Source organism: Melioribacteraceae bacterium 4301-Me, assembly GCA_041538185.1.
GTDB lineage: Bacteria > Bacteroidota > Ignavibacteria > Ignavibacteriales > Melioribacteraceae > Pyranulibacter > Pyranulibacter aquaticus.
In genome coordinates this window covers 1-57,671 of sequence record JBGORM010000003.1, presented here as the reverse complement: position 1 = coordinate 57,671, position 57,671 = coordinate 1, and the positions used below count along the sequence as shown (strand labels likewise).

General features: G+C 31.4%; 57 protein-coding genes (1 of these 57 running past the window's edge). 11 read left to right on the top strand and 46 right to left on the bottom strand.

Annotated elements, in window-relative coordinates:
* Both nirD and ABRY23_06230 read right to left on the bottom strand, forming a co-directional pair.
* Nucleotides 1–48, bottom strand: partial view of a nitrite reductase small subunit NirD gene (gene nirD, locus ABRY23_06235; protein ID MFA3782650.1) — the 5' end (the start) only. Its footprint begins 291 nt before the window's first position; only the first 48 of its 339 coding nucleotides appear in the window; it begins with the start codon at nucleotides 46–48; the stop codon falls past the left edge of the window.
* Complete coding sequence (locus tag ABRY23_06230; GenBank protein ID MFA3782649.1) at nucleotides 45–893, bottom strand: MBL fold metallo-hydrolase; 849 nt, start codon at nucleotides 891–893, stop codon at nucleotides 45–47. The genes nirD and ABRY23_06230 overlap by 4 nt, the downstream gene beginning before the upstream one ends.
* 841 nt (nucleotides 894–1,734) lie before the next feature.
* On the opposite strand from ABRY23_06230, the gene ABRY23_06225 reads away from it, so the two are divergent.
* Entirely contained in the window at nucleotides 1,735–2,013 is a 279-nt protein-coding gene (locus ABRY23_06225; GenBank protein MFA3782648.1) for a hypothetical protein, read from the top strand.
* 108 nt (nucleotides 2,014–2,121) lie between these two features.
* On the opposite strand, the gene ABRY23_06220 is transcribed toward ABRY23_06225, so the two are convergent.
* The 9 genes from ABRY23_06220 to ABRY23_06180 form a co-directional block, all read right to left on the bottom strand.
* Nucleotides 2,122–2,454, bottom strand: a complete 333-nt coding sequence (locus tag ABRY23_06220; GenBank protein MFA3782647.1) for a 4Fe-4S dicluster domain-containing protein — start codon at nucleotides 2,452–2,454, stop codon at nucleotides 2,122–2,124.
* A 366-nt stretch (nucleotides 2,455–2,820) separates the two neighbouring features.
* Entirely contained in the window at nucleotides 2,821–3,534 is a 714-nt protein-coding gene (locus tag ABRY23_06215; GenBank protein ID MFA3782646.1) for a YgcG family protein, read from the bottom strand.
* A gap of 35 nt (nucleotides 3,535–3,569) precedes the next feature.
* Nucleotides 3,570–4,178, bottom strand: coding sequence for a LemA family protein (locus ABRY23_06210; GenBank protein ID MFA3782645.1), 609 nt, complete (start codon nucleotides 4,176–4,178; stop codon nucleotides 3,570–3,572).
* A 78-nt stretch (nucleotides 4,179–4,256) separates the two neighbouring features.
* A complete protein-coding gene (locus tag ABRY23_06205; protein ID MFA3782644.1) occupies nucleotides 4,257–5,618 on the bottom strand; it encodes a PFL family protein in 1,362 nt (453 codons plus the stop codon).
* A 66-nt stretch (nucleotides 5,619–5,684) separates the two neighbouring features.
* On the bottom strand, nucleotides 5,685–6,113 hold the full coding sequence (locus ABRY23_06200) for an ACT domain-containing protein (protein ID MFA3782643.1): 429 nt from the start codon (nucleotides 6,111–6,113) through the stop codon (nucleotides 5,685–5,687).
* A complete protein-coding gene (locus tag ABRY23_06195; GenBank protein MFA3782642.1) occupies nucleotides 6,110–6,952 on the bottom strand; it encodes a hypothetical protein in 843 nt (280 codons plus the stop codon). The genes ABRY23_06200 and ABRY23_06195 overlap by 4 nt, the downstream gene beginning before the upstream one ends.
* A gap of 12 nt (nucleotides 6,953–6,964) precedes the next feature.
* Nucleotides 6,965–7,741: a tetratricopeptide repeat protein gene (locus ABRY23_06190; protein ID MFA3782641.1), complete on the bottom strand. Its 777-nt coding sequence runs from the start codon at nucleotides 7,739–7,741 to the stop codon at nucleotides 6,965–6,967.
* 103 nt (nucleotides 7,742–7,844) lie between these two features.
* Nucleotides 7,845–8,303 (bottom strand): membrane protein insertion efficiency factor YidD, encoded by a 459-nt coding sequence (gene yidD / locus ABRY23_06185; protein MFA3782640.1) that lies wholly within the window; start codon nucleotides 8,301–8,303, stop codon nucleotides 7,845–7,847.
* 29 nt (nucleotides 8,304–8,332) lie between these two features.
* Nucleotides 8,333–9,475: an acyl-CoA dehydrogenase gene (locus ABRY23_06180; GenBank protein MFA3782639.1), complete on the bottom strand. Its 1,143-nt coding sequence runs from the start codon at nucleotides 9,473–9,475 to the stop codon at nucleotides 8,333–8,335.
* Between the two features lie 386 nt (nucleotides 9,476–9,861).
* Here ABRY23_06180 and greA point away from each other — a divergent pair, with 386 nt between their 5' ends.
* From greA to ABRY23_06150, 6 genes are read left to right on the top strand one after another with little or no spacing between them, the layout of a single operon-like run.
* Complete coding sequence (gene greA, locus ABRY23_06175; protein ID MFA3782638.1) at nucleotides 9,862–10,332, top strand: transcription elongation factor GreA; 471 nt, start codon at nucleotides 9,862–9,864, stop codon at nucleotides 10,330–10,332.
* 52 nt (nucleotides 10,333–10,384) lie between these two features.
* Nucleotides 10,385–11,746, top strand: a complete 1,362-nt coding sequence (gene tilS / locus ABRY23_06170) for a tRNA lysidine(34) synthetase TilS (protein ID MFA3782637.1) — start codon at nucleotides 10,385–10,387, stop codon at nucleotides 11,744–11,746.
* Entirely contained in the window at nucleotides 11,734–12,294 is a 561-nt protein-coding gene (gene hpt / locus ABRY23_06165; protein MFA3782636.1) for a hypoxanthine phosphoribosyltransferase, read from the top strand. Before tilS ends, hpt begins: the two co-directional genes overlap by 13 nt.
* 14 nt (nucleotides 12,295–12,308) lie before the next feature.
* Complete coding sequence (ftsH, locus tag ABRY23_06160) at nucleotides 12,309–14,405, top strand: ATP-dependent zinc metalloprotease FtsH (protein MFA3782635.1); 2,097 nt, start codon at nucleotides 12,309–12,311, stop codon at nucleotides 14,403–14,405.
* Nucleotides 14,383–15,060, top strand: a complete 678-nt coding sequence (locus ABRY23_06155) for a diacylglycerol/polyprenol kinase family protein (protein MFA3782634.1) — start codon at nucleotides 14,383–14,385, stop codon at nucleotides 15,058–15,060. Before ftsH ends, ABRY23_06155 begins: the two co-directional genes overlap by 23 nt.
* A gap of 55 nt (nucleotides 15,061–15,115) precedes the next feature.
* Complete coding sequence (locus ABRY23_06150; GenBank protein ID MFA3782633.1) at nucleotides 15,116–16,240, top strand: DUF4837 family protein; 1,125 nt, start codon at nucleotides 15,116–15,118, stop codon at nucleotides 16,238–16,240.
* Between the two features lie 76 nt (nucleotides 16,241–16,316).
* On the opposite strand, the gene ABRY23_06145 is transcribed toward ABRY23_06150, so the two are convergent.
* Nucleotides 16,317–19,151 carry a hypothetical protein gene (locus tag ABRY23_06145; protein ID MFA3782632.1) on the bottom strand — a complete coding sequence of 945 codons (2,835 nt, stop codon included), beginning with the start codon at nucleotides 19,149–19,151 and terminating at the stop codon, nucleotides 16,317–16,319.
* 431 nt (nucleotides 19,152–19,582) lie between these two features.
* On the opposite strand from ABRY23_06145, the gene secA reads away from it, so the two are divergent.
* The 4 genes from secA to ABRY23_06125 all read left to right on the top strand — a co-directional run bounded on the left by secA (nucleotide 19,583) and on the right by ABRY23_06125 (nucleotide 26,096).
* Nucleotides 19,583–22,645: a preprotein translocase subunit SecA gene (secA, locus tag ABRY23_06140; GenBank protein MFA3782631.1), complete on the top strand. Its 3,063-nt coding sequence runs from the start codon at nucleotides 19,583–19,585 to the stop codon at nucleotides 22,643–22,645.
* Nucleotides 22,646–22,653: 8 nt separating this feature from the next.
* Nucleotides 22,654–22,992 carry a P-II family nitrogen regulator gene (locus ABRY23_06135; GenBank protein MFA3782630.1) on the top strand — a complete coding sequence of 113 codons (339 nt, stop codon included), beginning with the start codon at nucleotides 22,654–22,656 and terminating at the stop codon, nucleotides 22,990–22,992.
* A 22-nt stretch (nucleotides 22,993–23,014) separates the two neighbouring features.
* Entirely contained in the window at nucleotides 23,015–25,375 is a 2,361-nt protein-coding gene (locus ABRY23_06130; GenBank protein MFA3782629.1) for a tetratricopeptide repeat protein, read from the top strand.
* Between the two features lie 64 nt (nucleotides 25,376–25,439).
* Nucleotides 25,440–26,096: a helix-turn-helix domain-containing protein gene (locus tag ABRY23_06125; GenBank protein MFA3782628.1), complete on the top strand. Its 657-nt coding sequence runs from the start codon at nucleotides 25,440–25,442 to the stop codon at nucleotides 26,094–26,096.
* On the opposite strand, the gene ABRY23_06120 is transcribed toward ABRY23_06125, so the two are convergent.
* The 34 genes from ABRY23_06120 to ABRY23_05955 all read right to left on the bottom strand — a co-directional run bounded on the left by ABRY23_06120 (nucleotide 26,085) and on the right by ABRY23_05955 (nucleotide 57,325).
* Complete coding sequence (locus tag ABRY23_06120) at nucleotides 26,085–26,636, bottom strand: RNA methyltransferase (protein ID MFA3782627.1); 552 nt, start codon at nucleotides 26,634–26,636, stop codon at nucleotides 26,085–26,087. The two genes, ABRY23_06125 and ABRY23_06120, sit on opposite strands and share 12 nt — an antisense overlap.
* 2 nt (nucleotides 26,637–26,638) lie before the next feature.
* The gene (locus ABRY23_06115; protein MFA3782626.1) at nucleotides 26,639–26,965 is read right to left on the bottom strand and encodes a multidrug efflux SMR transporter; all 327 of its coding nucleotides are present in this window, start codon (nucleotides 26,963–26,965) and stop codon (nucleotides 26,639–26,641) included.
* Nucleotides 26,966–27,275: 310 nt separating this feature from the next.
* A complete protein-coding gene (locus tag ABRY23_06110) occupies nucleotides 27,276–27,683 on the bottom strand; it encodes a hypothetical protein (GenBank protein ID MFA3782625.1) in 408 nt (135 codons plus the stop codon).
* Nucleotides 27,684–27,758: 75 nt separating this feature from the next.
* Entirely contained in the window at nucleotides 27,759–28,823 is a 1,065-nt protein-coding gene (gene rlmN, locus ABRY23_06105) for a 23S rRNA (adenine(2503)-C(2))-methyltransferase RlmN (protein MFA3782624.1), read from the bottom strand.
* Between the two features lie 213 nt (nucleotides 28,824–29,036).
* On the bottom strand, nucleotides 29,037–32,192 hold the full coding sequence (locus tag ABRY23_06100; GenBank protein ID MFA3782623.1) for an efflux RND transporter permease subunit: 3,156 nt from the start codon (nucleotides 32,190–32,192) through the stop codon (nucleotides 29,037–29,039).
* A 335-nt stretch (nucleotides 32,193–32,527) separates the two neighbouring features.
* Nucleotides 32,528–33,736, bottom strand: coding sequence for an efflux RND transporter periplasmic adaptor subunit (locus ABRY23_06095; protein MFA3782622.1), 1,209 nt, complete (start codon nucleotides 33,734–33,736; stop codon nucleotides 32,528–32,530).
* 21 nt (nucleotides 33,737–33,757) lie between these two features.
* Nucleotides 33,758–37,090: an efflux RND transporter permease subunit gene (locus ABRY23_06090; GenBank protein MFA3782621.1), complete on the bottom strand. Its 3,333-nt coding sequence runs from the start codon at nucleotides 37,088–37,090 to the stop codon at nucleotides 33,758–33,760.
* 278 nt (nucleotides 37,091–37,368) lie between these two features.
* Nucleotides 37,369–38,007 carry a DsbA family protein gene (locus ABRY23_06085; protein ID MFA3782620.1) on the bottom strand — a complete coding sequence of 213 codons (639 nt, stop codon included), beginning with the start codon at nucleotides 38,005–38,007 and terminating at the stop codon, nucleotides 37,369–37,371.
* A gap of 38 nt (nucleotides 38,008–38,045) precedes the next feature.
* Nucleotides 38,046–39,191, bottom strand: coding sequence for a 6-bladed beta-propeller (locus ABRY23_06080; GenBank protein MFA3782619.1), 1,146 nt, complete (start codon nucleotides 39,189–39,191; stop codon nucleotides 38,046–38,048).
* 338 nt (nucleotides 39,192–39,529) lie between these two features.
* Nucleotides 39,530–40,015, bottom strand: a complete 486-nt coding sequence (locus ABRY23_06075) for a MauE/DoxX family redox-associated membrane protein (protein MFA3782618.1) — start codon at nucleotides 40,013–40,015, stop codon at nucleotides 39,530–39,532.
* A gap of 291 nt (nucleotides 40,016–40,306) precedes the next feature.
* Nucleotides 40,307–40,882: an NlpC/P60 family protein gene (locus tag ABRY23_06070; GenBank protein MFA3782617.1), complete on the bottom strand. Its 576-nt coding sequence runs from the start codon at nucleotides 40,880–40,882 to the stop codon at nucleotides 40,307–40,309.
* 78 nt (nucleotides 40,883–40,960) lie between these two features.
* On the bottom strand, nucleotides 40,961–41,572 hold the full coding sequence (locus tag ABRY23_06065) for a hypothetical protein (GenBank protein ID MFA3782616.1): 612 nt from the start codon (nucleotides 41,570–41,572) through the stop codon (nucleotides 40,961–40,963).
* A gap of 3 nt (nucleotides 41,573–41,575) precedes the next feature.
* Nucleotides 41,576–42,133, bottom strand: coding sequence for a hypothetical protein (locus ABRY23_06060; protein ID MFA3782615.1), 558 nt, complete (start codon nucleotides 42,131–42,133; stop codon nucleotides 41,576–41,578).
* Nucleotides 42,130–42,714 (bottom strand): 6-bladed beta-propeller, encoded by a 585-nt coding sequence (locus ABRY23_06055; protein ID MFA3782614.1) that lies wholly within the window; start codon nucleotides 42,712–42,714, stop codon nucleotides 42,130–42,132. The genes ABRY23_06060 and ABRY23_06055 overlap by 4 nt, the downstream gene beginning before the upstream one ends.
* Before the next feature lie 20 nt (nucleotides 42,715–42,734).
* Nucleotides 42,735–43,820 carry a 6-bladed beta-propeller gene (locus ABRY23_06050; GenBank protein ID MFA3782613.1) on the bottom strand — a complete coding sequence of 362 codons (1,086 nt, stop codon included), beginning with the start codon at nucleotides 43,818–43,820 and terminating at the stop codon, nucleotides 42,735–42,737.
* 74 nt (nucleotides 43,821–43,894) lie between these two features.
* Nucleotides 43,895–44,128 (bottom strand): hypothetical protein, encoded by a 234-nt coding sequence (locus tag ABRY23_06045; protein MFA3782612.1) that lies wholly within the window; start codon nucleotides 44,126–44,128, stop codon nucleotides 43,895–43,897.
* 356 nt (nucleotides 44,129–44,484) lie between these two features.
* On the bottom strand, nucleotides 44,485–44,697 hold the full coding sequence (locus ABRY23_06040; protein ID MFA3782611.1) for a hypothetical protein: 213 nt from the start codon (nucleotides 44,695–44,697) through the stop codon (nucleotides 44,485–44,487).
* Nucleotides 44,684–45,700, bottom strand: coding sequence for a BF3164 family lipoprotein (locus ABRY23_06035; GenBank protein MFA3782610.1), 1,017 nt, complete (start codon nucleotides 45,698–45,700; stop codon nucleotides 44,684–44,686). Before ABRY23_06035 ends, ABRY23_06040 begins: the two co-directional genes overlap by 14 nt.
* Nucleotides 45,701–45,808: 108 nt before the next feature.
* The gene (locus ABRY23_06030; GenBank protein ID MFA3782609.1) at nucleotides 45,809–46,138 is read right to left on the bottom strand and encodes a hypothetical protein; all 330 of its coding nucleotides are present in this window, start codon (nucleotides 46,136–46,138) and stop codon (nucleotides 45,809–45,811) included.
* Nucleotides 46,139–46,833: 695 nt separating this feature from the next.
* Nucleotides 46,834–47,451, bottom strand: a complete 618-nt coding sequence (locus tag ABRY23_06025) for a hypothetical protein (GenBank protein MFA3782608.1) — start codon at nucleotides 47,449–47,451, stop codon at nucleotides 46,834–46,836.
* On the bottom strand, nucleotides 47,418–47,825 hold the full coding sequence (locus ABRY23_06020; GenBank protein ID MFA3782607.1) for a hypothetical protein: 408 nt from the start codon (nucleotides 47,823–47,825) through the stop codon (nucleotides 47,418–47,420). Before ABRY23_06020 ends, ABRY23_06025 begins: the two co-directional genes overlap by 34 nt.
* A 132-nt stretch (nucleotides 47,826–47,957) precedes the next feature.
* Nucleotides 47,958–48,266, bottom strand: a complete 309-nt coding sequence (locus tag ABRY23_06015; GenBank protein ID MFA3782606.1) for a hypothetical protein — start codon at nucleotides 48,264–48,266, stop codon at nucleotides 47,958–47,960.
* Nucleotides 48,267–48,400: 134 nt separating this feature from the next.
* The gene (locus ABRY23_06010) at nucleotides 48,401–49,480 is read right to left on the bottom strand and encodes a BF3164 family lipoprotein (GenBank protein MFA3782605.1); all 1,080 of its coding nucleotides are present in this window, start codon (nucleotides 49,478–49,480) and stop codon (nucleotides 48,401–48,403) included.
* A 135-nt stretch (nucleotides 49,481–49,615) separates the two neighbouring features.
* Nucleotides 49,616–49,873 (bottom strand): hypothetical protein, encoded by a 258-nt coding sequence (locus ABRY23_06005; GenBank protein ID MFA3782604.1) that lies wholly within the window; start codon nucleotides 49,871–49,873, stop codon nucleotides 49,616–49,618.
* Nucleotides 49,874–49,895: 22 nt separating this feature from the next.
* Entirely contained in the window at nucleotides 49,896–51,800 is a 1,905-nt protein-coding gene (locus tag ABRY23_06000) for an O-antigen ligase family protein (GenBank protein ID MFA3782603.1), read from the bottom strand.
* A gap of 49 nt (nucleotides 51,801–51,849) precedes the next feature.
* Nucleotides 51,850–52,014, bottom strand: a complete 165-nt coding sequence (locus tag ABRY23_05995) for a MauE/DoxX family redox-associated membrane protein (GenBank protein MFA3782602.1) — start codon at nucleotides 52,012–52,014, stop codon at nucleotides 51,850–51,852.
* Nucleotides 52,015–52,029: 15 nt separating this feature from the next.
* Nucleotides 52,030–53,133, bottom strand: coding sequence for a 6-bladed beta-propeller (locus tag ABRY23_05990; GenBank protein MFA3782601.1), 1,104 nt, complete (start codon nucleotides 53,131–53,133; stop codon nucleotides 52,030–52,032).
* Nucleotides 53,130–53,351: a hypothetical protein gene (locus tag ABRY23_05985; GenBank protein ID MFA3782600.1), complete on the bottom strand. Its 222-nt coding sequence runs from the start codon at nucleotides 53,349–53,351 to the stop codon at nucleotides 53,130–53,132. Before ABRY23_05985 ends, ABRY23_05990 begins: the two co-directional genes overlap by 4 nt.
* A gap of 73 nt (nucleotides 53,352–53,424) precedes the next feature.
* Nucleotides 53,425–53,910, bottom strand: a complete 486-nt coding sequence (locus tag ABRY23_05980; protein MFA3782599.1) for a MauE/DoxX family redox-associated membrane protein — start codon at nucleotides 53,908–53,910, stop codon at nucleotides 53,425–53,427.
* 257 nt (nucleotides 53,911–54,167) lie between these two features.
* Complete coding sequence (locus ABRY23_05975) at nucleotides 54,168–54,788, bottom strand: hypothetical protein (protein ID MFA3782598.1); 621 nt, start codon at nucleotides 54,786–54,788, stop codon at nucleotides 54,168–54,170.
* Nucleotides 54,789–54,807: 19 nt separating this feature from the next.
* A complete protein-coding gene (locus ABRY23_05970; GenBank protein ID MFA3782597.1) occupies nucleotides 54,808–55,419 on the bottom strand; it encodes a hypothetical protein in 612 nt (203 codons plus the stop codon).
* Nucleotides 55,412–55,972 (bottom strand): hypothetical protein, encoded by a 561-nt coding sequence (locus tag ABRY23_05965; GenBank protein MFA3782596.1) that lies wholly within the window; start codon nucleotides 55,970–55,972, stop codon nucleotides 55,412–55,414. Before ABRY23_05965 ends, ABRY23_05970 begins: the two co-directional genes overlap by 8 nt.
* Nucleotides 55,969–57,090, bottom strand: a complete 1,122-nt coding sequence (locus ABRY23_05960; GenBank protein MFA3782595.1) for a hypothetical protein — start codon at nucleotides 57,088–57,090, stop codon at nucleotides 55,969–55,971. Before ABRY23_05960 ends, ABRY23_05965 begins: the two co-directional genes overlap by 4 nt.
* Nucleotides 57,091–57,151: 61 nt before the next feature.
* Entirely contained in the window at nucleotides 57,152–57,325 is a 174-nt protein-coding gene (locus ABRY23_05955; GenBank protein MFA3782594.1) for a hypothetical protein, read from the bottom strand.
* Nucleotides 57,326–57,671 lie beyond the last annotated feature (346 nt).

Sequence of the window (57,671 nt, the reverse complement as noted above, 5' to 3'; positions counted from 1 at the left end):
TTCACTATAACTACATACCTTTTTAAATTCTGATAGTATATTATTCATACCAGTTGTTCAAATTTTTCTTTCACTGAGTATCCTTTGTCAGTTTGTGTAACAGTAGCTGCTGCTGAAAATGGGTCGTGTTCAAAAAATAAAATCCAATTTTCTTTTATAGCGCTCTTTAAAATATCTTTTTTTTCTTCTATAGTTATCAATGGTTGTAAGTCATACGCCATTACATAAGGAATTGGAATATGTGAACTTGTAGGAAATAAATCAGCACAATATAGTAGTGTGTTTGAAGAATCTGCAACTTTAACAAGTTGCTGCGAAAATGTATGTCCATTAACCACAATTAACTCTATTTCATCATCTAAATTATATTTTCCATTTAACAATTCTAACTGATTATGTTCATAAAGCGGAAGAAATCTTTCATTAAAGAAGCTTGCTCTATCGCGCTCGGAAGGGTTCCGAGCCCATTCAAACTGCTTTTCCTGAACATAATATTTGGCATTTGGAAAAGTAGGTAGCCATTTACCATCAACTAATTTTGTTGAACCACCCGTATGATCAAAATGAAGGTGGGTCAAAATTACATCTGTAATTTCTTCAGAGGTGATATTTTTTTTCGATAAAGAACTCAATAACGGTTCCTGCAGCTGATTAACACGATAAATCCTCCTAAATTTGTCGTTCCAATCACCCCCCAATCCAGTATCGACTAAAATTTTTCTATTAGCACTTTCAAGAAGTAATAATCTGGCACCGAGCGTTATACGGTTTATTTCGTCTGGTGGATTGGTTTTTTCCCACAATGGTCTAGGTACTACACCAAACATTGCACCACCATCAAGCGCAAAACTTCCGGTTTCAATATAACTTATTTTGTATTTGCCTACTTGCATATCAACACTTTTTTATTATTGACTATTTATTATTTTCAAAAAGTAATTAACTTTTCATTTAAATATAAAAATAATAGAAGTAGCGGGAAAAACAAGTTATAATTTTTATTCTTGCCAATACACTTTTATCAATGCTGTCCAAAATAATTTTGGAATCAAATCCCGAAGGGATGAATTGCCAAATAAATTTAGAAAACTTCAAGATTTTGGACTGCTCTACTTGTCTTGTAAATCAGTCCCTATCTCGTCCCTACGGGACTTTTAACTTAAGTTTGATATTTATTTATTCTATAACTATATAATCCCTAAAGGGATTAGATTGGTTTAAGGATAATCAAAGCTTTATTGTCCCCTCAGGACAAAATATTTATAGGATAAAGAACAGAGAAATAGATTAAGTCCATTTAGGGACGAAATAAAAAATATATTGGACAGATATTTTACATTGAAATGCTGTAAATCTGACAACAATTTTCTAAAACCAAAATAACTATGCAACAAAATAGCTGTTAAAAAGAGAATGTTTAATATCATTTATCCCAACCTAAGCATTAGAAAATTATATATTCACCTTTACTTGTCACTTTTCTACATACTATCTTTATTTATCTTTTTTATTTATAAATTCTTCTCTTTACTTTATTCTTACTTTTTCTGTTCTAATTGTCTTTAGTCGTTATTCTACAATAAAGTAATAAGGTTGAGCCACTCTGAATTTTATAAAAATGATTGGGCGAAGGGGCCTTGGCCTCACATCTGTTTTCATAAGTTGACAAAACTAAAAAGATACTGTCTTTGTGACTCCTGACTTTATCGGGGCGAAGTAATCACTAGCATTAAGATGGTCGGCACAATTTTGTGCTTGGTATTGCTTTATTCGCTTCGTTCGTTCGCAATGACTGCAAGGGGGTTATTTATTTTTAGCGGCGGTCACAAAAACACGGGAAGTAACAACATAAGAATTACTGTCGTTGCGAGGGAGCTCATTGCACTTTTCATTAAGGCAACCGAAGCAATCTCTAATGAAAGAAAAATGGTAGAACTTTTTTGTTGGAGATTGATACCCTACACTGCCAATAGGCAGATTTTCACAATGAATTCATTCCTAATAATTTTATAGATTTGGGTATAAACTAAAAAGGCTGCTCAAAAAGTTGGAATTTTGAGTCAGCCTCTTTTTTAACAAATTAGAAACATTTTTCTTTACACTTCAATTGAAATGGAAACTTTATCTTCCCATTGCATCGAGCTTTTCTTTCTTAGCCAATAATTCTTCTTTTGATTCAACGTGTTTTGGATCGGGTATGCAACAATCTACAGGGCAAACTGCTGCACATTGTGGTTCATCATGAAATCCTACGCATTCAGTGCACTTATCAGGAACAATATAAAAGTAATCGTTAGAAAAGAATCCTGTTGCACCAGATGGAGCTGGGTCATCAGGACCATATGTTTTTCCACCTAATTCCCAATTTGCACCTCCCTCATAGATTGCAGTATTTGGGCATTCAGGCTCGCATGCTCCGCAGTTTATGCATTCATCAGTTATCATAATAGACATGGTAGAATCTCCTGTATTATTAAAAGTTTAGTTAAGGACATGTTAGTATAAAAATCTACTTACTCAGCTATTTTTTCAAAATTTGCACTTGTTACAAATAGTTTTTAAAGCAAGTGATTTCTTATCATTTTTTAACACCAGGCAGGTATTTCCTAACTAAGTAACCATTCACTGAGCTGTCACATATAGAGCTTATTTAAAAACTAAAGCGCAAAAACATGAAAAACCTGCTATGGATAGCCTTTATTTAATCAAGATTAAAAATAGCCAATTAAGTAATTGGATTAAAAACATCTTTTCAAAATCAATCAAATAATAAGAAAACCAGCAGTGAACTTCAAGCAATAATTGATAAGTAATCTTTTTTTACCAACTTCCGCTTGCGCCGCCGCCACCAAAAGAACCGCCACCTCCAGAAAATCCACCAAATCCTCCGCCTCCAAATCCACCACCACCTCTTCTACCACTACTACCTAAGATAGAACCTAATAGCAGCCAGGTGCCTAATCCGCCGCCTCTCCTTCCAGATAACAAAAAAATTATCAAGAACAAAATTAAGTAAATAAATGGAAAACCTATTTTTTCATCTTCGTTCTTTTTACTGTTTTTGTATTCACCCTTAGTCGCATCTATAATAGTTTTTAACCCTGCTTTAATCCCATCATAATAATCATCGTTAATAAAGTAAGGTCTAACTTCATTTCTTAAAATTGAACTTGCAAGAGCATCAGGTAATACAGCTTCTAAACCATATCCAACTTCAATTCTCATCTTTCTATCATTTTTAGCGACAAAAAAAAGCACACCATTATTATTTTTTTCAGTTCCAATTTTATTTTCTGACGCAACTTTATAAGTATAATCTTCAATAGGGTAACCGTTTAAGGTTGGTATCATAAGAAATACAATTTGAGTAGAGGTTGAATCGTCAAAAGATTTTAATAATGAATTCAAATCGTATAATTGAGAATTTGACAATGTACCAGTAAAATCATTTGCATAATACTTCAACTGTGGTATCTCTGGTTGAGCGTACAGAAACAATGGGATAAAGCAACTCAATAAAAATTTTCTAAACAATTTCACTCCTTTATTCTGCATTCTGAATTCTGAATTCAAAATTGTACTTTAGGTGCTTGTTCAGCACCTTCTTGAGCTTTAAAATATTGTTTTTCCCTGAAGCCAGTCATATTTGCAATAAAATTAGCTGGGAACTTTTTAATAGCAGTGTTATAGGACTGTACGACTTGGTTAAATTTTTGTCTTTCTACTGTTATTCTATTTTCAGTTCCTTCCAGTTGAGCTTGTAAGGTTAAGAAATTTTCGTTTGCTTTTAATTGGGGATAATTTTCAGAAACTACTAACAACCGCGAAATAGCATTACCCAGATTATCTTGAGCTTGTTGAAACTTTTGAAAAGCTTGGGGGTCACTTAATTGATCGGCAGATAATTTTATTTGTCCAACCCGAGCTCTAGCTTCAGTAACTGCAGTGTAAGTTTCCTTTTCAAAATTAGCTACACCTTTAACTGTAGCAACCAAATTTGGTATAAGGTCGGCTCTTCTTTGGTAGACATTTTCAACTTGTCCCCACGCTTGATTAACTCCTTCATTTAAACTAACTAGCTTATTGTAAGTACTAATTCCCCATATTACAAAGATTCCAATTATTATTAGAATAAAAGCTCCCACGCTGCAGCCGATTAATAGTCCTTTATTTTTCATTATACCTCCTCAAATAATTTTCATTAAAAAATTTACTGTCCTTTATGGAAATATAATTCAGCAAGAAATCATTCCGATTCAATTTGTTAAACTTCTCGAGGGTGCAGGAATTCTGCCGCCTCTTCCAACAAAGTTATTACAACTAAGTTGGCTCACTTTCATTATAGGCGCTTTGCCTAGCAGTCCGCCATAGTCAACGAAATCACCGACTTTTTTACCAAAAGCCGGTATTATTCTTACGGCGGTAGTCTTATCATTTATCACGCCGATAGCACATTCATCAGCTATAATTCCAGCTATAGTAGCAGATGATGTATCACCTGGAACAGCAATCATATCCAGTCCCACCGAGCATACAGCGGTCATAGCTTCAAGTTTTTCAATTGTCAAATGGCCTAATTGTGCAGCTTTAATCATGCCGGCATCTTCGCTTACAGGGATAAAAGCGCCGCTCATGCCGCCGACAGAAGAACTTGCCATCAATCCAGCTTTTTTTACAGAGTCGTTCAACATCGCAAGAGCAGCAGTGGTGCCAGGTGCTCCTACATCTTCGACTCCCATTGCTTTTAATATTTCCGCAATACTATCTCCTTCTGCTGGAGTTGGAGCTAAAGAAATATCGACTATTCCAAAACTTACATTTAGCTTTTCAGCTAATTTTCTTCCGATTAGTTCACCAGCTCGTGTAATTTTGAAAATAGTTTTTTTAATTACTTCTGAAAGCATTTGAAGGTCGACCTTACCAGCTTCTCTAATTGCATCTAAGACTACACCAGGGCCACTAATACCAACATTTAGCGCAACCTCTGGTTCACTTACCCCATGAAAAGCACCGGCAACAAAGGGGTTATCTTCCACAGCATTTGCAAAAACAACAAGTTTAGCACAGCCGATAGAGTCATTTTCTTTTGTTTTTTCTGCGGTGGATTTAATAACATCTGCCATCATTAGAACCGCATCCATGTTAATACCAGCTTTAGTAGATGCAACGTTAACGCTTGAGCAAACTCTTTTAGTTGAAGAAATGGCATCGGGAATTGATTTAATCAATTCTCGTTCTCCGTTTGTCATGCCTTTTTGAACCAATGCCGAAAAGCCAGCGATATAATCAATCCCAATTTCTTCAGCAGCTTTATCCATAATTTTAGCTATTTCAATAAATTCATAATAACCAAACGAATCAAAAGGAATTGAAATTGGTGTAACAGATATTCTCCTATTAGCAATTGAAATTCCAAATTGCGATTCTACTTCTTTTGCAAGTTTAACGTGATTCTTACCATATTTCAAAATCTTATCATAAATTTTTTGTTTTGCTATTTCAATATTTCTATCATAACAATCACGCAGACTAATACCTAATGTAACAGTTCGAATATCGAAATGTTCAATTTCGGTCATTCGAATTGTTTCAATTATTTCTTCAAATTCGTAAGGCATATATCAGGCTACAATTTGTTTTAGACTGAAAATTTATTAACAAGACTTTTTAACGCACATTTAATTTTAGATTCGGTGCATATATTTAAAAACATCTTCATGTTGCAGATAAATTTTTATTTTTAATTCATCTGCAACTTTAGCCATTTCTTCTTGCAAGGCTTTCAAATCTTTCGGCGAGGTAGAAAGGTCTACTATCATAATCATTGTAAAAAAATCACCCATTAATTTTTGTGAAAGATCCTGAATATCGCAGTTGGACTCAGCAATTGATTTTGTAATAGCGGCAACAATGCCTGGTTTATTTAAGCCAAATGCAGTTAAAATTACTCGGCCAGAGGAAGTATCAGGCTTAGAAAAAGAAATATTGTTATCAGCAAGTTTTTCAATTTTTTCTCTAACTTTTTGTTTTACTAATTCTGGGGTTGCATCCTCTCCTAATTCGGCAATAGTATCGAGCGTAATTTTTCTAATTTCTTCTTCTTTTAACTTCATGGCTTAATACCCTCATATTGTGTTTGCAGATAACGAAGGGTTTTATTTGCTATGTCAATATTTTTTTGAACAGCAAACTTTTCTGCATTTTGAATATTGCCTCTATAAAATCTTAACCATACTAAATCACCAACTACAAAGCCATCAAATATGCGATTTGAAACGAACGAATTAACTGTCCAATAACCTGCAAGCAAATTCCAGCTTAAAGACATCAAGCCAGATAAAATATGCCCCGTATAAATTTGCCCCGCACCAGGCAAAATATAAGAAATTACCTTTGCAAAAGTAACTGAATATTTTTCTTTATCAACACGCTGGCAAATTATTTTTAGCGGATGTTGATTATCTATTTTAGCGAAGCTATTTGCTGCTTTTTCCCATTCATTTGCAAAAATAAATGCCCAGCCGCGCCAATAATTAATTGTGTCTTTTTTTGTATCATACAGAACATTATTATCGAGACTATCCAATAATTGTAGCGCTTCTTCTGTTGTTCTTCTTAGTATATTGGTCCTAATTATTTGAATCTTCGAATTAAATTTCTGTTGGGTTGTAATCGCGTTTTGCTCTGAAATAAAAAAATATTTTATAGCATTGTCAAAATGAGCACCCAATTTATAACACATAGCTATTTGATAATTTGTTTGGTAAGCGTATTGTTTTGCAGTATCAAAAAATTGTAATCGTTTATATTCTGTGATAGCATCAAAATATTGATGTGCAGCGAACAGTTTATTTGCATAGTCAAATTGTAATTTCAATTTGTTTTGGGAAAATAAATCAGTGAATATAGCTATGAATACTAAGAAAAATATGCTTTGATTAATAACTTTCAAAAGACCAGTTCCTTATTTAATAAAATCAATTGATGGCAAAAAATAGTTTCGTTTTTCAAAATACAACTTTATTTCTTTATCGAGATTGAACCTAATTTCTGCATTATAAAGTTGAGCCGAAGCAGCCGAACCATAAATGTTTCCCGCATAGCTAAGCAGAGCAAGACCACTAAAAAGCCAGCCCCGAAATCTATGCGATGCATTAAAATTATCTATTGCTAAAAATGTCAATATACTTGTTGCTACAAATGCTGTAATGCCATCACTAATTTGACCTGAATAAATTTTCCCTGAACCTGGCAAAACCGCTGATAAAAGAGAGGCTTTTAAGGGACTTTTATAAGATGGAAATTTTTTCCGCAAATAAAAATCTTTTATTTTTGATTTAACAGAGTCACTAATAAAATACTGTAAAAAGGCAGTACTGTCGGGCAACGAGATATTATCAAAAAAATAAGAAATTGCACCTAATCTTTTTACTTCTAATAAAAATTTTTCAGGCAAATAATTTTCCTGATTAACAGTTTGTCTAAAAAAAGAATAATTTCTGCTTAAAAACAATGAGCGATAAAATTCTAATTTAGCATAGTCTCCTAAATCTCTATTAAAAAAAATTTCTTTAAAATGATCGGCTGCTTCACTAAAACGAGAAATATTTAATAAGGATTCAGCAAGTTTAAATCTTGCCGTATCGTTTGACTCCTCTTTAAGAAAGGCACGATATTCTTCAGCTGCTCTTAAATAATCTGATTGAGAAAAGAGATAGTTGGCAAATTTCAATCTATTCAATGGAGAAAAAAAGTCTTCCTTTAGGGCTTGGGGAAAAACATTCTCTGTAAATATTGGACAAAAGAGAAATGACAACAATGTAAGCAAAGAGTATAAATGGATTTTATCTATTTTCAGAAAATTCATCAATAATAATTCCACCTGGTTGATATTTTATTTTACTAAAATCAAGTGTATAGTTATAAACAGGGTCATAAAGTTTTCCTGTAATATAATAAGGGTAATGATTTGTTCCCTTAACAGGATTAACATCACGGGTAAATCTATCTACAAACATCAGTAGTCCCTGAAGCAGATTTGTACTTTTAACGGAAGCAACAAAAAAATTAGAACAGGTGGGGTAAAATGGACAGTTATCGCCATCTAAATCAGAAATTAAGAAGTAATAAATATTTTTTGCAGCACTTATTAATTTCGTCTCAAGATTTGAATAGTCAATAGAATAATTTTTCCCAATATCATTTTTAATTTCATAAGAGATTTCTTTACCGCTCCATCTTACCCAGTCTGTCTGAGAATAAACAGCAGCTGCAAGAGAAAAAAACAAAATAAAAATTTTCATGAAGCAATTAATAGTTTTTAGAAATAGAGTTAATCTTTTAACAATTCTCGTGCTATTATAATTCTTTGTATTTCTGATGTACCTTCATAAATTTCAGTTATTTTAGCATCGCGGAGGAATCTTTCCACAAGGTACTCTCTAACATAACCATAGCCGCCATGAATTTGAATAGCTTCAAGAGCACATTCAACGGCTATCTGAGAAGCGAACAATTTAGCCATAGCAGCTTCTTTAACAAATTTTTTACCCGCATCTTTTAATGCTGCTGCTTGAAGTGTAAGTAATTTTGCGGCTTCAACTTTAAGTGCCATATCAGCAAGTTTAAATTGAATTGCTTGATGATTAGCTATTTGAGTACCAAATGCTTTACGTTCTTTAGAATATTTTTTAGCTGCTTCCAAAGAAGCTTCGGCAATGCCCACTGCTTGAGCGGCTATACCAATTCTTCCACCGTTTAATGTTTCCATTGCAAAGTTAAAACCTTTCCCAACTTCCCAAATTATATTTTCCTCAGGCACTTCACAATTTTCAAAAGTTAATGAACTGGTATCAGAACTTCTAATTCCTAGTTTATCTTCCTTTATGCCATGAGCAAATCCAGGCGTACCCTTTTCAACCAAAAATGTTGTTATACCGTGATGTGCTTTTTCTCTGTCAGTCTGAGCCATAACTAAAAAATAATCAGCAGTTGTACCATTAGTTATCCAATTTTTTATACCATTAATAACCCATTTACTCCCGTTTTTATGGGCTAAAGTGTGTTGTTGAGTTGCATCGCTGCCGGCTTCAGGTTCAGAAAGTGCGAATGCACCTAACTTTTCACCTTTAGCTAATGGTCTCAAGTATTTGTTTTTGATATAATCGCTGCCATATTTTTCAATGCCAAAACAAACAAGTGAGTTATTAACCGACATTATTACTCCTACGCTAGCATCAACTTTACTTATTTCAATCATTGCAAGCACATAAGAAACAGTATCCAAGCCGGCTCCATCCCATTCCGGTGAAACCATCATCCCCATAAAGCCAAGTTCACCTAATTTCTTTACTATTTCCTTAGGGAACTCTCCGTTTTTGTCTCTTTCAACTGCTGAAGGCGCTATTTCGGATTCCGCAAATTCTCTCGCGGTTTGCTGAATCATCAGTTGTTCTTCTGTAAAATCAAAATTCATTTTCAACCTCTTATTTTAAAAATTACTTTTGGTAATTTGTTTGTACAATGATTCCTTTTGGGATATCATTTAATACTAAAAATAAATTATTCATGGTTTCTTTGCAATGAAACTTATAAATAACAATATGTGGTATTCTAAAAATACTCAATTCATAAGGTGATAAAGCACAAGTTCTTCATCGAATATTATTTGAAGTATTACTTTTGTGAACCCTAATTTCATATTTTATTTCATTGCATTTCTAAAGAGTTATTACAATTAGTAAGATATACTGTGAATTAATATTGCATCCTTTTCTAAAAATCATTAAGTTTTCAGTGCCACAGTCCTTTTGTTGACGGACAGTGGCAATTTTTTTTATCCACTAAAAGGAGAGTTTTACTGTGAGCAACTTTGTATATCTAAGCAAGGAAAGAATGCACGAATTGGAAAAAGAATTGGCAGAACTAAAAAACAACGGCAGGAAAAAAATGGCAGAGAGAATTGCAGAGGCTCGTTCTCATGGCGACCTCTCGGAAAATGCAGAATACGACGCAGCAAAAGAGGAACAGGGTTTACTCGAACTGAAAATTAGTAAACTGGAAGACATCCTTTCTAGGGCACGTCTTGTAGATTTATCAGCCATGCCAAAAGACCAGTCCCACATTCTCTCTACTCTTGAAGTGCTAAATTTGAACAATAAGAAAAAATTTAGATACACATTAGTTTCTCCAGAAGAAGCTGACCTCGAAAAAGGAAAAATTTCCATATCATCACCGGTCGGACAAGCATTGATGGGTGTTAAAGTGGGACAAACTGTAGAAGCCAAAGTGCCAGCGGGTATAATTAGATTTGAGATTTTGTCAATTGAATAATTCAATAAATAGATTTTTCGCAATCTTCTATTCTCTAAATTATTAATGTTTGATGAAGTCTATAGAACAAAAAGTATTAAAGTTTATTGATGATAATTGCCTAATAGAAAAGGGTGATTCAATTTTGATTGCACTTAGCGGCGGACCAGATTCTATTTTTTCACTTTTTTTCCTAAACAAGTACAAAAAAAAATTTAATGTAAAGCTTGCCGCTTTTCATGTTAATCATAAATTGAGAGGGAAAGAGGCTGATAACGACGAGGAATTTTGCAAAAAAATTTGCAGTGATTTATCTATACAATTTTCATCTGTTAAAGTTAACGTTCGCGCTTACGCAAAGAAAAACAAAATATCTGTTGAGCAAGCCGCAAGAAAATTACGTTACGATAGCCTGCAAAAGTATGCTGATAAACACGGCTTTAATAAAATTCTTACCGCTCATAATCTCGATGACAATGCTGAAACTATCCTATTAAATTTATTTTCTGGCACAGGTATAAACGGAATTGCTGGTATTCCTATTAAAAGAGAAAATATAATTAGACCAGTCTTATGCTTAAGCAAAAAGGAAATTATCCAGTATTTGGACAAACATAAAATTAATTATAGAATAGACAGTACAAATATCACGGACGACTACAAAAGAAATTTTATCAGAAATAATATCGTTCCATTAATTAAAAGCAAAATTAATAGCTCATTTGAAAGTGCATTATTCAGAAGCAGTAAAATAGTAGAAGAAAACCTTAAACTTTTTGAAACACTCGTTCAAAGAATAATTGATAAATTTATCGTTATAAAAAAGAATGAAATTTCGATTTACTTAAAAATATTGGATGAGATTGATAAAGAACACTTGGGCCAAATTCTAAAAAAAATTTTTACAGAAAAACTAAAAATAGAATTCTCATACAAAGTTCATGTTGCATTAATTTCTTTAATTGAAAAACAAACAGGCAAAAAAATTAATTTGAGCAACAACTATATAGCCCTTAGAGAAAGAGATAAAATTTTAATCTATAAGAATCAAGAAAAAGATAAGCAGCAACAAATATTAAAAATAGGACAATCTGTTAATTTTAATGGCAAAGAAATCCATTTAGAAGAAACTAAAAATTTTAATGGTGATTTTTCTTCTAACGGTAAAGTAGAGTTTATTTCGGGCGATAAAATTGAAGAAAATTTTGTTTTGCGCTGTTGGAAGGCGGGAGATAAATTCATTCCATTAGGAATGAAAAATCTTAAAAAAGTATCTGACTTTCTTAACGAACAAAAAATCCCTGCAAAAGAAAAAAAAACATGGCCTGTGCTTGTTAATAGGAACAACATAGTATGGGTGGTTGGTTTAAGAATAGACGATAGGTACAAGATTGATTCAAAAACTAAAAAGATAATAAAACTATGGACAGCGTAAATAACAATGAAAAAGAATTATGGATTGGTGATGAGAAATTTATACCCTTTCTAAGCGAAGAAGAAATCCAAAAGAGAAATGCTGAATTAGGAAAAGAAATCTCTAATGAATATCGCTCAAAACTTCCTATATTTATAGGAGTATTGAACGGTTCTTTCATTTTTATGTCAGATTTAATGAAAAATATAAATATTAATTGTGAAATCGATTTTTTTAAACTTTCTAGTTATGGAGATGAAAAAATTTCATCCGGACGTGTAAGACTAGTTAAAGAATTAAACGCAGATATTAGAGATAGACACATTATAATTGTTGAGGATATCGTAGACACTGGTTTATCAATAAAATATATTGAAGAATTAATTATGGAACATAAACCAGCAAGCATGAAAGTGGTTACTTTACTTCTTAAACCTGATAGTCTAAAATATGATGTTAAAATTGATTATATTGGTTTTAAGATTCCAAATAAATTTGTAATCGGCTATGGACTTGATTACGCTCAAAAATATCGGAATTTAAGATCAATTTATGTATTAAGTGAATAAAGGAAAATTATTAGATGAACTTAAAGCTAAATAAATGGTATATGGCAAACAATGCTAACAACGGCAATAATCCAAAGGCAAATAAAAAAGGGTCTAATTCTCCTCAAAAGCCGGATGGTGATTTTGATTGGGGTAAAATTATTAGAACCGTCTTTAGCTGGGGCGCAGTAATTGTTGCAGCTGTAATTGTAATGCAATTTATGAAGTCAAGCTCTAACAGTGCAGTTGAAGTAACATACGATGTGTATCAAAATCTCCTAAATGAAAACAAAATAAGTGAAGCTAAGATATATAAAACAGATGTTAATGATTATCGATTTGAAGGCACTCTTAAAGAAAGAGAGAACATAAATATTCATGGCACTTTAACCCCAGTAAAAATCATATCGGTTACATTAGTTGACCCAATAATACAAGACCAAGTTAAAATATGGAATGAAAAACAAATTAAATATACCTTCATAAAAGAATCTAATGAATGGTTTACTGTTCTTATTGGATTGTTACCTTGGATTATAATTTTTGGCGTATGGATTCTTTTTATGAGAAGGATGCAAGCTGGAGCCGGTGGAACTAAAGGCATTTTTAATTTTGGAAAAAGTAGAGCAAAATTAATTTCCGAATCTGCTGTTAAAGTAACTTTTAAGGATGTTGCTGGTGCTGATGAAGCTAAACAAGAATTAGAAGAAATTATTGAGTTCTTAAAAGAGCCAAGTAAATTTCAAAGATTAGGAGGTAAAATCCCACGCGGAGTTTTGCTATTAGGACCTCCGGGAACTGGAAAAACTTTACTTGCAAGAGCTGTAGCCGGCGAGGCAGGAGTACCATTCTTTTCCATAAGTGGTGCGGATTTCGTTGAAATGTTTGTTGGAGTTGGCGCAAGCCGTGTACGTGACTTATTTGAACAAGGTAAAAAAAATGCACCATGTATAATTTTTATTGATGAAATTGATGCTGTTGGCAGACATAGAGGCGCTGGATTAGGAGGCGGCCATGACGAACGCGAACAAACCCTAAATCAACTTCTGGTAGAAATGGACGGCTTCGAGCAAAATAGCGGCGTTATCATTATCGCTGCAACAAATAGACCCGATGTTTTAGACCCCGCATTATTAAGACCCGGAAGATTCGATCGCCAAGTAGTTGTTGATAGACCCGATGTTAAAGGACGTGAAGGAATCCTTAAAGTACATACAAGAAGAATACCTTTAGATTCAGATGTTGATTTGGAAGTACTAGCTAAAGGAACACCGGGTTTAGCTGGTGCCGAAATTGCAAATATGGTCAACGAAGCAGCTTTACTTGCTGCACGGAAAAATAAAAAGAAAGTTAGTATGGACGATTTCGAAGAAGCTAAAGATAAAGTAATGATGGGCATGGAGAGAAAGAGCCTTATTATTTCTGAAGAAGAAAAAAAGGTAACTGCCTATCATGAAATTGGACACGTACTCGTAGCAAGAATGATTCCAGAAGCGGACCCTGTTCATAAGGTTACAATAATTCCTCGTGGACGCGCACTTGGAGTTACCACTTACCTGCCTGTGGATGAAAAACACACTTATTCCAAAGAGTATTTGGAAGCTATGATAACTTATGCACTCGGCGGCAGAGCTGCTGAAAAAATAGTTTTTAACAGATATACTACCGGTGCAGGTAATGATATTGAAAAAGCTACCAATATCGCCCGAAAAATGGTATGTGAATGGGGTATGAGTGAAAAACTTGGACCATTAGCTTACGGCGCTAAAGAGGAAGAAATTTTCTTGGGCAGAGAAATTACTAAACATAAAGACTTCAGCGAAAAAACTGCTCAAGAAATAGATAGTGAAATTAAAAAAATAGTTGTTACATGCATGGAGCGTGCTGAAAATATACTAAAAAATAATATAGATTTATTACATAAGCTGTCTAAAGAATTGTTAGAAAGAGAAATACTCGATTCTGAAGAGATAGAAAAAATAATTAAAGGCGAAGAATTGCCGCCTGTGAAGAGAAATGGTTCAAAGTCAGATGAAAAAGAAATTCCTGAGCATGTTCAAAAATTAATTGAAGAGAAAAAAAAGAGAGAATCTGAAAAACAGACAAATAATGCGAAAGATACCAGCAATTGATAATGGCCATATTGACTATAAAAGTGAGATTTTAAGAAAAGCTATTCATCTTTGTTCGTTGTCTATTCCAATTGTTTATTATTTCATTAGTAAACAATTAGCACTCAGCATTTTGGTTCCCCTTGCATTTCTATCTTTAATCATAGACCTTGCCCGATATTTTAACAGCGCCTTTAGCGAATTTTTTTATAAGGTCTTTGGATTCATGCTGCGTAAACATGAAAAGGATAATACTAAAAAGAACTTAAATGGCGCTACTTACGTGCTTATCTCAGCTGTTCTTGTAATTTTACTTTTCCCAAAACCTTTAGCAATTACTGCTTTCGCTGTACTAATTATTGGTGATTTGTCCGCTGCTTTAGTTGGTAGAAGATTCGGACGTACTAAATTTCTTAGTAAAAGTCTTGAGGGTACAGCTGCTTTTTTCTTTTTTTCCAGTATTGTTATCTTATTTACTCCAAAAATCAATGGGAGTCCCTTAGAATATCTAATTGGTTTTATTGCTGTAGCAATAGGCGCCATTGTCGAAAATATAAGCTTTGGCTGGGCAGACGATAATTTAACTATCCCGATTAGCGTCGCAATTTCAATGTGGATTTTATACACAATTCTTTTTCCTAATTTACCCTTAGTACTTTTAAACGTGCCAAACTAATTTGAAACAATAAAAGGCATTTTTTGTATAACTCATAAAATTTAACCGGGTCAGTATGAAAATAAAATTACTAGAAGCTCACACTTTCACTTTTCTTTTGATAGTTGCACTAACTCTCCTTTTATTTTCTGCATGCAACGAAAAAAAGCCTGCCGTTGGAAGCGAAGATGATATTTACGTGATTGCTGATTCATCAGAATATTATGACCTTGAAGGTTCATTGCTGACTGTATTTAGCAAGGTGATTTATACTCCACAACCTGAAATATTGTTCAATTTGAAAAGAAAAAATTTATCTGAACTTGACAACCTGAAAGTTTTTAAAAACATAATAATAATTGCTCCTCTAAATTCTAACTCCCAAACTTCTAAGTACATTAATTCGATCTTAGATCCAAAGGTTAAACAACTTGTTAATGAAGATTCAGTCACTGTTATAAATAAATATAACTTATGGGCTGACGGCCAGTTAGTTATGTTCTTAACAGCTCCTACATTAGAAAAATTAAATCAGAGTATTTTAAAGCAAAGCGAAAATTTACTCCACTATTTCCAAAAAGAATCTGATGATCGACTTTTTAAAAGTTTATACAACCCCAGATACGAAAAGAAAGACATTGAAGCAAAATTTCTTAAAGATTATGGCTGGATGATATACGTACAAGCTGACTATTTGTTGGCATTAAATGTTCCTAACGACCATTTTGTCTGGTTGCGCAGAGCACCGGGTTCAGATATGGAAAGATGGATTTTTATTTACTGGAAAGATAATGCATCGCCAGAAGACCTTAATCGAGATTCAGTTTACGCTATACGTAATCGATTGACAAAAAAATTCTACCGAACAAGCGATAATAAAAGCTATGTAGAAATTTCAGACGATTACATAACTACAAAAGAAGTAAATTTTCTTGGCAGATATGCTCTTATGACTCAAGGTCTGTGGAGAATGGATGATAAAAGTATGGGGGGACCTTTTGTCAATTATGTTTTTTATGATACTAAGACTAAAAGAATATATATGCTTGACGGTTCAATTTATGCACCTAAGTATTACAAAAAATCTCTAATTCAACAGGTAGATGTTATACTTCGTTCTTTTATGACAGAAAGTGAATTAAGCAAAGACAAAAAACAAGATATTTTAAGCTATTACCCTAAACAAAATGAAAAACAATAATAAATTCAGCGGCTAAGCAATAAATTGTTGTAACTCATTATTTTATACAGAAACATCAGTCATAATTTTTGCGGATTTACTTAACTACCTGCGCAAATATATCCATTGTAGTTTTTATCGCTTTGTTTAATGCCTCCTCAAATTCATTTTCATTTTTGAAATGAAGGAAACTATACAACTCTTTCTTTTGTAGCTTATCGGCTGGAATATTTTGTGAGCTGCTGTTAAACAAATTTTGGTTTGCAAGTAGAATGTTCTTAAATAAATTAAAATTACTAAGTAAGATTTTACTTCCTGCTTCGTATGGCAATTCTTTAGTAAATAGTCGAATTCGTTTTACAGTACTTAGGCCAAAACTTTTGTTCAAGTTATGATGTGTTTTTAGTAATAGGAAAGACAGGATAAAGTCGATTGTTAACAAACCACCCCGCCCCTTTTTCAAGTTAAAAGAAGATTTTAGTACTGATTGAAAATTACTCTCAGCTCTTTCATGCATTTCTTTTATTTCTTTTGAAAGAATATCCACTGGAATTTCTCTAACTTTTTCGTTTATATATTTAATAAACTTATTATAAAGACGTTTGTTACCACAAATAAACTTAATTTTTGATAATGCTTGAAACTCCCATACTCTCGCTCGCTTATTTATATAATCAATGTAATTGTTTATGTCCCACACGATATAACTACTTTTACCTTCTGGTCTCAAACGAAAATCAACTTGAAAGGGGGATAGTTGAATTTTTATATCTTGTGAAAACTTTTGAAAAACTTTGTTGGCTTCGGATAAAAGGTCTTCATTTTTATTAACAATTATTAAATCAATATCGGAGTTGAAAGTAAGTTCACCTGTTCCAAAACTTCCAAGTCCTGCAATAAAATATTCATCTTTAAGGCTCAGCTCAGAAGATTTGTTAATAATTATCATTCTCAAAAATTCAGTAAGATACTTTGAAACTTTTCGGTGGTTAATTAAATTCATTGAATATTGTATAGAAAGGATAAAAATCAACTGTCTGATTGTTAAATAAGAAAAGTGGTTCTCAATTTTTTTTATAAAAACAAAATGGGTTAGTATATGTTCGCCTAAATTTTTGTCAGTAAACAAGAGGTCAATTGCCTTTTGGTTTCGCTCGCAAATTTTCAATACATTTTTAAAAAATGTATTATTAGTCATTTCATTATACCATAGCGATGGAAAAGTAGTTGTTCTTATTATTTTTGTTAAATTGTCGAGAGTCTTATCTGGGTTAACAGATTTTTCAAGAAATCTAAAAAGTGTTTTTGAAATTTTGTTGAACAGGTCAATTGTTCTGCTGTCGAACTCTTTCTTCTCCAGCAGGCCTACCCCAGTCTGCAAAAAACTCAAGTTCCGTAGTGCAGTTTTTAGATTCGCAAATTTTATTTTTCCCCAATCAATTCTTTCTAAATCAAGTTTATCTTCACTTAAGATTGATTCATAAATTTTTTTAACCTCTTTTCTGTTTTTTTCTACTAAATAATAGAATTCATTTTCATCAGCTAAGCCCAAATAATTTATTAGCTTACAAAGTATTTCTTTGTTTTTTGGTATTGTATGCGTTTGCGTGTCATTCATTAACTGTAAAAAATGCTCAATTTTTCTATAGAAAATATATGAGCCTGTAAGCTGACTGGTTTCTTCATCACTAAGTAATTTTAACTGGCTTAGTAGGTTAACTGCTTTTAATGTGTTACCTGTACGCAGCTCGGGATTTCTACCACCGTTTAATAACTGAAGAAATTGGACAGAAAATTCAATATCTCTAATACCTCCCGAAAAGAGTTTAACATTTTCCTTTTCACTAAGGTTCTGTTCTATATTATATTTTAGTTTTCTTATTTGCTCTTTTGGTGAAACAATAAAACTTGACGGAAATATAAAAGGAGTTAAGTAATTCTTAAACTTTTCAAAAAGTATTTGACTGCCGCAGACAAAATTTGCTTTAATAAGCATTTGACGCTCCCAATCCTCTCCCCTCGTTTCGTAGTATCTGAGATAATCACTCAATGATTGGCAAATTGGAGAATTCTTTCCGTCGGGTCTTAATCTAAAATCGACTCGATAAATATAACCTCTTTCAGAAATTTCTGTTGATGATTTTATAAATAAAAGTGCAGCTTCGGATAAAATTTCACTGTAACTTTTAGCTAAACTAATTTTAGGATAAAAATCATCTTCATAGAATAAAATTAGGTCAACATCGGAACTGTAATTAATTTCATTGCCACCTAATTTACCTAACGAAACTAAGCAATATTTTTCTTCGTCAAGCTCAACCTTATATTTTTTTAGAGTTTCTGTGTAACATAAATCAAACAAAATTTTATTGATTGCCTTTGCTAAGATAGAAAGTTGTGCTATTGTTTCTTCCAAGCCTTTTATACCAAGAATATCTGCAAGTCCAATCCGTAGTATATATCTTTTTTTAACTTGTCTTAATAAATTTAACTTTACTTCAAGGGATTTGTATTTACCAAGTCCTTCTGCTATTTCATTTAACAAGGAGTTTTCTTCCAACTGTGAGTTTAAATAGCTTTGGTCAAATAATTGATATAAATATTCTGGGTTGCGTACAATAATATCTGTTAAATAATTACTGCTTGCTGCAATTGCATAAACTATTTCTGCATGATGAGGATAATTAATGCAGTCATTAAAGAATGATACTTTGTCAAAAAGGGAGTTAAAAATTCTGAGGAGATTAGATTCAGTTGTTTTATCGTAACAATACTTATTAAGTTCTTTTTCGAATGTGGAAAGCAGTTTTTCAAATTTTACAGAATCGAAAAAACCTTCTGTGTAAGTAATCAGTTTTTCAATAAATTGTTTTGAAAACTCTATTATTCTTTTTTCCAAGTTACAGTTTGTTATTTGTTTTACTGTTGTCATTCAAAAAATGTTTGTAAATAAAAAATAATATTTTTTGATGAATTATATAGCTTAAGCAAAATTATTATCTCACAAATTTCAAAAGATAAAAAATCACTTTTGCATGAACTTGTTTTTCACAGCAAGCAGAGATAACCTTAAATAAACAGAAATTGGTTCATTCTTACGATAATGGCAGCCAATGCCAAATTTATTTCTTTTGAAAATTCCCAACTAACTAAATCAAAACTGAAACTAATATTTTACTGCGTGTTATAATAACTCAAAAAAAATTATTGGGAATGTCCCTTAGCAACAGATGCAAGGTAAATTTTTTTGGTTAAAAATTTGGGTTGGGACTGTGGATTTAGAGTGGACTTGGAAAAATACGTTTCATTGCATTTCAGAAGCCCTTTATTTAACTTTAATTTTTGAAAAACAAGGAGATTTTGATGTTTGAAAAAGTAGTAAAAAAGATTTTTGGTGATAAAAATACGCGTGCTCTTAAAGAATTATATCCTATCGTTGATAAAATAAATGAAATTTATGAGACTCTTAAAGACCTCACGGATGATGAACTTAGACAAAAAACTGTTGAATTTAAAAATCGAATAAATTCTGAAACACAAGAACTTAGAACACAAATTGAGCAACTGAAAGCCAAGTTAAAAGAAGATACTTTAGCAGAAAGTAAGCATGAGATATACGATAAGATAGAAGAACTTGAGTCTCAATTAGATGAAAAGTATAATAAAATATTAGATGAAATACTCCCGGAAGCATTTGCAGTTGTGAAAGATACTTGTCGTAGACTCGTTGGCAAAACTTGGGAAGTTGCTGGAAACAAAATTACATGGGATATGATTCCTTACGATGTCCAATTGATAGGCGGAATAGTTCTTCATCAAGGCAAAATTGCAGAGATGGCTACCGGCGAAGGTAAAACTCTTGTCGCTGCCCTTCCTATTTATTTGAATGCTTTAACGGGAAGAGGTGTGCATTTAGTGACTGTCAACGACTACCTTGCCAAAAGAGATTCTGAATGGATGGGAGAAATTTATAAATTTCATGGACTTACCGTAGGCTGTATATTAAATACAATGGACAGTCAAGAGCGCATAAAACAATACAATTGCGATATTACTTACGGCACTAACAACGAGTTTGGGTTTGACTATTTACGCGATAATATGGCAATCTCAAAAGAAAATTGTGTTCAAAGAGGGCACAATTATGCAATTGTTGATGAAGTCGACTCAGTATTAATTGATGAAGCACGAACTCCGCTTATTATTTCTGGACCAGTTGAAGTAGCTGAACATAAATTCGACGAAATGAAACCTAAAGTTGAAAGACTTTTTAGAAAACAAGCTAATCTTGTAGCTAACATTGTCAACGAGGCTGAAGCACTACTGAATTCAGGCAATAGTAAAGACAGAGAATTAGCAGGCATTTATCTTTTTAGAGCACACAGAGGACATCCTAAAAATAAAAAATTGCTAAAATTGCTTAGCGAAGCTGAGAATAAAAAATTAATGCAGCAGACAGAGTTGGAATTCCTTAAAGAAAATGCTAAACGAATGCCTGAAATCGATGAGGAGCTCTATTATGCAATTGAAGAAAAAAATAATCAAATCGATATAACCGAAAAAGGAAGAGAAGAACTTGCCTTAGGAACACCCGAAGGTAAGGAATTTTTTGTACTGCCAGACCTTGGCTTAGAAATTAGTAAAATCGAAAATGATGAATCTCTCACACCCGAAGAAAAAATTAAAAAGAAAGATGAACTTTACCACATTTATAGTGAAAGATCAGATAGGATTCACACAATAAATCAATTATTGAAAGCCTACACATTATTTGAAAAAGATGTAGAATATGTAGTAACAGAAGATGGCAAAATTGCAATAGTAGATGAATTCACTGGACGTATTCTGCCCGGAAGAAGATACTCAGATGGACTTCATCAGGCTATTGAGGCTAAGGAATCAGTTAAAGTAGAAAGGGATACTCAAACATTAGCTACAATAACACTGCAAAATTATTTTCGGCTTTATAAAAAACTGGCAGGAATGACTGGCACAGCAGAAACTGAAGAGTCAGAATTTTATGAAATATATAAATTAGAAGTTGTTGTAATACCGACCAATAAACCAGTAGCAAGAATTGACGAAGACGATGCAATTTACCGAACTAAAAGAGAAAAGTACAACGCAATAATAGAAAAGATTAAAGAATTAAGAGAGCAAAGAAGACCAGTTTTAGTTGGTACTACAAGTGTAGAAGTTTCTGAAACATTAAGCAGAATGCTCAAAAGGCAGGGAATACCACATAACGTGCTTAATGCTAAACAGCATCAGAGAGAAGCAGAAATAATTGCATATGCAGGTCAACCAGGAGCAGTAACAATAGCAACCAACATGGCTGGCAGAGGTACCGATATTAAACTTGGTGCAGGTGTAAAAGAAAAAGGTGGTTTGTATATACTCGGTACAGAACGCCACGAATCGCGACGAATCGATAGACAATTAAGAGGTCGTGCTGGCCGCCAAGGTGACCCAGGCACATCTAAGTTTTTTATTTCCCTCGAAGATGACCTGATGAGATTATTTGGAAGCGATCGCATAACTAGTGTAATGGGTAGAATGGGAATGCAAGAGGGGGAGGCGATTCAGCATCCGCTTATTACTAAATCTGTAGAAAGAGCCCAAAAAAAGGTTGAAGAAAACAACTTCGCCATTAGAAAAAGATTGCTTGAATTTGATAATGTAATGAACCAACAAAGAGAAGTGATTTACTCAAGAAGAAGGCAAGCCCTTGAAGGCGAAAGATTAAAAGACGAGATTCTCGATTACCTTGATGAGTATATTACAGATTTAGTTGACAAGTATTATGATGATGGCAATATTGAAGCTATCCATAATGAAATTCTTCAACACCTATTAGTCGATTTTCGAATTGAGCCTCAAGTTTTTCAGGATATTGGGAAAGACGGCGTAAAAGAGAAAATAATGCACGCTGCGATAGATTTTTATGAGAGAAAAGAGGAAATGTTAGGCCATGAATTAATGGCGCGTCTCGAAAGATATGCCGTTTTAAGCGTTATAGATGAAAAATGGAAAGAACACCTAAGAGAAATGGATGACCTCAAAGAAGGAATAGGACTAAGAGCATATGGACAAAAGGACCCACTCCTTGAATATAAAGCAGAATCATTTAAATTGTTTGTAAACTTACTTGAACAAATCCGAAATGAAGTTATTTCCTTTGTCTTTAAATTCTTTCCTCAAATGCCAGATGAAGTTCAAACAAGAAGACGAGCTCAAGCTCAACGCATCAGTGCCATTAAAGATAACGTTACTAATATGGGATTACATTTGCAGCCAAGTGATGGTGAAGCAGTTCGTAGAGGTAAACCTCAACCAGTCCGCGTGGAAGCAAAAGTAGGAAGAAACGACCCATGTCCATGTGGAAGTGGTAAAAAATATAAAAACTGTCATGGAAAACTTTCCTAAGGTAATATATGAAAAAAATTGAAGCTTTAATAAGACCGTTCAAACTCGATGAGGTTAAAGAAGCTCTCTTAGATGAAGGAATTCGCGGAATGACTATTACAGAAGTTCGTGGCTATGGCAGGCAAAAAGGTCACAAGGAAACTTATCGGGGAAGTGAGTATCAAATAGAATTTATACCAAAAATAAAAATAGAAATAATAGTTGAAGATGATATAGCCGAAAAAATTGTAGATACTATTTTACGTACTGCTAAGACTGGTCAAGTAGGAGATGGCAAAATTTTTATTTCAAACATTGAAGACGCTGTAAGAATACGAACTGGGGAATCTGGCGGAGCAGCTCTGTAAAATCTTGCGATGAGACTAGTATATGACCAATAAAAATTTTCACCTCGTGAAAATAATTACTTTTGTTGCATTTCTAATTGGACTTAGCTCTTGCGGCATTTGGGAGAATTTTACTGTTTATTTTAATACCTATTACAATGCCTCCACTTTATTCAATCAAGTAGAAAGTGATATTCAAAAAGCTATTAAAGACCCTTTCGAATTCAAGCTATTGCCAATTACAAATCAACAAAAACAAGATTTAACAAAAGTTATTGAAAAGTGCTCTAAAATTTTGCAGTTCAACAAAGAATCCTCGTACTTTCAAGATGCACTTTTTATAATTGGCAAAGCTTTTTATTATCAAGGTGAATTTGCAAAAGCACAACGCAAATTTCTTGAACTTTCTTCAGTAAAAGAAAATAATTACCTCCTTGATAACCAACTGTGGCTTGCTAAAACACAACTCCAATTAAGAAACTTTGATGAGGGACTTGCGCTCATAGATTCAACTATTGCAAGTGCGTTGAAAGAAAATGACAGAAAGATTTATACTGAAGCATCTATTGAACGAATCTCTTTCTTAATTTATAGAGAAAGATATGACGAGGCAGCAGAAACTGCTAAAGAATATTTGAAGAATTCAAAAGACGACGAAATGAACGCTTTGGTAGCTTATCAACTTGGTGTCATTTATGAAAAAATTAAAAATTACGATAAAGCCGCTGAAGCGTTTTCTTTGGTTGAAAATTACTCGCCAACTTTTGACGTTGAGTTTAACAGCAAGTTCGAACATGCGCAACTTTTAATTCAACTCAATAAACTTGATGAAAGTCTCTCTGAACTGGAAAATTTGAAAAACGATAACAAATTTAAAAATTTCTTGGACAGAATTAATTTAGCTATTGGTGAACTATATTATGATCAAAATAAAATTGATAAAGCACTGCAAATCCTAACATCTGTTGATTCAACATATAGCAAAACCGAATATGGTGGTCAAGCAAGTTATGATATAGCAAAAATCTACGAATTTAAAATAGCTAATTATGATAGCGCTAAAAAGTATTATGCAAAAACCACTTCATCTTTAGCAAAAAGGGAATTAAAAGATACTTCTACAGTAAAGGTAGTGTTATTTAATAAGTATTTTGGGATTAGAGATAATATTAGAAATTTTACTGACCAGCTCCGCTACATTAATGACCCGATTGCATACGAGAGAGATTCAATTGATTATTACCTTACTGCAAGAAAACTTATGGAACTTCAAGATGAAGAACAACAGAGAATCCAAAGTCAAAGACAATTCCCGCAACAAATGGGAAATGTGGTTAACAATCCGGATTTAAGTGAAACGCAATTAAAAACTTTAGAGGCACAAAAGCTGCAGGCAGCAATCAATTGGGCACAGCAAAAATTACAATCGAACCCAACACCTGATATTTTAGAGGTCGTTAAAAAAGGCAGATTAATTAAGCCTGTAAAACCAGCAATTTCTAAAGACTCTGTAAATGCTCTGCTTTGTAAAAATTACTATGACTTGGGCAACCTTTTCTTTACTGAATTTAATTTGCCAGATTCAGCATTTTATTACTACCAAAAAATAATTGATAATCCTAACAATAAAACAATTATTGACAAAGCCTACTATGCAATAGCTTCTTATTACGAAATTGAAAATAAAAAGGAATTGGCAGATAGTATTTACACAATAATTTATAACCAGTTTGAGAAAAGCCCTCTCCATTCTGAAGTGGCTAAAAAATTAGGAAAGGTTAAAGTTGAATCCAGTACCGACCCGGCGGAAAAACTTTTCATTGAAGCAGAAAAAAAATATTTTGATAAAAAATACGCTTCCGCAATAAATGATTATTACAACATTTACTTGGAATACCCCAAATCTGCTTTTGCTCCTAAATCTCTATTGGCTATTGGAATGATTTACGAAGACGCATTAGCAAAAAATGATTCAGCTGCGGCTATATACGATACACTAGTTAAAAAATATTCTATTACAGATTATGCCAGAACAGTGCAGGCAAAATTGCAGGAGTATGAGAAAGAAACAAAGTTAAAGGAAGCTGAAAAACAAAAACCTAAACAAGATTCACTGCAAAGTTCTGCAAGTAATTCAGCAAGTGATTCCCTAAAAAACCAACAATCGAAATCAATCAATGATAAAAAGTTGCCCATAGAAGAAAAAGATTCTAGACAGAAACCTGAAATAGATAGTTCAATTGTTTCGCAAAAAGAGAGCCTTAAGGATGAACCCAAACAAGAAATAAAAAATTTAATTAAGTACGACACTAGTAAAACAAAGAAAGACACCTTAAAAGAAGCAATTGAAAACAAAAGTAAAGTTGATACAACCAAGAAGAAAAATTTTTTTTACAGAAAGTAGTTTAATTCATTAAATTTACAATCATCAAAAAGACCACTTAGAACTTATCTAACAATTAGCAAAAATGACACACGAACAAGCTCTTGAATTAATCAAACAAGGCGAGGGATTAAAAGTAGAGTTCAAGCAACGATTTCCATCGTATGAAAAATTTGCAAAAGAAATGATTGCCTTTGCAAATACTTGCGGAGGAGTTATACTTTTAGGCGTTGATGATGATAAATCAATCTTCGGTATTGAAAGTGAAAAAAGTGATATAGAGTTAATTAAAGAAACTGCTGAAAAATACTGCGTCCCTCCAATAAATTATTCTGTAACATTATTCGAAATAAAAAGAAAAGAAGTCTTGTTAATTGATATTCCAGAATCTAAAAATAAACCCCATAGAATACAGGATTATCTGCCTACCCTTAATCTGAACACTGCAGCTGTTTATATTAGAGTAAAGGATAAGAGCGTTCTTGCAGGTAAAGAAATGATTAAGTTAATGCAATCGCAAAAAGAAGGAGTACCATTAAAAAAATACAGTATAGGGAAAAATGAAAAAGCTGTTTTTGATTTTTTAGAAAAGAACGAGCATATAACAGTTAAAGACCTTAGTAACACTGCCAATATTTCATTAAGAAGAGCATCCCGCACACTTATTAACTTAGTACGGGCTAATTTGTTAATGATTCATGTAAATGAAAATGGAACTGAATATTTTACTTTAGCCAGTTGAGTTTTGATTATCATCGTATATACGCCTCAAGTCAAAAATAGCAATGCCATAAGCTACAGCAACATTTAATGATTGTTTAATTCCATACTGCGGAATCTCGATTGAAAAATCACAAAGTTCAAGTAAGTCTTGTGAAACACCATTTATTTCGTTGCCCACAATTAAACACACCGGAAAAACTTCTTTTGTTAATTTATAGTAAAGTTGACTTTTGTCTGTTAATTCTAAAGCACAAATTTTTACTCCCTTTACTTTAAGAAAAGTAATTACTTCTTTGGGGTCGTTTACATATTCCCATTCAACACTTTCTTGCGACCCAAGTGCTGTTTTTAATACTTCTTTTTGAGGCGGGTGAGGCGTGTATCCGCATAAATACAGTTTTTCTATCATTGCTCCATCGGAAGTTCTAAAAATTGAACCAACATTATATGCACTCCTGATGCTGTTCAATATAACATAAACCGGCAGTCTCTTTACTTTATGAACTGTTTCTAAAGTACTCCTTTTTTTTGAAATTTCTTCATGAGATAATTTTTTCATACTTATGGATTTGATTTGGTTGTAAGATGCAAACCTATAACTCCAATAAAAATTAAAAGTATAAATAAAATACGTAATATATCCTTAGGCTCATCAAAGTAAATCATTCCATATATTGACGTGCCAATTATACCTAAGCCAGTCCAAACTGCATATGCAGTTCCAATTGGAAGATTTTTTACCCCAAATGCAAGAAAAACATAAGTTAATATCATACTAACAACAGTTAAAATTGAAGCTCTAATTTGAGTGAATCCTTGACTGTACTTTAAGCCGACTGCCCAAGTAATTTCGAAAATGGATGCAATAAATATATATAACCAAGACAAATTTTTACCCCATTTATTTATAGATTTATCGTTAAAGCAATCATTAAAGAAAAATCAGTAGTTGAATTATTTCTCTTATATAGGCAATGTATTTTCTCTAACTCTTATAAATTTTTAACCAAAGAAAAGAAAAAATATTAGACAAAAGTTGCAAATTCTTTTTACTCTTTTTAATTAAACAGTATTAATATGTACTGATTCTTTTAACTGAACTAAAGTAACCCATCTCCATCTTGAATTTGACATTGACTTTACACTGCATAAAAACCTAATGAAAAAATATCATGAATATGATTTGACAATTTCTACTTTATATGGTCTTAATATTTATTACTGCTATGCCACTAAAATCGTTCAGCTTTATATTTATTTTATCCGGCAGACCTCTAATGATAGTCTGAAAATTAATTTGGCTTTGTACCTGCTTACTAAATATTTCAGTATTTTTTGAATATACACTAATGTCTAACGAACCCGTTTGAAATGATGATACAGTGATAGTCACTTGAATTGAATCTTTTTGAAAAATAACATCGTAACTCTCATCATACTGATAATTAGTTGTATTAGCAGTGAAATTAAATGAATTATTGCTTATATCAGCCGATACCTCGTTCTTTGTAGTATTATTATCAACAATTTCTTCATTTTTATTACATGATATAAATGAGAAAAGTGTAATGAATAAAATTGTGTTGATATATTTGTAATATTTCATGACTAACCCCTTTCATTTTTTGTGTAAAAAATTCACAGATAGAATTAATATTTACTTTGATTTCAATTATCGCAGCTATTTAAATTTAATTGCAAGCTGTCCGCATGCAGCGGCAATATCGTTACCCTGTGTATCGCGTATCATAACAGTTATATTGTTATTCCTTAACTTATCAGCAAAGGAATAAATTTTTTCAATTTCTGTTGTCTTTAGTTCAGCAGAAATACCTGAAGGATTCATATGTTCTATACTGTTAAAAGGTATTATATTGATTTTAGATGGTAGCTGTCGGCATAATTTCGTAAGCTGTCTAATGTCAGCTTCGGTATCATTAATTTTTTTCAGCATAGTATATTCAAAAGTGATTCGTGTATTTGTTTTTTTTGCATAATACTTTAATGCCTCGATATTTTCACTAAGCGGGTACTTTTTGTTTATAGGCATTATTTTATTTCTGATGCTGTCAAATGCAGAATGCAAAGAAAAAGCAAGTTTTACTCTGTAACCGCTGTCAGCTAATTCTTTTATTTTATTAGGAATGCCGGCAGTAGAAATTGTAATTCTATTTCTGCTTATCCCTTTGTTCAATTGATTTGTAAAAATTGAAATGCTATTTAATGTGCTGTTAAAATTTAGTAATGGCTCACCCATTCCCATGTAAACAATGTTAGTAATATTTTCTTTGCCAAAATTTTTAGCTGCAAATAAATATTGGTCAATAATTTCTGCAGCGGATAAATTCCGTTTATAGCCCATTAGACCCGTTGCGCAAAATTTACAGTCCAAAGGGCATCCAACTTGTGTAGAAATACAAAGTGTGTTTCTATCTTTTTCAGGTATTAAGACTGCTTCAATTTTATTTTTGTCTGTAGTTAAAAATAAAAACTTTTGCGTGTTAGTTTGATTAGATTTCTGTGTTGTTAATAGTTCTAATGAATTTAAAGTACAAATTTCGTTAAGCTTGCTGCGAAGTGTGGCGGGTAAATTCTTCATTTCATTAAAATTATCTGCCAAATGGTTGTAAATCCAATTAAAAACCTGGTCACCTCTAAACTTAGGCTCTCCTAAAGAAGAGAAAAAGTCTCTTAGATCAGACAGGGTTAATCCTTTTAATTGTGTTTTCTTTTCGGTCAATTTCATAGTTTATCCTAAGACTTAACACAAAAATAAGATTTATAGTAAAACATAGGAATATAACGTGAAGCTAATTTCAAATTGTTATTTTTCTATATCTTTTTCTTGCAAGCAATGTTTGTAGAAAAAAATAATAGTTCAAGATAGAAATCCCCAAAAGAACTAACTAAAAGATTATTTGGGGCAGGATACTTTGGAACAACAAATTTAGACTGCAGACTATTTTTTTTCTTTTATTATAATGGAATAAATTAGTGGTAAAAATAATATAATAAAAAAATAAGATACTATAATACCGCCAGCAATGCTAATACTTAAGTGCTTCCAAAATGTTTCGGATTTCGTTAACATAAAAGGAATGAGAGCACCAAAAGTCGTCAACGCTGTAGATGTAATAGCCCGAAGGCGTACTTTAACAAGTTGAATTAAGTTTATATTCTGATGCTGAGAATATTTAGAAAAGTAATTTACTAATACAACAGAATTAGAAACTGATAAACCTACCAACAACAACATACCGGCATAAGCTCCTCTATCAATATTACTATCAGTCAACCAAAAAAGAAGAATTGCCCCAACTATTGCATAAGGTATTGCCAAGATGATTACCAAAGGTTTCTTAAAAGACTCTAAAAAAATAGAAGTTACAATAAATATCACAATTACAGCAGCACCTAAAATTTTCCAAATATCTATTTCATCTTCTTCAGAAAAAAGAAATAAAAAGTCTAAAGGCTTAATAGAATATCCTTCGGGTATGTTAATCGAAGCAATTGATTGCTCCATAAAGTTTTTTCCGTATTTATAAGGTCCCTTGTACTCAAAACTGATATAACGTACATATTGCTGATCAACTCGATTAATGGAGGACAAAACTTTTTTTTCTTGAAAATTAATTAGGTCTTTAACTTTCAATTTTTCTCTTTCGCCTTCAGTAACAATAAGGTTTTTTAATTCTTCCAACTGAATATTGCTATAGTTAGAAAATTTTACTCTGTACTGCACAGCTTCATTGTCGATTCTAAATACATTGTAACTAAAATTGCCTGCGGTATTTTTAGCAATTATTGAAAACAAATCATTAACATCAACACCAAAAGCGGCAAGTTTATCTCGTTGGATATTGCCTTGTATTTCATATGTATCCTTTGCCCAAAATGTGCGAGTTTTATCAATATCAACGTTATCTATTCTGGGATTTATTTTTATCTTGTCTCTAAAGTTTTCTGCCAGTGATTTAACTTTTTCATAATTATATCCTTTCACTTCAACATTATACATGCTGGAATACCCGCCTGATGTATTTGAAAAACCAGGACCAAAACCATATACATATGAATCCACGCCTCCAAGTCGTGTTATATAAGCAGTAATATAATTTTTGAGAATATATGGAAAGGCTGAATTCGCTTGTTCTGGAGTGAATTCTATATTTAAGATTGCTGTTTCTTCATTTATTACATTAGCAGTAAGAGTCTTAAAATTTTTCTTATACTCTAAGATTTCGTTCTCAAGCTCTCTGGAAAGCTTATTTATTCTTTCAATTCTATTACCGTTAGGCAGTTCGAGACGAACATAAATGTAAGTAGTTTCACCATAATTCCATAATTCACCTCTTGAGACATGATTAAAGAAAAGATTTAGTACGCCACCAAGTGAATAATTTATGTAAGGTTTTATATCATGATATTCCTCTGAATCAAAAATAAAGTTGTAAACGCTGCCTATAATTGGCACATCAATTCTTGATGGAAGCAGCCAAACAGGCAACCCAATTACAAGAATCAAGAATAACAAACACAATTTTTTTCTTTTGATTACCTGCTCTGCTATTGTATAATAGATTTTAAGTAAGATATTTTCCTTTGTATTTTGAGAGATAATATTTTTATTTGCTTTATACGTTTTTAAAAACAACATCGGAACAACGACAAAAGAAACCAACAATGAGGCAAAAAGTGTAAAGCCTATTCCCAAAGCAAACTGCTTAAAATACAGCTGCAATTCTCCAGTTAAAAAGATTAAAGGGAGAAAAACTGCAATAATTGTAGTTGTAGATGTCAATAATGGCAAAAACATATCTTTAACAAGAATAGTCAGATACTTTTCCCCTCGTCCATCATAGTGCTTATCAAGATAATCGATAACAACAATTGAATTATCGACAATAAATCCAAAACCAATAACAAAACAAGAGATAGTGATTATGTTAAGAGTAAGATTAAACAAATAAAATAAAGCAAAAGAAGCTAAAAGAGAAAACAAGATGGATAAAATTATGATAAACGCAAAACGTAGGTTTTTAAAGAGTAGAAAAATGATAACTAGTATAATAATCAACGAAAAAATGCTGTCCTTATATAATTCATTAAGATCCTTGCTAATATCTTCGCTTCGGTCAATCTCTTTTATTATATTGAAATCTGCAGGGAAAGATTTTGCTAAATCATTTATTTTTTCTTTTACTAATTTTGCCACCGATAAAGTATTAGCACCAAGTTCCTTGTCAATAATTAAAGTGACAGTTTCTTTACCATTGATTCTGTAATAACTTAATGGTTCATCATAATCATCTATGATTGTAGCAATATCTTTGATTCTTATTGAACTTCCGTCTGGAAGTTTTTTAACAACTTGCTCCCCTATTGTTGATGGTTGAGTTATATGGTTATCAATTTTTAAGAAGATGTTACTGTTATTACTCTCAATTTTACCAGCCAAAAGTATTTTTTGAGTTTCTAAGACGGCAGTGTTAATTTCTTCGTTATTAATATCAAGAGATTTAGCCTTATTGTAATCTATAATTATTTCAATGAGTCGTTCTGAACCTCCTTTTACTTCAACATTAGAAACACCGTCAATATTTTTCAATTTCAGCACAACATTATCTAATAAATATTTTCTGACCTCGTTAGCCGACCTATTAGCAGAAATTGAATATGTTAAAAAGCCACCAAGATTTTCAAAATCTTTTGGAATATATTGTGAGATGCTCGGTGAACTAATGCCATCTGGCAAACTTTTTTTTAACGAAGAAAGTTTTTCATTTATTTGAACACGAGCGAAGTTTATATCAGCAGAAGGGTGAAATTCAATTGTTACCGTAGAATATCCTTGTGAAGATGTAGAAGAGATTTTTTTTAGTCCATTAAGAGTCGCTAATTCAGCTTCAATTGGTGAAGTTAAATATGCTTCAACTGCTTCCGGTGAAACACCGGGCCAAAACACCGAAACTGTTAATCGCGGGTATTCAACATGTGGTGTAAGTTCTACAGGCAAGTTGAAAATTGAAACTATACCAACAACAACCACGCTGAAAAAAAACATTGTGGTTGTTACCGGTCGTGTAAGAAACGTGTAGAATACTTTTTTCATGGTGATAAAAAATTACTCATGTAAATTGTCTGAATGTGATTTCTCAATTAATTATTTTGTGAGTACCCGTGTAACTATCTCTATCCACTTGTTGCCTCATGCGCTTATAGAACACGGATAACACAGATAAACACGGATTTACACGGACAAATATTCCCAAACTTGCTACAGCAGGTAAACTAAAATTTAATTTTATTTCTTTTATTTAAAAATGGTTTAATAATTTTTCCATTAATTCTATACATTCAATTTCATCTTCATTGCAGTCTGGCAAATCCACATGTAATCTGTGTTATCCGTGATTTATTTTAAAATTACTTTTTATACAACATTTTTTAATTTATTACTCTTACCTTTGCATCGTGTGCCAAAGTGTATTGCCCTTCTACTATAACGTCTTCGTTTTCTTTAAGCCCTTCTTTAATTTCAATAAAATTATCGTTTTGTTCGCCAATTTCTACATACTTCCATTTAGCAAGGTTATTTTCAACGGTGAATACAAGATTTCGTTTATCTCGCACTAATAATGCTTTTTTAGGGATTAAAATTCTATCTTTAAGCGTGTTGGTTTCAATCAAAACATTTGCAAACATGCCTGGTTTTAAAATATTCTCAGGATTATCAATTTTTACTACCACTTTACAGGTTTTTGTGTTAGGGTCAATATAAGGACTAACATTAACAACATTTCCTAAAAATTCCTTTTCTGAAGAGGGAATAGTAATTCTTGCTTTTTTACCAACAGAAATTTTTGTTACATCACTTTCAAGCACACCTACTTCAACTCTTAATGAAGAAACATCAAACAGTTTAAGAAGTTTTTGACCTACGGCAATTCTTTGTCCTACTACCAAATTAAAGTCTCCTACTACACCATTAAATGGTGCCAAGACTTTTGTGTACTCATAATTCAATTTAGCTCTTTTGTATGCATTGATAGCGCTTGTAAGTCCACTTTTATTAAGAATAACTTCTTCTCTCTTAGCGCCTGTAAAAATTAATTTCATGTCGAGTTCGTCTTTCTTTTCGTTGTATTTTTTTTCATCGATTTTTCCTAGTTTGTAATCGTTTTCCAGCTTTGCAATTTGGTCTTCAATTTCTTTTGCTTTAGGATTAACCGTTGAATCTACAGGATAATCTTTAGTTAAAAACCCAAACTCTACCTTTGCATCAGTTACTTTTACTTTTGTTTCGTTCAATGCAATTTCATATTCTCTGTCGTCGAAACCAATGAGCAAATCACCTTTTTTAACTGACTTTCCCTCGTAAACATTAATAGTGTTTATAACGCCATTTATGTTAGAAGTAATTTCAAGTTCCTCCGCAGCACGAATTAATCCGCTTGTATTGATGTAAAGAGACAAATTGCCTTTTCTAACCTTTTCAGTTTTTACATCAAAGACAACCTCATCAAGTTTATTGTAATTTACATTTACATCATCTGTCGATGTATTTTGAGCTGAACTTGATGGGAATAATAAAAATGCAATAGCTAAAAGGACAATAGCAACAATTACAATTGGCAGCCATGATTTTATTTTCATTCTATTACTCTTTTTTTAAGGTTATTTGTTCAAAAATTTTTTCTTTGAGTATTTTTCAAAATATGAGTAAAGGACTGGGATAATAATTAAAGTTAAGAATGTAGAAGAAATAAGTCCACCCACAACTGCTAAAGACAAAGAAACACGTAATTGTGTAGCTGCACCGATGCCAATCATCATTGGTATTAATCCAAAAACAACTGTAAAAGTATTCATTACTATTGGTCTAAAGCGGTCTTGCCCAGCTTGAATTATTGCATCATGAAGAGAAAGTCCCTCTTCTCTTTTTCGAATAATAAATTCTACTTTAACAACAGCATCGTTATCAGCAATACCAACTAAAATAATTAATCCCATAATTGAAATAATACTTATGCTTTCGCCGAAAATATAAAGGAGCAAAATACTGCCGATAAGTCCAAGTGGAATTGAGAACAAAATTACGAACGGGAAGAGAAAGGATTCGAATTCAGAAGCTAGAACCATATACATTAGCAAAACAGAAATAACAAGTGCAATATAAAGAGCTGAAAAAGCGCTGTGAATTTCTTCGTTTGTACCGCCAATAGTTATTATTTCATTGTTATTTTTGGGCAGCTGTGAGATAACTTTATTGATTTTGTCAATAGTTTTATCTAAATCAACTCCGCTAATAGACGCATAAATTAAACTTGTTCTCGATTGTTCTTCTCTCCAAATTTCGCTGTAGTTGTATCCAAAGCTGTAATTGACCAAATCACCAATTTTTATTTTTTTATTCTCACTCTGCACATAATTATTTAGTATCGATTCAATATTAGAACGATTGTCCTCAGTAGATTTCACATTAATCCCAATTTTTTGATCAAAACTTGAGAAATAGACGGGTATATTTCCTTTAGCAATATTTACAATTTGATTTGCTACTTCATCAATATTAAGTCCATAAGCCAAACATTTCTCTCGGTCAATAGTTATTGAGTATTCGGGTGTAGCTTTTTGAATACCAAGTCTAACTTCCTTTAGTCCATCTATATTTGCTTTTTTAATTCTGTCGATAATTAATTCAGCTTTTGAATAAGCTTTATCGAGATCTTTATTTTTAATTTTGATTACGATATCATTATCAGAAGGATTAATAACAGTAGAATATGTTGTTTTAACATCTTTAAACGAGTATTTAATACCTTTAAGATTACTGAATATTTTTCTTAATGCTTCTTTAACTGCGTAATAATCCTCATAAGAATTTATTTTTACAATTAAGTTGGTTTTATTAACATCTATTTGTTCTTTATTCAGAAAATCAAATTCATTAACTCTGCCAATATTTGAAATTACAGCATCTACATTAGGAACGGATAAAATTGAATGTTCAATCTTAGAGGTCAATAAAGCATTGCCTTTAAGAGAAGTACCATTTGGGTAATCAATTTCAACAATAAATTCATCTTGAGCGCCAGCAGGAATAAATTCTTTTTTCATTTCGTTAAATGCTGCTACTGTAAGAACCAACAGAAATGCAGTAATTAGCAAGACTTTCTTTTTATTATTAAGCGCCCATTCCAACAGTTTTTCATAATAAATTAAAGTTGCTTTTAAAAATCGTTCAACTATCTGAAAGAAAATGCTTAGTTTTTGAGTTAATACTTTCCCTAAAAAAAGATAGAGTTGAACAAATATGTAAACAAACGACCTGAAAATTATAATAAAGGGTAGTTTAATAAAGAAAGAGACTTTCTTGAAAAAAGAAGCTTTTATAGGTTTATCTATATACAAATAAGAAGAAGAATATTTTGAGGGATTTTTGATTAACTGGAAATTATCACGCGAAGCCAACATTGGAATAAGAGTTAATGCTGTTACAATTGAAGCCGTTAGAGAAAAAGCAATTGCATAGGATTGGTCCTTAAACAACTCTCCAGCAATACCTCGTACGAATATCAAAGGCAGAAAAACAGCAATAGTAGTGAGAGTAGAAGCCACTATAGGCATCGCAACTTCATTTGTTCCTTTAATAGCAGCAAGACGATTACTAAAACCAAGTTCTTTATAGCGAACTACATTTTCAATTACAATAATAGCATTATCTAAAAGCATTCCAACACCAACTGCAATTCCGCCAAGAGAAATTATATTGAAATTAATATCAAACAAATACAAAAGAAGCACTGTAATAACAAGAGAAGATGGAATTGTAATGCCTATAATAAGAATATTGCGAAGATTACCAAGGAAAAAGAAAAGGACTAATACAGCTAATATACCACCATAAAATATTTCCTGTTTAACATTAGAAATTGCTTGCTCGATAAATCCCGATTGGTCAGAAACGACAAAAAGTTTATAGTCTGGGTAATTTTTATTTAGAGAAGCTATTGTTTTTTTAACTTCTCGCGCTATTGACACAGTATTTGCATCAGCCTGTTTATAAATTAAAATTCCAACAGCTTCGTTACCATTAAAACGGGTTAAACCTTCTCTTTCTTTAAAATTTTCTGTAATTGCTGCAACGTCTTTTAACAAAATCACTGTATGGTCATTATTTTTGCGGACAATTGTATTTTCAATATCGTCTATAGTTCTAAATTCACCTATTGTGCGCAGCGAATACTTAAACAATCCTTTCATTATAGAACCTGCGGGAAGATTAAGATTAGATGATTTGAGTGCATTATTTAAATCATCGTAAGTAAGATTAAAAGCATAAAGTTTTTGAGGGTCAACTTGAACAAGGATTTCTCTTTCTAAACCGCCGGTTACTACTGCTTGTGCCACACCTTCTATTTGTTCAAATCTTCTTTTAAATATAACTCTTGCTGCTTCTTTCAAATCTATTAAACGTTTTATTTGACTATAGTCTGATGAATGGTCTACATACTCAATATCAGAAAGCGGATAGGCAGCATTTGAAAAAAATTTATCATTAGAAGAATTAGAAGGTGCTAAGACTAAACTCATTATTGGTGAAGATGATGGGTCAACACGGATAATAGTTGGTCGACCAGCTTCTTTTGGTAATGCAAAGCTCATGTTATCTAATTTTTCACGTAGAGAAAGAACAGCAAACTTAATATTTGTACCCCACACAAAATCAATTGAGATAACGGAAATACCTTCTTTAGATACCGATGTTACCTTTTTTACACCGGCTACTGTTGAAGCAGCAGCTTCAAGAGGTTCTGTAATTTGTTTTTCTACTTCTTCAGCAGATGCATTAGGATAAGTTGTTTGAACAACCAAGTGTGGAACATTTACATTCGGCAGCAAATCTATACCGAGCTGGCTCAATGCAAAAATCCCCAATAACGTAATGCTTACATAAAGCATTACTACAGAGACTGGGTGACGGATACTTGTTGAGCTCAGTGGCAATGAAATAAATTCCTTTTTTCAACTGATAACAATTCAATTTATAATAATATTAAATTAAATGCAAAAGCTAAAAAGTTATCTAAAAAACACTCTGGCAGCTTATTCCAGGATACAAATATGAATACATAGAAAGCAATAAATACTAACGAAAACCATACCCCTTATTTTAATTCAACTGATTTTCAGCCAATTTATCTGTCATTATTAAAAAGCAATTACTAAATGTTCTCTCTATAAAAAAATCCATTTACAGAATTTTTTTTACATACTCTAATGAATTACAAGAACTCTTCTATTATTTTTTCTATTACTTTAGAATCAGCAACACCTGAAATCATTTTATTATTGATTATTAAAGTGGGAGTTCCAGTTATTTTATACTCCTTTGCAATACTGACATCCTTTGCAATTACATCAGCGGTTTCCTCATAATCAATACATTTTTGAAACTTTCCAATATCTTTAATGCCGATTTGCTTGGCAAGCTCGGTAAAGTTGATACTGTTCAATTTGTATTGATTTCTCATAAGCTCTTTATGATACTTATCAAAGTACCCTTGCATACTTGCACATTCAGAAGCTACTGCTGCTCGGTAAGCCAAGGGATGAATGCTTAATGGAAAGTGATAGCGAATGATTTTAATTTTATTGTTATACTTCAATCGTATTGTATCTAAAGTTGCTTCTAAAGTATTGCAATATGGGCATTCATAATCAAAGAACTCAATTAAATAAACTTTGGAACTGCTGGTGCCTATTTTCTTATCATAAGTAATAAGTTTCTGCCAATTAGCAATATTGCTTACATTCGTGGTACGTTCATTAGTAAAAAATTCTTTCTTTAATAACAAAAAAGTTACAATCAAAGCGCATATTACCAGAATGCCCGTAAAAATATTGTCAATTTTAATTTTCATATCTTTTTACCATTCTTAAAAATAAAAGCAGCCATTGGTCATTTTCTTTCAACTTTATATCTAATAACAGATTGAATTCCACGATTGTCAGTATTGATTCCATAAGCAAAACTTTTATTGACTACTTTAATCACAGTTTTATTTAGTATCGGAACTATACTGATTAACTTTCCTTGGTTATCAAACACATAGTATTTATAACTTCTATAATCTTTTTCGTTTACAGCAACCCATATATTATTGTCATCATCAATAGTAAAATCATCAAAAACTGGCAGGTATTCAGGCAAAGGCATCTTTGATTTTCTTATGTCTTTTAGGGTTAAGTTATAGTTTTCTTCTAACTCATCTTGCCATAATTTATCCCTAATAAAAATTTTGTCAATTTTATAACTTATTTCATTTTTCTTTTTGCCATAAAGATCAATAGCAGTTATCTTAAGATCATTAGTTTCAGCATAGTAAATAATTCCATTTTTATTTAGACAAATTACAGGTTTCCTCCCAAAAGGCATATCAGAAACCATAAAGCCGCTTCCAGAAGAAATTTGTAATCGCTCTACATCCTGTAATGTTAATATTGGTTTTTTCTTAATAAGTCTCCCTTTATTATCAATTAAATAAAGTTTAGAATAATGTTTTTGTTTTTGGGTCAAATCATTTAACGAATATGGCACGTTATAAATAATTAAAAACTCTTTACTATTATTTTGGGGAAGCCACAGTCCAGAAATACCAGAATATAAATTTCCAATAACTCCTGGTCTATCTGGTTCGTTTTCAATAGCAGGTATCCTAATCGTTTTAATTGGAGAATCAAATTTTCCAGGCGCATATATTGTAATCCTGTATAGAATTCCATCATATACAACTAAAGTATCTCCTCTTGTTATTTTAATACCCCATATATATTGGAATTCACCTGGAGCTTCACCTTTCCTACCTATTTTGCGTATAAATTTCCCCTTAGAAGAATACAAATGAATACACTGATTTATTCCATCGCTAATATATATTTGTCCGGTACCATCAATTTGTATTTCATTTACTTTGCCAATATCACTACTATTAATAATTAAATCTTCTTTTAAGATTATTTCTGAGTTATTCCCCGAATTAAAACAAGCATCTGAATTGAAAAATATTAAACATATAAAAAATAATTTGTAGAAATAATAAGCCATATAACTTCCAATGTATCTATTTCATATTATGAATAATAACAATAAATAGTCCTACTCCCTTTTTTATAAGGGTTGTCTTTCACTTTACTTATAAAGACAACCCTTAACAAAAATCAACAATTATTACATTCAACAATTAGTTGCACCAACAGTGTGTGGCATCGGCCCCACAGGGCCCCGAACAGGTACAGCAAGCACCATTACCTGCACAACATGTGTTAGGTGTACCAGCAGCATAGTTAAGATCTGATAGGGTCAGAAAACTTCCTAAAAAAATTATTAAGGTAGCAACACTATTTATCATTAAGTGTCTCATATTTTGCCTCCTTGTTTAGTTTTTATTGTTTTATTTCGCCCGGCGCCAGAGCGTTTCTATTCTCTCTTTCTAATACAACAATTGAAAGAAGAAGAAGGAAAGCATTCCTCCCAACCATCCCCCAACCAAACTCACTTTTTATTGCATTCCCAAAACACCCACAATCTTTTTCTATACCAGATAACATTTCGTAAATAGAAAACAATAAGAAAACCATAAAAAGTATTGCAGTTATTTTTATTGCTGTTCTTTGTTTTATCTTTAGCAGCAGCATTATTCCTAATCCTATTTCCGTTATTGGCAATATCGTTGCTATTACAATTACCAAATCATTTGGCAGTTTTATTTGTTGCAGCACCTCTATTAATGGGTTTACATCTATTATTTTTGCTATCCCAGAAAAGATTAGCACTGAGGCTAACAGATAGTAGAAAGAATTGTAAATTAGGTTTGAATATGAGAATTGACCGCTTTGTAATTTGAAGTTATTTAGCGGGAAAGATTTCATTTAATCTTTAACTTATTTTCTAAAGGCAATCTAAAAAAAAAAAAAAATAATTTGTCAAGTAAAAAATGTTAAGGTTTTGTTCTTTTTCTTTTTGACATTAATATCTTATTAGCTTCAAGTGATTCAGTAGTTTATTTTTCTAACGTAATACTTACATAAAGCATTACTACAGAGACTGGGTGTTTTATTGATGATGAAAAAAGTGACATATAATTAATTTTTTACATAAAGATGCTTAAAAACTTAAAAAGTTGCTAAGGAATTTTACTCATAAAAATTCTACAAAAAACGTTACGGGAAAATAAAGTAATCCTCAAGCGAAGCGGCTTCAATAGTTTTAAGTGGTCTGCCAAACAAAGGATTCTTATCAAATAAGTTGTTTATTTTTCTATAAGATACTTTATTAACAAATTTTCCATCGGGATAGTCAGATGCGTCCCACACCCAAACATTATTTCCGTTATCCCAATTATAAAAGACGGAAACATGCTCAATAATATTATCTTTGTCGGAATCAAAAAATATAAGGTCGCCTGGTTTTAATAGGCTTATATTGTAAAACTTTCTAACATTATAACGATACAATTTATCTGCTGAAATGTCATTAACAAGTAAGCTGCTATCCCTAAACCACTTACATCCAATTTTACTGAAGAGATAAACAATCAAACCTGAACAATCTAAACCTTCTTCAGGGTTTTTACCTCCTTCTTTATATATAGTACCTTTTAGTGATTTAAGATTTTGAAGAAATTTATTTGTCTCACACTCAGTTAATGTTTTCTGAACAAATTTACTTTCCTTTTCTACTAAATAATTCTTGCTGTTGTATAAATATGTCAAATACTCAACTCGATTAAAATTCAATTTAAACAGCAGTGTCAAGAATAATAGAAGAACTAAAATTCTCATTACAAAATCATCTATGATTCACGTTTCTAATAATTATTGTCCACCATCAGTATTTTGCAGCTTTTTTAATAACCGTTCGTAGAACAACTCTGAAAATTGAAAATCTTTTGTGACTGGTTTAAATGCCGAAACTACAATACCTTTCTCTACTAATAATACTTGAGGACATTTTTCATCAAATGAAAGTTGTTCTCTTAAAATATTATCATCAACATAATATAGCGGTATATTCAGCTTAAGAAATTTCATTTGCGAATATATCTGGTTTACTTTGTTTTTCGTAGTTATGCAAACTACTTTTATTCCTTTTGTTTCCAACTGCGGTTTTATTTTCTGCAGTTTCAACAGTTCATTCTCCTGGCATTTTGAACAATCAAAATCAGACAATAAAGCTATAAGGTAGCTTGAGTCTTGTTTTATTATACTAAAATTTTTTGCATTTATTGGTTCGTACCCCGTCACCTCATGTATATTTCTTCTTAATACTATATTTGACTGTAGGAGTGAAGAAATTCTTTTTTCGTTTTTTTCTTTTTCAACCTTCAGTTCTTCCTTTGAACGAGTGCGTGATATATTCCACATATTAAAAAGTGAAAAGGAAATTATTATAAAAGCATAAAAACCGTATTTATAAATACTGTTCATAAGCTACTCTTCAATTTTATAACTAAGAACTTCTAGCTCAAGGTTATCCTTTAATAAATATAACCTTTCTTTATCCATATAAATATTTCTCAATATATCCATATCTGACAATGTGAAAGAATACAGGTAATCACCATTTGAAATAGCATATGCATCTATAACATAATCTGTACCCGTGGTTTTCTTTTTCCTCGCCTGGTAGCTTACATTATATAATTTATCACCAGTGACAAATGACCTCCAGGAGGATGTGTACTCTTCAGGCAATCTAAAGTCCACCATTTTGGCATTATCCCTATCAACAGATGGTAATTTAATATTCTCGATTGTATTACGGGCATAAATAATTTTTCCATCAATGGAATATTTGACGAAATGGTTCATAAATACAGGTACATACAGAAAACCGTTTTTATCAATTCTATAGATGTCTCCATTCAAGAAAGCAAGTGGTCCTAAATTTACACCTGTATTATTAAGTATAAGATTTTGACACTCAGTCGAGTTTCCATTTACGATATCATATTTTATTAATGCAGAATAATCAAAGGGACCAATCATTTGTAATGTACAAAAGACTTTGAATCAACAAAGCAAGCTCCCGTTGGCATTGAGGTCAGTTTGAATTGTTTTGTTTTATCACCATCTAATATTTCACACTTTCTAAGATTCGGATCCAATACCAATAGTTTACCATCTTCAGAGACATCTATTCTAAAGGGAGACATAAACTCACCTAGACCTTTACCCCTTCTACCGTATTTTCTAATAAATACACCATTACTGTCAAATTTTTTCACTGAGCCATCCTGCATATCGAGCACATAGATATTTCCTGAGTTATCTGATATTGCAAAGGTTGGATAATAAAAAATAGTATCCTGGATGCTGCCAATCTTAAATAAATGTGTCATTTTTATATCAACAAATTTTCTTTTTTCCTTTGATTGCTTATTCACCTTATAATTCAAAGATACTTTGTGTATCTTGTTGCCAAGTTTTATTTCAATCTTAGGATATTCTTTCGGATTCGAACTTTGAGGTAAGTTATTTGTTTGATTCTGTCTATCATCACAAGAAGATAGGATTATGGTGAAAAGTATAAGTAGATACAAGAGAGATATTCTATGATTTTTATTCATTGAGAGACCTCACTAAGCACTCAATAATTTAATTCTGCATTTGCCACTTCATATACATAAACTTTAGGATTAACTACATCTTTATTATCATTAATGTATGGCTCAGTAATTTCGTAAAGATAATTACCATCTGTAGTAAAATAATCTTTATCATTAGGACTTTTTACTGCAGTAATAAAATTGCCATTATTGTCATATAATAAAAAATAATCATCTGCTAAAACAATAATTAAACCATTATTAAAGCAGAAAAAGTCTAATAGTGAAGAATAATTATTCTTTAACCATTTTATTCTATTTATTCCTAATTCGCCAAAGTTTGGAGGCAACTCTTTAGGAACCTTTAAAACGGAAGGTATCTCTTGACTTATCCATAATACTTTACCAGCATTTATGTCATAGCAGATTATTTTAAACTCATCAGCTCCTATATATAATAACTTATTGTTGTAACTACTTAACCTAAAACTACCCCCAAACATGAACCTTCTTTTTTCTTCAGATAAAGACTTGGGAAAAGTACTGGATGAAATTTTATTGCCCAAAGAATCGAAAATTTCAAAATCAGTTTCGTACCCTTGACCAACTCTATTCAACATGGCAAGTTTTCCATTGACAGTTGTCATTGATTCATAAAAGTTTCTGACTCCCCAACTTCTTAAATAATTTCTATCATTTACACTAAAAACCGAAATCCGTGATAAAATTGGATCATAAATAAATAATTTATCGCTTACTAAAGCTGCGAGATTTGGGCTTCTAAACTCACCTGGACCATCTCCTACCCTACCGATTGTGCCTATATACCTACCACTACCAGAAAACACAAAAATTGACTTTGCAGTTATCAAATCTATAATGATAATTCTATCATTCTGAATAATAACCGACCATGGCCTACCCATTACATTTTGCAAAGTTGTTTCCAACTGCACTTTTCTTTTCAAAGTAAAAATATCTCCAAAATTATTAAACTTGCTTAAGCGCTGGAGTTTCTTATTTGGTTCTAATGTCCCTAAATCCTCTGTTGTTATCTTACTTTTAAATTCATCTGAATTACAAGCTATTAACAATATAACGATAAGCATAGATAAATATTTTTTCATAATATGGCCCATTGTTATTGGAAGTAAAAAAAGTAGCCGGCAAATTTAAATTGCCGGCTAAGCTTATTAGTTTATCACTGAGGTGAACATACAGTCCAACTCCACAGCCCTGTACATTCCCACCTATCACCTAATGAAATAGGCTCAAAACGGCACAAACCATGGCTCGGATAATATACCCATTTACCATATCCATTACTACCTCCCGTTGCATAAACCGACGGCATAAAAAGCGAAATCTTCAGTCCAAACAAATCAATATCTCCATTGCTGTTTGGGTTTGTTGCTATCTGCAAATTAAAAAACATTAGCAGAACAAATAATGCAGCACCGACAAGCTCGGCTGCCTTTTTCTTTTGACATTTTCTAATATTTGATCCCCAGCTGTTTTACTATATCTCTTATTATCTTTTCTGTTGTATTATTATTTTTAATTTTGATAGCAGTACCAGAACTATCCGTAAAGCCAAATATTATTACTGGGGTCGAGATGTTATGAAGACTTTTTTGAATATATCCTGTTACATCTAGTAAAATAGGCACTTTGTTTTTATATAATATACTATCATTTCTGAATTTTTCAATCTGTCCTATTGTAATGAAAGAACTTATATTTTTCTCGCTATTTCTTTTCTTTAGGTTATTAATTATTTCATATCCGAGTTTAATACAACCACCACAATCTGTTCTTATTGCAGTAAAATAATATGAAATTCTTCTCTCTAATCCTACTCTTAATATCGTTAATATCTACTCTAAAAATTCTATAAGTCTTGTTTTCGTTAGCTATATTACGACTTGATTTATAATTATAATATGTTATAAATAACAACACAATTATAATACTGCCAGTAATAACTGGCTTATAATTTTTCATTATTAACCTCCTGACTGAACTTGTACTTAGCAAGCACACCCGTGTCTCTGTCATAAACTACCACATTACCATTATGCACTGATATTGCTGTAATAAATTTCATGCTCTCATTAGTGGAAGACATTAAAATAACTGGTAAACTCAAGTTATTACTTTTATAATCGTAGATTAATAATTTATTAGCGTATGTTTTGTCTTTTGTTCTATCGAAATACACCATATATACTTTATTATTGCTCAAATATGAATCTTTAATAATACTAAAAGTGTTCCTTTTCATGCTTGCGTTTTTTCTAATTTTTTCGTTTTTAAATTCATACATTGAAGCAAAAAAACCTTTATCTGATAAATCTATTCTTTTGACAAAAGACAGGTCGTTAGTATATATATCAATCACTGGATCCGTGATATTTACCAAAACAATGTTCTTTTCATCATATAAAACATCCCACTGATTAGTAGAATACTTTTGTTCATCACTATATTTATTTGTTAGATGACCAAAAGAACTTATCAGCTCACCGTTTTTGTTTACCATTACAATTGGTTCCTCGCTATATGGGTGACAAAAAACTATTTGACCCTTAGATACAAAGAATTTACGATAAACAGGATATTGCACCTCAAGTTCTTTAATGAAATTACCATCTATACTAAACACATTAAACTTATTCTTATTTGGATCAAACGCATATAGTGTATCATTATCAATATAGATTTCTGTAACTGCAGTAAATTCACCAGGTCCTTTGCCATATTTACCAATTGAGTTAACATATGTTAAATTTGTGTCTAATATTAATACTCTATAATTATCCAAGTCAGATACATAATACTTATTTTTATAAAAAATTATATTGTAGGCGAAAGAAATATATGAGCTGTCTTCTAATATTGTTTTTTTCACAATTGGAGCTTCCACTATATATTCTTTACTTTTAGTACATGTGCAAAGCAATAAGGCTACTAATATTAAAGATAATAAGACAAATTTTATTCTCATTTGTAACCTCAATATTTATAAAAAATACCTCTATGCATCAAATTGAATGAAAAAGAATTTACTGTATTGATGCATAGAGAATGGTACTTAAAATTAGAATGACAAAATTCAACAACATGCGCTTACTGAATCACAGTAAACACAACTACCTAAAATGCGGCATTCTCTATCCCCGCTACAACTAACGGTGCCGCTTGTGCCACATTTCAATTCAGCTTTACAACTAGCAGTTGCATAAACCGACGGCATAAAAAGCGAAATCTTCAGTCCAAACAAATCAATATCTCCATTGCTGTTTGGGTTTGTTGCTATCTGCAGATTAAAAAACATTAGCAGAACAAATAATGCTGCGCCGAAACTATGCCGTATAATTAAATAAATACCGCCTTCGATTTTCAATACTTGATAAGCTTTCTCAAAATTTTTAACTGCACTCAATTTTTTAAGCGTTAAAACAAATTTTAATTTACTAGCTAGAAATATAATCTAACGATTAAAGGAGTAATTTCAGGATTTATATACATAACCATTAAAATATGATGTTTTTTATTGTATTATAAAAATTCTCTGAAAATTGATCGTCTCCAGGTATAGCAAATAATGACGCTAAAATTCTGTTATTTTTTATTAAATAAACTTGTGGATAAGTCTCAGAAAATGATAAATCCCTAAAATTTTTATCATCTACAGTAATTAAAGGAAAATCAATTTCTAAAGTTCGACTTATTATTCTTAATAAGTCAGTTTCTTTTTTATTTGCAATGCAAAAAACGTTCGTATTTCTTAAGAATTTTTTTACACTTCTAACGTTTCAAATTTCTCGAGTTTGGCATTGGCTACAACCTAATTTAGACAATATTATTACTAAGGTGGTTTTCGCAAAGTTAATTTCCATTTCTTTGTTTTCTTTGAGAAGTTTTCCCTTTTTATTTAAAATTACAGTACCTTGTATTTTTTGAGAAAGAAATAAAGAGTTATACCTTTGTTCTTCTTTAGTATGAAACCGATTATTATTGTTGTTTTTGTTCATTTGGTATAAAAGATTAATGATAGTAATGGAAAGGGTCAATACTAAAAAGAAAGCATATTTATAAAGGTTACATCTATTGGCTTTATTCATATGGAGTTAATAATTATTTTAATTTATATATAATTAATATTGGATTAACATAGATACTGTCTTTTGCAACCTGTTGATTTTTAATAAAAATTAAGTAATTATTTTTTGCACATACCAAATTATCTTTTAGTTCAAATTCATGTTCATGTAATAATTTTCCTTCCAAATTTAGCAGCAATATACCGAAATTGTTTTTGTGTCTAAGTTTAATTAATAGTGTTTTTTCGTTTAGTAAAAATAGCCTCTCCGCCAACGAAATATCTTTTAGATTTTTTGTTTCGTTTATTATAGAGATTGGATCATCACTTAAATCTTTTTGTAAATATCTAAAACGCTTAGAATAGTTATCAAAAATCTTAATCAATTTCCCTTCCTTATTATATTTATAAATTTCAGGACTAGATACATTCATTTGATAAATATTTTTATACTTATCTACTACTAATCCACCAGCTTCAAATCGATAGATAAAATTTTTATATTCTGATGGAAACACACCAAATGAAGCTTCTTCTTTACCTAAAGAACTTAATATTTTTATTGACAATTTCTTATCTATGGCATAGTACCCAATTAGTTTATCACTCCCAAAACCAGTTAAATGTTTGGGTGGCAGAAAAGATGCTTCCATTCTTCCAAGACAATTACCATTTTCATCAAATCTATACCCCCATGGGGCAGCATTAATAACATAGATTTTATTATTAATAAACTTTGCTGAAACAGGGACCCAGTGGAATCCAGGATTACATGGTTCTGGAGTAAGTATTTTTTTAATCTGCCGTTAAAATCAATAATGAAAACTTTTTGTCCAATGTAATCAGAAATTAGAATACTGTTATTATTTATATCTAATGATACTATATCGCCTACTTTTATAGTTGTATCAATTATGAATTCTTTGTATTTAGTAAAGGCTTCATCAAAATTCGAACTCAGAATAATTTTTTTTTCACTAACCTTATGATTCAGTACACTCTTTTCATCTTGGCAAAAACAAAACATAATAGGGCATACTAATAACAAATATATATATAAATACAAACTTGCCGTCATTTAGAATTTCCCTTGTTTTATTGTATTGTTGTATTATAAAGTAATGGGTTCAAAGGTAATCAATGAACCCATTCTTGAATTCTATGCACAACCACTAACAGAAGTCTGGCACTCATGACCATATGTCCAACAATTATACCAATATCCACTTGGACAAGTGTTAGATGGATTTATCCGAATTTCATATTGATAGGGACATGACGGACAAACACCTCCCGTAGCATAAACCGACGGCGCAAAAAGTGAAATCTTCAGTCCAAACAAATCAATATCTCCATTGCTGTTTGGGTTTGTTGCTATCTGCAAATTAAAAAACATTAGCAGAACAAATAATGCAGCACCGACAAGCTCGGCTGCCTTAGAACGGTGCTTTTTAATTAACTGTACCATTTTATACCTCCATTATTTTTGTTTATTTAGCTCCGCTTAGTGCGGAGTTATTTAAAAGACAAATTTTTATCAGTTCTTTCATTAGCTTAATACTGTGATTTTTATCTTTTATCAGAACAATCCCACAAAAAATTTTAGTAAAGCATTTTTTGTAAATCAAAAGAATAAACTTTTGGAAATGGGAAATAACTAACAGCCAATAATCTATTGTTAACGACATCTATTTCTATTTGTGAAATTTTCGTATCTAAAACATTTGTTTTTATCAAATCACCATCTACTAAAGTATACACTCTAATTTTATCACTTTCGTATTGCGCAGTAGAAGCTGACTCACCTGAAAACAACGCAATTATATATTTATTCGTAACCTCTATATCTAAATAACCCAAAATTGTCTCCTCATTAATAATAAAGGTCGGGTATCCATTTCTTACAATAGGCCTATATTTGGGCATTCCAATTCTCCCAGTAATTCTTCTCAATAAAACTCCTTCAGTGTTATAAATATCTATCAATTCAGCAAACTGATAACTTACAACTAATTTTTCTCCATCTGGAGTCATTCTCATCAATCCCTTACATGCTTGTTGATGGACTGGCACAGGTGTATCTTTTTCTTTACCTGGTGGCAGTTCGCCGAGTGTTTCTATCATATTACCTAAAGAATTGTATACGGCAAATCTTCCACTAAACAACTCAAGGCCTAAACTAAATATTGTTGAATCATTTACAATTACTGGCATATAAGCGCGGCCTTCTTTTAGTTGTATTGCTTTCGAATAGGTTAATCTGCCTGAGTTATCCGGTTGAAAAATAATTACTTTCTTATATGACAAGTCCAGTAAAGAAAAACCACCTTTACCATAAGCTATTTTATTCAATGACATACCTTGCAAAAACTCTCCTGGCCCGGAACCAACTTTACCAGTTGAGTATAGAAAATTAAAATTTTTCAAATCATATACTCTAAGCTGGTTTTTCATTCTATTTAAAGGTTTTACATCTAGCAATACTAAATAGTCATTGCAAATAACCATATCTCTCACATATCCCAATGAGTCCGAGCCTATAACTTCATGACTTATAATTTTTCTGTTACTATCGGAATTACTTTTACAAACTATTAAACAAATCAAGGAGAATATTAACAGAATGGTTGTTAATAAACTTTTCTTACTGCTTACCACTTTCCGAATGTTTTTCTTTTTCATCTTTCAATCTCTAGTTAAAAGCTACCTTTTTAAAGTCCTATATTTATCCGTGTCAAGGAGCTAATAAAACGGTAAAACCCTTTCTTTTAATGCAATTACCTAAAAATATTGTTGCGGGTTCTACATTTAGTGTTACTATTTGCAAGGTATATAATCTACCCAATCCTTGTGGTTTGTTGAACAAATGTAACCCATTCTCTGCTGACAACAATCAGCAGCAGTTGCATAAACCGACGGCGTAAAAAGTGAAATCTTCAGTCCAAACAAATCAATATCTCCGTTATTGTTTGGGTTTGTTGCTATCTGCAGATTAAAAAACATTAGCAGAACAAATAAAGCAGCGCCGACAAGCTTGGCTGCCTTAGAACGGTGTTTTTTAATTAACTGTGCCATTTTATACCTCCATTATTTTTGTTTATTTAGCTCCGCTCAGTGCAGAGTCAGTTAATGATGCCAATCGCAAAGCGATAGATTCCGATAAACTTTTTATTTCTTCTTTCATTTGTTGTGTTGCTGTGGTTTTAATCTTTATTTTGGCACTAATTATCTTTTCGCATTCATTTTTTGCTAGCTTATATTTTTTCTCTTTCATGTACAGCTTTGTTAAGAGATATCTCGGATAAAGTGTATTCGGCTCCATTTTTGCTGCATGTTTGTAGCTTTGTTCAGCTTTACTAAATTCATTCATATTTTCAAAACAAATTCCCAAATTGATGTATTGCTTGGGATCTAAATAATTTTTCTTTGAATCCTCTAATAATGCAGCCGCCTTCTCAAATTTACCATTTAGCATCAAAACTCCGCCGTAGTTGAATAAAAATTCCCCTTCGCTTTTTAACGCTGGATAAGCTTGCTCAAACTTTTTTATCGAGCCTTTGTACTCTCCGTAAGCAGCTAGTTCATAGGCATCTTTCCATAATTTATAGGCATTGTATAATTTGTAATTTTCTGCAACTGTAAAAGAAGCGAAAGCAATTGCTGCAATTACGAAAGCTGTTCTTAAATAATATGGAACGTTAAAGTGAAAAACCTTAAGAGAAAATGCATTGCTTGATTCTAACGTAGCTGATAAGATTGAAAGCATGAATACAAGGTTTATATATGTAGGTAAGATATGAAGCGGAAAAGAGAAGACTGAAACAACAAGAAGTGAAATTAAAGAAGCTTTAGCAGAAACTTTTAATCCCGTTATCAAATTATTATTTGGCGGCGGTAAATCATTTCTTCTATACCCCCAAAGAGCAGATATTATTATTCCTATCCACAACAGTAAACCTACAATACCAAGTTCAGCCCATATCTGCAAATATTCATTGTGTGCTTGTCTAACATTACCGGCTATAAATCTTTCATACTCACTTCCTTCCTCATTATCAAAATAATCTGCTTGATAATTACCATATTCAACAGCATAGCGGTTAAATCCTATACCCCAGATGAAGTTATTTTTAATTATTCTACTGCTTATTTTCCATATAAGTAATCTTCCATCTGCTGAAGCTGGTTTAATCTTGTATAAAAAAATTATTGCAGAAACAAACAACATAACAACCAGCAAAACTGCTGACATTTTTTTTACCGGACTGTTCGTTAACTTACTTATTTTTTCTCTTATTTCATTTTTAAAAAGATATACTGCTGTTACACCAATTACTACCGCTATCCACGAAGATCTAATCTTTAATGAAGGCAAAATAAATATGCATGTTAGAAATGTTATTAATGCTAAATATCCAAGATATTTATCCGCAGCATTTTTCTTTTCTGAAAATTTATAAATACCAAGTGCAAATGGTATAACAGAAACTAAATAGCCCGAATAATGATCAGGATTTACAAACGTCCCATTTACCTTAAAATAACTGTTCACATAGCCGGGCATTACATCATACAGCTGAAGAATACCCAACACAGCTTCTATAAGTCCGCTTAATAAAAAAGCAGAAATAAGAATCACCAAAGGAACCAACATTCTTTCTTGGGTAAGATTTCTTTTAATAAATTCCTTCCAGATAAAATATAATATTGTAAGAAAAAGTAGTATAGTAAATTGTTTGTTATCTAAAGTTTCACTTGGTGTAAATAACAACCTCAGAAAAGAGTAAAAAAGAAAAAGAACAATAAATGTATCAATTGGATTGTGGGAATCCATCCCTTCGGGAAAAGTAATTTTATTCTGTTTTCTTAGATGTGGTAAAATAAAATTTACCGATACAATTATTAAAATTATCGATGCAGCAACAACAAAATAAAAATACCATGTGTTCTCAAAGCCTTTGTAAATTTCATCTGTTTTAATAATAGCAGTGGAAAATATCAACGAAATAATAACTGAAAAAATTAGATGTTATACTCTAACCTCTATCAAATTAAAACTCTTTTCTTAGACTCAAAATAAAAATTGATAGTAATAGAAAAACGGTATTCCTCCCCACCATCCCCCAACCAAAATAACTTTTTACTGCATTCCCAAAACATCCACAATCTTTTTCTAAACCCATTGCCACACCATAAACACTAAACAAAAAGAAAATCGAATAAACAAGCTGCTACTCAAAATCAAATTTGTATTTTGTAACAGCACTATTTCCATCATTGAGTATCTCAGTAAGATATAAATAACCTTTATATACAAAACAATATCCTACAGATTGTACATTAGAAGACTTATTAAATTTGAAGGAATATAAATATTTCCCATTTTCCACCATATAAGCATCAATAACAATTCCTTTTGCTTTTTTAGAAGCACTTCCCGCCAACACGTACAAAGTATCATTGCTAATAGAAATACTCAGTGCAGAAACAGGTACGTTATGATCAATTGACGCCCTAATAACCTTTCTATTATCTACATCACTTGAATATATATTTACTTGAGGAAAAGGAAATTTGTCAATAGTTTCAGTAAAAAAAATACTTTTGCCTAATGAATTAAATGAAAAAATATAACTTCCATGGAAAAAAACACCATATATATTTCCCTTTGTACCACTAGTTATAAAAAAATCTTCTGGCCAGGCATATTTTATCTCTTTTTCAAAAAATGGACTAAAAGTCCTAAGCATTTTACCCTTTAAATTATATAATGATAATTTACCACCAATGCCCGTTTCCGAGATTGCAAAAATTGTATCATTAATAAGAGTGACTCGAGAAGGAATGAATTTTGTCCTTATTGCATAAAGAAACTTAGCATCTTTATTAAAAATATTAACAAGACTTGTTGACACATCGGTAATTAAAATAAATCTATCAGAAACACTAAAATCAAGTGGCTGCATCAACTCACCTGGTCCTTTGCCTTTATTATTTCCAAATTTAGTTATGAATTTACCTGAAGAATCGTATTTAAGCAACGCCGGAATAGTTGGATCGAGAATGTATATACTATCCTCAAAAATCTTTACAGAAGTCGGCATAAGAAGTTGACCCTTTGAGTACCTTAAGATTGAAAAAATTTTTGTAACTCTAACTTTTTTCCACTGCCTTTCATTCAGTTGTTGGCTTAATGTTTTAGTATTACCACCTAATAAGGATAACTGCTCCTTTTTAATCTTAAAATCTGAAAGCCTGGAAAATCTCCCCCAAAAAGAACCTATAAAGGCACCTAAAAGTAATAAAACTAAAAAATTTTTAGTTCTCTTCATCATACAAGATATTGCCATGGATAGTAATAAGTAACCTGAATTAAAGTACCATCAGGAGCAAGATAATAAATTGTTTCTGTTGCACAGAGTGTTGCATTCCCGCTACATTGAGCTGGCCTCATTGCAAATGAATACTGACTTGATGTAAGATATCCTGCCCACAAACCTATAAACAAAACTATAAATCCTAGTACCCTCGTTTTAAAATTGTTATTTTTCATTTTACCTCCTGGTATATTGTTCATGTATATGTTTATTAAAATGGTAATGGTAATTATTTCTTTCTATTTGTTTTTATTGTTTTATTTCGCCCGGCGCCAGAGCGTTTCTATTCTCTCTTTTTAATACAACTATTGAAAGAAGAAGCAGGGAACCATTCCTTCCAACCATCCCCCAACCAAAATAACTTTTTACTGCATTACCAAAACACCCACAATCTTTCTCTAAACCCATTGCCACACCATAAACACTAAACAAAAAGAAAACTAAAAAAAGTATCACTGTTATTTTTATTGATGTTCTTTGTTTTATCTTTAGCAGCAGCATTATTCCTAATCCTATTTCCGTTATTGGCAATATCGTTGCTATTACAATTACCAAATCATTTGGCAGTTTTATTTGTTGCAGCACCTCTATTAATGGGTTTACATCTATTATTTTTGCTATCCCAGAAAAGATTAGCACTGAGGCTAACAGATAGTAGAAAGAATTGTAAATTAGGTTTGAATATGAGAATTGACCGCTTTGTAATTTGAAGTTATTTAGCGGGAAAGATTTCATTTAATCTTTAACTTATTTTCTAAAGGCAATCTAAAAAAAAAAAAAAATAATTTGTCAAGTAAAAATTTGCATAATGAAAGAACTACTTTTTAAATAACAAATTGCCTACATCAAGCTCAAATGCTAATAGTTTATTTTTTAGTTAGGATTATATAATTGTGTTATTAGTAACTGTCCGAAAAAACAAATATTAAAAGAGGACAAAAAGTTCTCATAGATTTTTAAGCTGAATATAACTTTTTAGTATATAGCAAAAATTATCTGGGAAATTGCTCTATCAACATATCGGAATAAAAAAATTCTTCGGCTGTAATGCCAATTTGATTGTAGTACAAGCTGTCTATTTCATCCCCTCGGTAATAATCTATACCCCTTCCATAGTAAGAAGCAATTGTTTTTACTGAAGGTTTTTTATGAAATTTTTTTAATAATCTATCATGGATTAGCTTAATATAAAATGTTGAATAAACAATATTAGTCGAGTCATCAATTATTTTATTTACTAATTCTTCATAACTATTACTTTTAAAAATAATTTTATTATCCGAATAATAATCTTCTATCCAGATAGCAGTTGATACTCTCATTTGCGCAAAACCAACTGAGGGGTCCATTCCAATTTTTGCTCTGAATTCATCAAATCTATCTATTATGTTATAGTTGTTATGAAGTTCCGCATAAATAGTAGCCACATATAATCGTGGCAAAATTTTAAATTCGTTACAGAAAAAGCATATTTTATTTTTCAAGTTAACAAATCTTTTGAAGTATAACTCTTCATCAGTATTTTTTAATGCATCTAAGCTAAGTATAATAAGAAAAAATAATACCAACAAAACAACTAATAAAACATATCTACTTTTTAGCCGATGAATCATTTATAAAGCATTATTGATATTATAGAAAACCAAGAAGACTAAGGTATTTCTCAATTATTTTCGCTTTATTATAATTATGAATGATATTATCAATCTCCAACAAATAACAATACACACAAATATTTCTTTCATTTAGTAACAGTACTGCCGAATCATTACTTTTAATCCCAACATTTTGAATGAAATTTAATGTAGTATCCATATAAGAAACTACTTGAAATGGTAAGGATAAAGCTACAGCCTTAGCATATCCTTTACTTTTTGTAGTTATTATGGCTATAGTGGTTAATTTACCAAAGTTTAGTTTACTGTAAAAATTTATCGCTTCTATATAACTTGAGTTATTTGCAGAAAGATTTTTTAATATAACTACTTTGAAATGACTTAACTTGCTATTTTCACCACGTACCATATATAGTCTTGAGATATCAAATGTTTTACCTATTATTTTTGTTTGTAACTCTTCTTCTCGCTGATATAATTTTAAACGGTATAATAAAGCATCAGCGTCAAAATTTTTTAATGAATCTAGTTTCATTAAAAGAAAAATTAAAGTACAGAGAAATCCAACTAAAATAATAATTAAACAGAATTTATATTCTATTTGGATATTCCTAATCTTATTAATCACTAAACCTTTTAATAACATTAAAGAATTTGTTGCTTAATGCATAGTTATATTTATCAGCTACTAGTGAGTACAAAATCTTTCCATTACTTTCAACAAATAAAATTGCTAATTTTTTCTCAAGTAAATCATCCTTACCTTGATTTTGAATATTTATTGTGTACCCATTTCTTAAAGTTTTGTTAATAAAATTTCCATGCATAGGAGAGTAAATTAAAAGTGCCGTCTTGTGTAGACTAAGATTTTGAATTAAATCTAAGTTATATTGTAAACAACTATAACATTCAATCGAATCTACTGCTACAATTAATATATAATTTTTTACTTTTAACTGATTGAGATTAATAATATCATTTTTTTGTATGTTACTTACATCCCATATAAATTTGCCATTAAAGAACTCTTCACTCTTTTCTGCGTTCTGAAAAGAATTTAGCTTGACAGCAACATCATTATTTTCTATAACTAGTTTATTTCTTTCAACTGTTATTTTTACCAAGAAATAAACAACCAAAATTATTAAAATCGAACTAATAGCTATTAAAAATTTTTTCATTGTTTAATAAGTTTGTATACTTTGATTTTTATAAATTTTGGTCTTTCATCTGTTAATATATAAATCATACTATCATTTACAAATGCTAACTTACCTGGGATTAGTCCGTCGTATATGCAATTATAATCTCGATTATAAACTTGCAAATAATGATTCCCCAAAAGAAGAGTTCTCTCATAAAAAAAATTTTTTTCTAAATTCACATAATTAATAAAAAGATGAGCATTTTTTTTATCATAATCAATTTTTAAAAATTTTGTTGTATTTGAAGTAAAATCAACTGCTGATTCAGCAGATTTTTGCACATCTTCAAACTTTAAATCTGGCGGATACTTGAAGTGCTGTGGCTTTATACCAAAAACTTTAACTTTATTAAAGTCCTTATTAAAACGAACTATTTTAAACGTGCCTGTTTGTTTAGCAAAGAAATCATTTAAATCACCATTACACAACAATACTTTAAGATTATCTAAAAGATATGCTGTTTTATTTTCATATTCCTTGTCCCAAGGGAAAAAACCTTTCGTTAAATGAAAATTGCTGTCGAAAGCAAACAAAGATGGAATATCTGACAACTCATCATAGGAAAATCCTTCTGGCTTGAAGCCAAAAAAAATGAATTTGTTTCCATTAAATATTGGTGCATATCCAGGAAATACTATCTCTTTTGGTAGCTTTGCTGTTTTAATAAAATTGAATTTGCTATCATATATGTTGACACTCCTAAATTTACTATCAACAAGAAATAAAGTATCGTTTGCAAATATTATATTAGGCGGATAAGTATATTCTTGAGGTCCGTGCCCTTTTCTCCCTAGGCTCTTTACTAATTTTAAATCTTTATCAGACTTGTTTCTCGTCCCATTCTCGTTTGGTAAACTCAATATCCATACCTTAGCAAAATTATAATCTGAAATCAATATATAATTTTTATAAAACATAATGTCGTGTGTCTGAGAAATAAAAGAACTATCTGTGCTTTGATATATTAAACTATCTATTAGCGAAAGTTTGTAGCCACCTAGCATCTTTGAAGGATAAAAATCTTCATCTGTTTGCTTAGCGCAACTCAAAACAGATATTATTATTACAATATATGTAAAAGTAATATTTTTCATATGAAGGAAAATTTTAAGGGGGCTGTTTTCGAAAGTATGTAAACATCCCCAATTTTAATAATTACCCATAAATAATAACATCATCGCAACAATTACCATTCGGCGGAGTGTAGCATTCCCATTTTGTTGTGTCTAAATACCTATTGCATGGACCAGCGTAAGCTGGTTTAGCTGTAGCAATTATAAGAAATACAAATGACATAACAAGAAACCCAAGTGCAATTAAACGCTTCATGATGAACTCCTCTTTTTGTTAGTTATTATTTATTTTATTATAGCTGGCGCCAGGTATCTCAAAAGCTTATCCAATGAACAACCTAAAAAGTAATTTTATATTTTTTTTATACAACAGCTTTTTATCTTTTTACAAACTCATTTTTTGATAATTAATAACATTATTACTATTGCCATGAAAACACTATTCCTCCCAACCATCCCCCGACCAAAATAACTTTTTACTGCATTCCCAAAACATCCACAATCTTTTTCTATACCATTACCATTCCATAAACACTAAACAAAAAGAAAACTAAAAAAAGTATCACTGTTATTTTTATTGATGTTCTTTGTTTTATCTTTAG

What these genes read in the sequence shown, in the direction of transcription:
- ABRY23_06230 (MFA3782649.1), bottom strand. Translation starts at nt 893, where the DNA reads ATGCAAGTAGGCAAATACAAAATAAGTTATATTGAAACCGGAAGTTTT.
- ABRY23_06225 (MFA3782648.1), top strand. Translation starts at nt 1,735, where the DNA reads ATGGTCGGCACAATTTTGTGCTTGGTATTGCTTTATTCGCTTCGTTCG.
- ABRY23_06220 (MFA3782647.1), bottom strand. Translation starts at nt 2,454, where the DNA reads ATGTCTATTATGATAACTGATGAATGCATAAACTGCGGAGCATGCGAG.
- ABRY23_06210 (MFA3782645.1), bottom strand. Translation starts at nt 4,178, where the DNA reads ATGAAAAATAAAGGACTATTAATCGGCTGCAGCGTGGGAGCTTTTATT.
- ABRY23_06205 (MFA3782644.1), bottom strand. Translation starts at nt 5,618, where the DNA reads ATGCCTTACGAATTTGAAGAAATAATTGAAACAATTCGAATGACCGAA.
- ABRY23_06200 (MFA3782643.1), bottom strand. Translation starts at nt 6,113, where the DNA reads ATGAAGTTAAAAGAAGAAGAAATTAGAAAAATTACGCTCGATACTATT.
- yidD (MFA3782640.1), bottom strand. Translation starts at nt 8,303, where the DNA reads ATGAAAATTTTTATTTTGTTTTTTTCTCTTGCAGCTGCTGTTTATTCT.
- ABRY23_06180 (MFA3782639.1), bottom strand. Translation starts at nt 9,475, where the DNA reads ATGAATTTTGATTTTACAGAAGAACAACTGATGATTCAGCAAACCGCG.
- tilS (MFA3782637.1), top strand. Translation starts at nt 10,385, where the DNA reads ATGAAGTCTATAGAACAAAAAGTATTAAAGTTTATTGATGATAATTGC.
- hpt (MFA3782636.1), top strand. Translation starts at nt 11,734, where the DNA reads ATGGACAGCGTAAATAACAATGAAAAAGAATTATGGATTGGTGATGAG.
- ftsH (MFA3782635.1), top strand. Translation starts at nt 12,309, where the DNA reads ATGAACTTAAAGCTAAATAAATGGTATATGGCAAACAATGCTAACAAC.
- ABRY23_06155 (MFA3782634.1), top strand. Translation starts at nt 14,383, where the DNA reads ATGCGAAAGATACCAGCAATTGATAATGGCCATATTGACTATAAAAGT.
- ABRY23_06150 (MFA3782633.1), top strand. Translation starts at nt 15,116, where the DNA reads ATGAAAATAAAATTACTAGAAGCTCACACTTTCACTTTTCTTTTGATA.
- ABRY23_06145 (MFA3782632.1), bottom strand. Translation starts at nt 19,151, where the DNA reads ATGACAACAGTAAAACAAATAACAAACTGTAACTTGGAAAAAAGAATA.
- secA (MFA3782631.1), top strand. Translation starts at nt 19,583, where the DNA reads ATGTTTGAAAAAGTAGTAAAAAAGATTTTTGGTGATAAAAATACGCGT.
- ABRY23_06135 (MFA3782630.1), top strand. Translation starts at nt 22,654, where the DNA reads ATGAAAAAAATTGAAGCTTTAATAAGACCGTTCAAACTCGATGAGGTT.
- ABRY23_06130 (MFA3782629.1), top strand. Translation starts at nt 23,015, where the DNA reads ATGACCAATAAAAATTTTCACCTCGTGAAAATAATTACTTTTGTTGCA.
- ABRY23_06125 (MFA3782628.1), top strand. Translation starts at nt 25,440, where the DNA reads ATGACACACGAACAAGCTCTTGAATTAATCAAACAAGGCGAGGGATTA.
- ABRY23_06120 (MFA3782627.1), bottom strand. Translation starts at nt 26,636, where the DNA reads ATGAAAAAATTATCTCATGAAGAAATTTCAAAAAAAAGGAGTACTTTA.
- ABRY23_06110 (MFA3782625.1), bottom strand. Translation starts at nt 27,683, where the DNA reads ATGAAATATTACAAATATATCAACACAATTTTATTCATTACACTTTTC.
- rlmN (MFA3782624.1), bottom strand. Translation starts at nt 28,823, where the DNA reads ATGAAATTGACCGAAAAGAAAACACAATTAAAAGGATTAACCCTGTCT.
- ABRY23_06100 (MFA3782623.1), bottom strand. Translation starts at nt 32,192, where the DNA reads ATGAAAAAAGTATTCTACACGTTTCTTACACGACCGGTAACAACCACA.
- ABRY23_06095 (MFA3782622.1), bottom strand. Translation starts at nt 33,736, where the DNA reads ATGAAAATAAAATCATGGCTGCCAATTGTAATTGTTGCTATTGTCCTT.
- ABRY23_06085 (MFA3782620.1), bottom strand. Translation starts at nt 38,007, where the DNA reads ATGAAAATTAAAATTGACAATATTTTTACGGGCATTCTGGTAATATGC.
- ABRY23_06080 (MFA3782619.1), bottom strand. Translation starts at nt 39,191, where the DNA reads ATGGCTTATTATTTCTACAAATTATTTTTTATATGTTTAATATTTTTC.
- ABRY23_06075 (MFA3782618.1), bottom strand. Translation starts at nt 40,015, where the DNA reads ATGAAATCTTTCCCGCTAAATAACTTCAAATTACAAAGCGGTCAATTC.
- ABRY23_06065 (MFA3782616.1), bottom strand. Translation starts at nt 41,572, where the DNA reads ATGAACAGTATTTATAAATACGGTTTTTATGCTTTTATAATAATTTCC.
- ABRY23_06060 (MFA3782615.1), bottom strand. Translation starts at nt 42,133, where the DNA reads ATGATTGGTCCCTTTGATTATTCTGCATTAATAAAATATGATATCGTA.
- ABRY23_06055 (MFA3782614.1), bottom strand. Translation starts at nt 42,714, where the DNA reads ATGAATAAAAATCATAGAATATCTCTCTTGTATCTACTTATACTTTTC.
- ABRY23_06050 (MFA3782613.1), bottom strand. Translation starts at nt 43,820, where the DNA reads ATGAAAAAATATTTATCTATGCTTATCGTTATATTGTTAATAGCTTGT.
- ABRY23_06045 (MFA3782612.1), bottom strand. Translation starts at nt 44,128, where the DNA reads ATGTTTTTTAATTTGCAGATAGCAACAAACCCAAACAGCAATGGAGAT.
- ABRY23_06040 (MFA3782611.1), bottom strand. Translation starts at nt 44,697, where the DNA reads ATGAAAAATTATAAGCCAGTTATTACTGGCAGTATTATAATTGTGTTG.
- ABRY23_06035 (MFA3782610.1), bottom strand. Translation starts at nt 45,700, where the DNA reads ATGAGAATAAAATTTGTCTTATTATCTTTAATATTAGTAGCCTTATTG.
- ABRY23_06025 (MFA3782608.1), bottom strand. Translation starts at nt 47,451, where the DNA reads ATGGAAGCATCTTTTCTGCCACCCAAACATTTAACTGGTTTTGGGAGT.
- ABRY23_06020 (MFA3782607.1), bottom strand. Translation starts at nt 47,825, where the DNA reads ATGTTTTGTTTTTGCCAAGATGAAAAGAGTGTACTGAATCATAAGGTT.
- ABRY23_06015 (MFA3782606.1), bottom strand. Translation starts at nt 48,266, where the DNA reads ATGGTACAGTTAATTAAAAAGCACCGTTCTAAGGCAGCCGAGCTTGTC.
- ABRY23_06010 (MFA3782605.1), bottom strand. Translation starts at nt 49,480, where the DNA reads ATGAAAAAGAAAAACATTCGGAAAGTGGTAAGCAGTAAGAAAAGTTTA.
- ABRY23_06005 (MFA3782604.1), bottom strand. Translation starts at nt 49,873, where the DNA reads ATGGCACAGTTAATTAAAAAACACCGTTCTAAGGCAGCCAAGCTTGTC.
- ABRY23_05990 (MFA3782601.1), bottom strand. Translation starts at nt 53,133, where the DNA reads ATGATGAAGAGAACTAAAAATTTTTTAGTTTTATTACTTTTAGGTGCC.
- ABRY23_05985 (MFA3782600.1), bottom strand. Translation starts at nt 53,351, where the DNA reads ATGAAAAATAACAATTTTAAAACGAGGGTACTAGGATTTATAGTTTTG.
- ABRY23_05980 (MFA3782599.1), bottom strand. Translation starts at nt 53,910, where the DNA reads ATGAAATCTTTCCCGCTAAATAACTTCAAATTACAAAGCGGTCAATTC.
- ABRY23_05975 (MFA3782598.1), bottom strand. Translation starts at nt 54,788, where the DNA reads ATGATTCATCGGCTAAAAAGTAGATATGTTTTATTAGTTGTTTTGTTG.
- ABRY23_05965 (MFA3782596.1), bottom strand. Translation starts at nt 55,972, where the DNA reads ATGAAAAAATTTTTAATAGCTATTAGTTCGATTTTAATAATTTTGGTT.
- ABRY23_05960 (MFA3782595.1), bottom strand. Translation starts at nt 57,090, where the DNA reads ATGAAAAATATTACTTTTACATATATTGTAATAATAATATCTGTTTTG.
- ABRY23_05955 (MFA3782594.1), bottom strand. Translation starts at nt 57,325, where the DNA reads ATGAAGCGTTTAATTGCACTTGGGTTTCTTGTTATGTCATTTGTATTT.